General features: G+C 63.8%; 51 protein-coding genes and 1 pseudogene. 13 read left to right on the plus strand and 39 right to left on the minus strand.

The features are described from left to right. Positions 1–170: 170 nt before the first annotated feature. The 9 genes from SO140_RS34960 to SO140_RS35000 all read right to left on the minus strand — a co-directional run bounded on the left by SO140_RS34960 (position 171) and on the right by SO140_RS35000 (position 9,742). Entirely contained in the window at positions 171–1,967 is a 1,797-nt protein-coding gene (locus SO140_RS34960) for an ABC transporter substrate-binding protein (RefSeq protein WP_449380496.1), read from the minus strand. 72 nt (positions 1,968–2,039) lie between these two features. Next, the gene (locus tag SO140_RS34965) at positions 2,040–2,369 is read right to left on the minus strand and encodes a DUF2160 domain-containing protein (RefSeq protein ID WP_449380497.1); all 330 of its coding nucleotides are present in this window, start codon (positions 2,367–2,369) and stop codon (positions 2,040–2,042) included. Positions 2,370–2,379: 10 nt separating this feature from the next. Then, positions 2,380–3,186 carry a carbohydrate ABC transporter permease gene (locus tag SO140_RS34970; RefSeq protein WP_498543745.1) on the minus strand — a complete coding sequence of 269 codons (807 nt, stop codon included), beginning with the start codon at positions 3,184–3,186 and terminating at the stop codon, positions 2,380–2,382. Continuing rightward, entirely contained in the window at positions 3,186–4,160 is a 975-nt protein-coding gene (locus SO140_RS34975; protein WP_498543746.1) for a carbohydrate ABC transporter permease, read from the minus strand. Before SO140_RS34975 ends, SO140_RS34970 begins: the two co-directional genes overlap by 1 nt. Further along, positions 4,160–5,245, minus strand: a complete 1,086-nt coding sequence (locus SO140_RS34980) for an ABC transporter ATP-binding protein (RefSeq protein ID WP_498543747.1) — start codon at positions 5,243–5,245, stop codon at positions 4,160–4,162. The genes SO140_RS34975 and SO140_RS34980 overlap by 1 nt, the downstream gene beginning before the upstream one ends. Positions 5,246–5,257: 12 nt before the next feature. Then, positions 5,258–6,343, minus strand: coding sequence for an ABC transporter ATP-binding protein (locus tag SO140_RS34985; protein ID WP_449380501.1), 1,086 nt, complete (start codon positions 6,341–6,343; stop codon positions 5,258–5,260). Next, a complete protein-coding gene (gene glpD, locus SO140_RS34990) occupies positions 6,340–7,890 on the minus strand; it encodes a glycerol-3-phosphate dehydrogenase (RefSeq protein WP_498540976.1) in 1,551 nt (516 codons plus the stop codon). Before glpD ends, SO140_RS34985 begins: the two co-directional genes overlap by 4 nt. 222 nt (positions 7,891–8,112) lie before the next feature. Then, on the minus strand, positions 8,113–8,961 hold the full coding sequence (locus SO140_RS34995; RefSeq protein ID WP_498543748.1) for a DeoR/GlpR family DNA-binding transcription regulator: 849 nt from the start codon (positions 8,959–8,961) through the stop codon (positions 8,113–8,115). Between the two features lie 106 nt (positions 8,962–9,067). Further along, entirely contained in the window at positions 9,068–9,742 is a 675-nt protein-coding gene (locus SO140_RS35000) for an HAD family hydrolase (protein WP_498543749.1), read from the minus strand. 245 nt (positions 9,743–9,987) lie between these two features. On the opposite strand from SO140_RS35000, the gene SO140_RS35005 reads away from it, so the two are divergent. Beyond that, the gene (locus tag SO140_RS35005; RefSeq protein ID WP_449380505.1) at positions 9,988–10,437 is read left to right on the plus strand and encodes a nuclear transport factor 2 family protein; all 450 of its coding nucleotides are present in this window, start codon (positions 9,988–9,990) and stop codon (positions 10,435–10,437) included. A 203-nt stretch (positions 10,438–10,640) separates the two neighbouring features. Here the strand turns inward: SO140_RS35005 and SO140_RS35010 are convergent, their stop codons facing one another. The 7 genes from SO140_RS35010 to SO140_RS35040 form a co-directional block, all read right to left on the minus strand. Further along, entirely contained in the window at positions 10,641–10,832 is a 192-nt protein-coding gene (locus tag SO140_RS35010; protein WP_449380506.1) for a hypothetical protein, read from the minus strand. A gap of 210 nt (positions 10,833–11,042) precedes the next feature. Beyond that, positions 11,043–11,453: an acyl-CoA thioesterase gene (locus SO140_RS35015; protein WP_449380507.1), complete on the minus strand. Its 411-nt coding sequence runs from the start codon at positions 11,451–11,453 to the stop codon at positions 11,043–11,045. Between the two features lie 127 nt (positions 11,454–11,580). Next, positions 11,581–12,204, minus strand: coding sequence for a flavin reductase family protein (locus SO140_RS35020; protein WP_498543750.1), 624 nt, complete (start codon positions 12,202–12,204; stop codon positions 11,581–11,583). A gap of 178 nt (positions 12,205–12,382) precedes the next feature. Continuing rightward, positions 12,383–12,982, minus strand: coding sequence for a TetR/AcrR family transcriptional regulator (locus SO140_RS35025; protein ID WP_449380509.1), 600 nt, complete (start codon positions 12,980–12,982; stop codon positions 12,383–12,385). 31 nt (positions 12,983–13,013) lie between these two features. Then, positions 13,014–16,154 (minus strand): efflux RND transporter permease subunit, encoded by a 3,141-nt coding sequence (locus tag SO140_RS35030; protein WP_449380510.1) that lies wholly within the window; start codon positions 16,152–16,154, stop codon positions 13,014–13,016. A 240-nt stretch (positions 16,155–16,394) separates the two neighbouring features. Next, positions 16,395–17,501 (minus strand): efflux RND transporter periplasmic adaptor subunit, encoded by a 1,107-nt coding sequence (locus tag SO140_RS35035; RefSeq protein ID WP_449380511.1) that lies wholly within the window; start codon positions 17,499–17,501, stop codon positions 16,395–16,397. Positions 17,502–17,769: 268 nt separating this feature from the next. Then, a complete protein-coding gene (locus tag SO140_RS35040; protein WP_498543751.1) occupies positions 17,770–19,113 on the minus strand; it encodes an MFS transporter in 1,344 nt (447 codons plus the stop codon). Between the two features lie 79 nt (positions 19,114–19,192). On the opposite strand from SO140_RS35040, the pseudogene SO140_RS35045 reads away from it, so the two are divergent. Next, positions 19,193–19,620 (plus strand): annotated as a pseudogene (locus SO140_RS35045) (ribosomal maturation YjgA family protein). A 124-nt stretch (positions 19,621–19,744) separates the two neighbouring features. Here the strand turns inward: SO140_RS35045 and SO140_RS35050 are convergent. The 4 genes from SO140_RS35050 to SO140_RS35065 form a co-directional block, all read right to left on the minus strand. Then, positions 19,745–20,923: a winged helix-turn-helix domain-containing protein gene (locus tag SO140_RS35050; protein WP_498543752.1), complete on the minus strand. Its 1,179-nt coding sequence runs from the start codon at positions 20,921–20,923 to the stop codon at positions 19,745–19,747. Positions 20,924–21,033: 110 nt separating this feature from the next. Further along, positions 21,034–21,273 (minus strand): hypothetical protein, encoded by a 240-nt coding sequence (locus SO140_RS35055; RefSeq protein ID WP_498543753.1) that lies wholly within the window; start codon positions 21,271–21,273, stop codon positions 21,034–21,036. A 122-nt stretch (positions 21,274–21,395) separates the two neighbouring features. Continuing rightward, positions 21,396–21,641, minus strand: coding sequence for a hypothetical protein (locus SO140_RS35060; RefSeq protein WP_449380516.1), 246 nt, complete (start codon positions 21,639–21,641; stop codon positions 21,396–21,398). 260 nt (positions 21,642–21,901) lie between these two features. Then, positions 21,902–23,323, minus strand: coding sequence for a caspase family protein (locus SO140_RS35065; RefSeq protein ID WP_498540975.1), 1,422 nt, complete (start codon positions 23,321–23,323; stop codon positions 21,902–21,904). 539 nt (positions 23,324–23,862) lie between these two features. Here SO140_RS35065 and SO140_RS35070 point away from each other — a divergent pair. After that, the gene (locus SO140_RS35070; protein WP_449380518.1) at positions 23,863–24,507 is read left to right on the plus strand and encodes an OmpA family protein; all 645 of its coding nucleotides are present in this window, start codon (positions 23,863–23,865) and stop codon (positions 24,505–24,507) included. 51 nt (positions 24,508–24,558) lie between these two features. Here the strand turns inward: SO140_RS35070 and SO140_RS35075 are convergent, their stop codons facing one another. Next, complete coding sequence (locus tag SO140_RS35075; protein ID WP_498543754.1) at positions 24,559–25,821, minus strand: phospholipid carrier-dependent glycosyltransferase; 1,263 nt, start codon at positions 25,819–25,821, stop codon at positions 24,559–24,561. A 218-nt stretch (positions 25,822–26,039) separates the two neighbouring features. Between SO140_RS35075 and SO140_RS35080 the strand changes: the two genes are divergently transcribed. Both SO140_RS35080 and SO140_RS35085 read left to right on the plus strand, forming a co-directional pair. Next, positions 26,040–26,744: a FecR family protein gene (locus SO140_RS35080; RefSeq protein WP_498543755.1), complete on the plus strand. Its 705-nt coding sequence runs from the start codon at positions 26,040–26,042 to the stop codon at positions 26,742–26,744. 2 nt (positions 26,745–26,746) lie between these two features. Continuing rightward, positions 26,747–27,880 carry a hypothetical protein gene (locus SO140_RS35085; protein WP_449380521.1) on the plus strand — a complete coding sequence of 378 codons (1,134 nt, stop codon included), beginning with the start codon at positions 26,747–26,749 and terminating at the stop codon, positions 27,878–27,880. Between the two features lie 124 nt (positions 27,881–28,004). Here the strand turns inward: SO140_RS35085 and SO140_RS35090 are convergent, their stop codons facing one another. The 4 genes from SO140_RS35090 to SO140_RS35105 form a co-directional block, all read right to left on the minus strand. Next, positions 28,005–28,493, minus strand: coding sequence for a VOC family protein (locus SO140_RS35090; protein ID WP_498543756.1), 489 nt, complete (start codon positions 28,491–28,493; stop codon positions 28,005–28,007). A 34-nt stretch (positions 28,494–28,527) separates the two neighbouring features. Beyond that, on the minus strand, positions 28,528–28,956 hold the full coding sequence (locus SO140_RS35095; RefSeq protein WP_449380523.1) for a VOC family protein: 429 nt from the start codon (positions 28,954–28,956) through the stop codon (positions 28,528–28,530). Between the two features lie 125 nt (positions 28,957–29,081). Continuing rightward, entirely contained in the window at positions 29,082–30,095 is a 1,014-nt protein-coding gene (locus tag SO140_RS35100) for an alpha/beta hydrolase (protein ID WP_498543757.1), read from the minus strand. Positions 30,096–30,341: 246 nt separating this feature from the next. Next, positions 30,342–30,848, minus strand: a complete 507-nt coding sequence (locus SO140_RS35105) for a cupin domain-containing protein (RefSeq protein WP_449380525.1) — start codon at positions 30,846–30,848, stop codon at positions 30,342–30,344. A 126-nt stretch (positions 30,849–30,974) separates the two neighbouring features. On the opposite strand from SO140_RS35105, the gene SO140_RS35110 reads away from it, so the two are divergent. Next, a complete protein-coding gene (locus SO140_RS35110; RefSeq protein WP_449380526.1) occupies positions 30,975–31,193 on the plus strand; it encodes a CsbD family protein in 219 nt (72 codons plus the stop codon). Positions 31,194–31,253: 60 nt separating this feature from the next. Here the strand turns inward: SO140_RS35110 and SO140_RS35115 are convergent, their stop codons facing one another. The 5 genes from SO140_RS35115 to ggt all read right to left on the minus strand — a co-directional run bounded on the left by SO140_RS35115 (position 31,254) and on the right by ggt (position 37,422). Beyond that, positions 31,254–31,718, minus strand: coding sequence for an FKBP-type peptidyl-prolyl cis-trans isomerase (locus SO140_RS35115; RefSeq protein ID WP_498543758.1), 465 nt, complete (start codon positions 31,716–31,718; stop codon positions 31,254–31,256). A 62-nt stretch (positions 31,719–31,780) separates the two neighbouring features. After that, positions 31,781–34,072 (minus strand): xanthine dehydrogenase family protein molybdopterin-binding subunit, encoded by a 2,292-nt coding sequence (locus SO140_RS35120; protein WP_498543759.1) that lies wholly within the window; start codon positions 34,070–34,072, stop codon positions 31,781–31,783. Between the two features lie 2 nt (positions 34,073–34,074). Continuing rightward, the gene (locus SO140_RS35125) at positions 34,075–35,091 is read right to left on the minus strand and encodes an FAD binding domain-containing protein (RefSeq protein ID WP_498543760.1); all 1,017 of its coding nucleotides are present in this window, start codon (positions 35,089–35,091) and stop codon (positions 34,075–34,077) included. Between the two features lie 4 nt (positions 35,092–35,095). After that, positions 35,096–35,701 (minus strand): (2Fe-2S)-binding protein, encoded by a 606-nt coding sequence (locus SO140_RS35130; protein WP_498543761.1) that lies wholly within the window; start codon positions 35,699–35,701, stop codon positions 35,096–35,098. A gap of 134 nt (positions 35,702–35,835) precedes the next feature. Then, positions 35,836–37,422, minus strand: coding sequence for a gamma-glutamyltransferase (gene ggt, locus SO140_RS35135; RefSeq protein WP_498543762.1), 1,587 nt, complete (start codon positions 37,420–37,422; stop codon positions 35,836–35,838). Between the two features lie 187 nt (positions 37,423–37,609). Here ggt and trhO point away from each other — a divergent pair, with 187 nt between their 5' ends. Further along, positions 37,610–38,377, plus strand: coding sequence for an oxygen-dependent tRNA uridine(34) hydroxylase TrhO (gene trhO, locus SO140_RS35140; protein WP_498543763.1), 768 nt, complete (start codon positions 37,610–37,612; stop codon positions 38,375–38,377). Continuing rightward, positions 38,370–38,585 carry a SlyX family protein gene (locus SO140_RS35145; protein ID WP_449380533.1) on the plus strand — a complete coding sequence of 72 codons (216 nt, stop codon included), beginning with the start codon at positions 38,370–38,372 and terminating at the stop codon, positions 38,583–38,585. Before trhO ends, SO140_RS35145 begins: the two co-directional genes overlap by 8 nt. A gap of 73 nt (positions 38,586–38,658) precedes the next feature. On the opposite strand, the gene SO140_RS35150 is transcribed toward SO140_RS35145, so the two are convergent. Further along, positions 38,659–40,560, minus strand: coding sequence for a diguanylate cyclase (locus SO140_RS35150; RefSeq protein ID WP_449380534.1), 1,902 nt, complete (start codon positions 40,558–40,560; stop codon positions 38,659–38,661). 174 nt (positions 40,561–40,734) lie between these two features. After that, on the minus strand, positions 40,735–40,956 hold the full coding sequence (locus SO140_RS35155; protein ID WP_498540974.1) for a hypothetical protein: 222 nt from the start codon (positions 40,954–40,956) through the stop codon (positions 40,735–40,737). Between the two features lie 114 nt (positions 40,957–41,070). On the opposite strand from SO140_RS35155, the gene hemE reads away from it, so the two are divergent. Continuing rightward, positions 41,071–42,105: a uroporphyrinogen decarboxylase gene (gene hemE / locus SO140_RS35160; RefSeq protein WP_449380566.1), complete on the plus strand. Its 1,035-nt coding sequence runs from the start codon at positions 41,071–41,073 to the stop codon at positions 42,103–42,105. A 114-nt stretch (positions 42,106–42,219) separates the two neighbouring features. Here the strand turns inward: hemE and hemC are convergent, their stop codons facing one another. Further along, complete coding sequence (gene hemC / locus SO140_RS35165; RefSeq protein WP_498543764.1) at positions 42,220–43,200, minus strand: hydroxymethylbilane synthase; 981 nt, start codon at positions 43,198–43,200, stop codon at positions 42,220–42,222. A gap of 27 nt (positions 43,201–43,227) precedes the next feature. Continuing rightward, on the minus strand, positions 43,228–44,856 hold the full coding sequence (locus tag SO140_RS35170; RefSeq protein WP_498543765.1) for a GMC family oxidoreductase: 1,629 nt from the start codon (positions 44,854–44,856) through the stop codon (positions 43,228–43,230). A 428-nt stretch (positions 44,857–45,284) separates the two neighbouring features. Here SO140_RS35170 and SO140_RS35175 point away from each other — a divergent pair, with 428 nt between their 5' ends. Then, positions 45,285–47,246 carry a putative bifunctional diguanylate cyclase/phosphodiesterase gene (locus SO140_RS35175; RefSeq protein WP_474799356.1) on the plus strand — a complete coding sequence of 654 codons (1,962 nt, stop codon included), beginning with the start codon at positions 45,285–45,287 and terminating at the stop codon, positions 47,244–47,246. A gap of 175 nt (positions 47,247–47,421) precedes the next feature. Beyond that, positions 47,422–48,504 carry a winged helix-turn-helix domain-containing protein gene (locus SO140_RS35180; protein ID WP_449380538.1) on the plus strand — a complete coding sequence of 361 codons (1,083 nt, stop codon included), beginning with the start codon at positions 47,422–47,424 and terminating at the stop codon, positions 48,502–48,504. Between the two features lies 1 nt (position 48,505). Here SO140_RS35180 and SO140_RS35185 read toward each other — a convergent pair whose 3' ends face one another. From SO140_RS35185 to SO140_RS35205, 5 genes are all read right to left on the minus strand, one after another. Beyond that, positions 48,506–49,486 (minus strand): PDR/VanB family oxidoreductase, encoded by a 981-nt coding sequence (locus SO140_RS35185; RefSeq protein ID WP_449380539.1) that lies wholly within the window; start codon positions 49,484–49,486, stop codon positions 48,506–48,508. A gap of 9 nt (positions 49,487–49,495) precedes the next feature. Further along, positions 49,496–50,248: a GntR family transcriptional regulator gene (locus tag SO140_RS35190; protein WP_449380540.1), complete on the minus strand. Its 753-nt coding sequence runs from the start codon at positions 50,246–50,248 to the stop codon at positions 49,496–49,498. A gap of 3 nt (positions 50,249–50,251) precedes the next feature. Continuing rightward, positions 50,252–51,301, minus strand: a complete 1,050-nt coding sequence (locus SO140_RS35195) for an aromatic ring-hydroxylating dioxygenase subunit alpha (RefSeq protein ID WP_449380541.1) — start codon at positions 51,299–51,301, stop codon at positions 50,252–50,254. Positions 51,302–51,623: 322 nt separating this feature from the next. Further along, positions 51,624–53,270 (minus strand): phosphoglucomutase (alpha-D-glucose-1,6-bisphosphate-dependent), encoded by a 1,647-nt coding sequence (gene pgm, locus SO140_RS35200; RefSeq protein WP_498543766.1) that lies wholly within the window; start codon positions 53,268–53,270, stop codon positions 51,624–51,626. A 17-nt stretch (positions 53,271–53,287) separates the two neighbouring features. Next, on the minus strand, positions 53,288–53,545 hold the full coding sequence (locus tag SO140_RS35205) for a hypothetical protein (RefSeq protein WP_498543767.1): 258 nt from the start codon (positions 53,543–53,545) through the stop codon (positions 53,288–53,290). Positions 53,546–53,574: 29 nt separating this feature from the next. Here SO140_RS35205 and SO140_RS35210 point away from each other — a divergent pair, with 29 nt between their 5' ends. Continuing rightward, positions 53,575–53,946 carry a c-type cytochrome gene (locus SO140_RS35210; RefSeq protein ID WP_498543768.1) on the plus strand — a complete coding sequence of 124 codons (372 nt, stop codon included), beginning with the start codon at positions 53,575–53,577 and terminating at the stop codon, positions 53,944–53,946. 103 nt (positions 53,947–54,049) lie between these two features. Next, entirely contained in the window at positions 54,050–55,171 is a 1,122-nt protein-coding gene (locus SO140_RS35215; RefSeq protein ID WP_498543769.1) for an alpha/beta hydrolase family protein, read from the plus strand. Positions 55,172–55,250: the final 79 nt, after the last annotated feature.

The raw sequence follows: 55,250 nt of genomic DNA on the forward strand, positions 1-55,250 counted from the left end.
GGATTCAGCAACCTCAGTCTGGCCTCAGACCCGGTCGCTATCCACTCCCCATGGAATCTTCGCTGCGCTCGCAATGAAGATGTGGAGACGGTGTACTTGCACAACGCAAGGAAAAAGGCCGGGATCGCTCCCGGCCTTCGTCGTTCTCGGATGGCGTGGGCTGGTACGCCTTACTTCACTTCCGCGCGCTTGGGCGGGGAGGCCGGCCACGACTTGATCAGCGTATCGTAGTCGACCGTTTCGCCCTTCGGCTTCTCGTTGGCGAGCTTGCGCTGGGGCGCGATGGTGCCGTCCTTCTCGGCCTTCGCGAACCAGTACTCGGCCGACTCCTTCTTGTGGAGCTTCGGACCGCAGGCGCCCTGCACGCCGGACTTCTCGATGCGTTCCATGACGGCGTCCTGGGCGGCAGCGAGCGAGTCCATCGCGGCCTGCGCGGTCTTGGCACCCGACGACGCGTCGCCGATGTTCTGCCACCAGAGCTGCGCGAGCTTCGGATAGTCAGGCACGTTGTTGCCGGTCGGGGTCCACTGCACGCGCGCGGGCGAGCGGTAAAACTCGATCAGGCCGCCGAGCTTCGGCGCACGCTCGGTGAACGACTTGTCCCAGATGTCGGATTCACGGATGAAGGTGAGACCAACATGGCTCTTCTTCAGCGACACCGACTTGGAGACGATGAACTGGAGATAGAGCCAGGCCGCCTTGCGGCGGTCAGCCGGAGTCGACTTCAACAGCGTGAGCGAGCCGGCGTCCTGGTAGCCGAGCTTCATGCCTTCCTTCCAGTACGAGCCGTGCGGCGAGGGAGCCATACGCCACTTCGGCGTACCGTCCGCGTTCATCACGGCGATGCCCGGCTTCACCATGTCGGCGGTGAAGGCGGTGTACCAGAAGATCTGCTGCGCAATGTTACCCTGCGCCGGGACCGGACCCGACTCGGAGAAGGTCATGCCTTGCGCCTGCGGCGGGGCATACTTCTTCAGCCACTCGAGATACTTCGAGATGGCGTAGACCGAGGCCGGACCGTTGGTGTCGCCACCACGATCGACGCTGGAGCCGACCGGACGGCAGCCTTCCATGCGGATGCCCCATTCGTCGACCGGCAGACCGTTCGGAATGCCCTTGTCACCATTGCCGGCCATCGAGAGCCAGGCGTCGGTGAAACGCCATCCGAGCGACGGGTCCTTCTTGCCATAGTCCATATGGCCGTAGACCTTGACGCCGTTGATCTCCTTGATGTCGTTGGTGAAGAACTCGGCGATGTCCTCATAGGCGGACCAGTTCACGGGCACGCCGAGCTCGTAGCCATACTTGGCCTTGAACTTGGCCTTGTAGTCGGGGTTGGTGAACCAGTCGTAGCGGAACCAGTAGAGGTTCGCGAACTGCTGGTCGGGAAGCTGATAGAGCTTTCCATCCGGCGCGGTGCCGAAAGACTTGCCGATGAAGTCGTTGACGTCGAGCATCGGGTCGGTGACGTCCTTGCCTTCGCCGGTCATGTAATCCGACAGCACGATGGTCTGGCCGTAGCGGAAGTGCGTGCCGATCAGGTCGGAGTCGTTGATCCAGCCGTCGTACACGTTCTTGCCGGACTGCATCTGCGTCTGCAGCTTCTCGACGACGTCACCTTCCTGGATGATGTCGTGCTTGAGCTTGATGCCGGTGAGCTCGGTGAACGCCTTGGCGAGCGTCTGCGACTCGTATTCGTGAGTCGTGATCGTCTCCGAGACGACGTTGATTTCCATGCCCTTGAAGGGTTCGGCCGCCTTGGCGAACCACTCGAGCTCCTTCTTCTGGTCGTCCTTCGACAGGGTCGAGGGCTGGAATTCCGCGATCCACTTCTGGATCGTGGCGTCATCGGCGGCGCGAACCGGCGCCGAGGTCGCGAATGCAGCCGCAATGATAGCTGCGGCACTAGATACCGTCAGAAAGCTAATCTTGGTCAATGGACCTTTCCTTCTCCTAAACTGTCGCATGTTGTTCCTCCGTTGCAGCGACAAACTCTAACAGGCCCGGGTTGACCCCGGATCTGGTCTTCTTCGCGAGCTTCAGACCGTGCGGAATATGAGCGCGGCCGTGACAAGCGAAATTCCTGATGCGAGCCACAGGCTCGACAGTTCAAACCCCTCCTCGCCGATCGGCAGCGTGCCGATCGTGTCGGTGCCGACGAGGCCGATCCACGCGAGATGGATGACGGCGGCCGCGATCAGCGAGATGAAAAGGCGATCGCCGCGCGTGGTCGGAATGCGCAGGACGCCCACGCGCTCCGCCTCCGGATAGACCGCAGCAAGATATGTCATTACCGCGAGCGTGCAGGCGAGCGCGCCGAAGAAGATCGCGGTCGGTATCGTCCAGGCCATCCATGCGATGGATTCCATGGTCGCCTCCTTAAACCCGGCCCAGCGCGAAGCCGCGCGCGATATAGTTGCGGACGAACCAGATCACGAGCGCGCCCGGAATGATGGTGAGCACGCCCGCGGCAGCGAGCAGCCCCCAGTCCATGCCGGCCGCGGACACCGTGCGGGTCATGATCGCCGCGATGGGCTTGGCCTGCACCGAGGTCAGCGTGCGCGCGAGCAGGAGCTCGACCCACGAGAACATGAAGCAGAAGAAGGCAGCGACGCCGATGCCACTTGCGATCAGCGGGATCAGGATCTTGACGAAGAAGCGCGGAAAGGAATAGCCGTCGAGGAACGCGGTCTCGTCGATTTCGCGCGGCACGCCGGAGACGAAGCCTTCGAGGATCCATACCGCGAGCGGCACGTTGAAGATGCAGTGCGCGAGCGCCACCGCCCACGGCGTATCGAACAGCCCGATCGCCGAATAGAGGTTGAAGAACGGCAGCGCATAGACTGCGGCGGGCGCCATGCGGTTCGACAACAGCCAGAAGAACAGGTGCTTGTCGCCGAGGAATCGATAGCGCGAGAAGGCGTAGGCCGCCGGCAGCGCCACGGTGATCGAGATGACGGTGTTGAGAACGACGTATTCCAGCGAGTTGATGTAGCCTGAATACCAGCTCTCGTCGGTGAAGATGCGCTTGTAATGCTGCAGCGTCGGCGCATGCGGCCACAGCGTCATCGTCGAGACGATCTCGCTGTTGGTCTTGAAGCTCATGTTGACGAGCCAGTAGATCGGCAACAGCAGGAAGATCAGGAACAGCGCCATGATGACGCGTCGGCCGGGGATCGAGTGCATCAGGCCACTCCTTCCTTGGGCTGAAGCGCATGCGCGGGCTGGAGCCCGCCGGCGGGCTTGAGCTCCGCCGCGGGCTCTTTCTCGGCCTGCGTCTTGCGCTCGACGCCGGCATTGGTCATCACGGTGTAGAACACCCAGCAGACGATCAGGATGATCAGATTGTAGACCAGCGACAGGGCCGCGGCCTTGCCGAGGTCGAACTGGCCGAGCGCGATCTTGACGAGCTCGATCGAGACGAAGGTCGTGGAGTTGCCCGGACCGCCGCCGGTGACGACGAACGGCTCGGTGTAGATCATGAAGCTGTCCATGAAGCGCAGCAGCACCGCGATCAGCAGCACGCGATTCATCTTCGGGAGCTGGATCGCGGTGAACACTGCCCAGCGCGAGGCACCGTCGATCTGCGCCGCCTGGTAATAGGCATCGGGAATCGACTTCAGGCCGGCGTAGCACAGAAGCGCAACCAGGCTGGTCCAGTGCCAGACGTCCATCACGATGACGGTCAGCCAGGCATCGATCTCGTTCGAGACGTAGTTGTAGTTGATGCCGAGACTGTTGAGCGTGTAGCCGAGCAGGCCGATGTCGGGACGGCCGAAAATCTGCCAGATCGTTCCGACCACGTTCCACGGAATCAACAGCGGCAACGCGAGGATCACGAGGCAGGCGGCCACCGTCCAGCCCTCCCGCGGCATCGACAGCGCAATGACGATGCCGAGCGGCACCTCGATGGCGAGGATGACGAGCGAGAAGAACAGGTTGCGGCCGAGCGAAGCCAGGAAGCGGCCGCCCAGATCGGTCGAGGGGTCGAGCAGCTCCTTGAACCAGCCGACGCCGTTCCAGAAGAACTGGTTGTTGCCGAAGGTGTCCTGCATCGAATAGTTCACCACCGTCATCAGCGGAATCACCGCGGAGAAGGCGACGACCAGGAACACCGGCAGAACCAGGAACCAGGCTTTTTGATTGATGGTCTTGTCCATCAGACGGCTCCCTCTACCAGAAGGCTGTCCGCATAGACGTGGACATGCGACGGGTCGAATTTCAGCCCGGCGGAGCCGTCGGAGCTGGTGAAGCCGCCCGGCGCGCGGGCAGCGAGCTTGGCATCGCCGACGCGCACGCGGGCGAAGCGAATGCGACCGAGATCGTCGATCCGGTCGATCTTCGAGGTGAGCAGCCCCGGCGCCGGCGCGACCACGTCGACGAATTCCGGACGCACGCCGATCTCGATCTTGGCCCCCGTGGGCAGATTGTCGTAGCTGCGGTTGAGCGCGATGACGTGGCCGTCGATCCGCGCCTCGCGGCCCCTCACCTCCGCCGGCAGGATGTTCATGCCGGGCGAGCCGATGAAGTAGCCGACGAAGGTATGCGCGGGCTTGTCGAACAGCTCGGCCGGCGTGCCGCTCTGCACCACGCGGCCGTCATGCATCACGACCACCGTGTCGGCGAAGGTCAGCGCCTCGGTCTGATCGTGGGTGACGTAGATCATCGTGAGGTCGAGCTCGCGATGCAGCGCCTTCAGCTTCGAGCGGAGCTGCCACTTCAGCTCGGGATCGATCACCGTCAGCGGCTCGTCGAACAGTACGGCGGCAACGTCGTTGCGCACGAGGCCCCGGCCGAGCGAGATCTTCTGCTTGGCGTCGGCCGTGAGCCGCGTCGCCTTGCGGTTCAGATACGGCTCGAGATCGAGCAGGCGGCCGATCTGGGTCACGCGCTTGTCGATATCGGCCTTCGGCACGCCGCGGTTCTTCAGCGGAAAGGCCAGGTTCTCCCCCACCGTCATGGTGTCGTAGATCACCGGAAACTGGAACACCTGGGCGATGTTGCGCTTCTGGGTTGACAGCGGTGTGATGTCCTTGCCGTCGAACAGGATTTTTCCGCGCGAGGGCGTGATGATGCCTGAGATGACGTTGAGCAGCGTGGTCTTGCCGCAGCCAGAAGGCCCGAGCAGCGCATAGGCGCCGCCCTGCCGCCAGGTCATGGTCACCGGCTTCAGCGCAAAGCTCTCGGGGGCGGCATCATTGCCGCCGTAGGAATGCGCGAGATCGAAGAGGTCAATGCGGGCCATGGCGCACCTCCCTCACGTATTTATGGAGCTGGGCGCGGCGACCAGGCGGTCGGCCGCGTCGAACACGAAGACATCCTGCGGATCGAGCACGGCATCGAGCGTCTGGCCGGGCTCGAACTCGTGCACGCCGTGCAATACCGCAACCCAGTTCGATCCGTCGCGGGTCAAATGCACGAAACTCTCCGAACCGGTGATCTCGGTCACCGTCACTGTGGCGTGGAAGGCGTGGCGATCGGCCTGGCCATTGGCGATCCCGAGCTGGTGGGCGCGAAAGCCAACGCGATAGGGTCCGTCGGCTAGCCCGGCGTAAAGGCCGGAGGCCGGCGCCGAGCTGCCGCCGGCATAAGCGACCTGCCCGTTCTTCTTCTCGATACCGACCAGATTGAGCGGCGGGTCCGAAAATACCTGCGCAACGCGGAGCGTCTGCGGACGGCGGTAGACGTTGGAGGTCTCGCCCATCTGGAGCGCGCGGCCCTCCCACATGCACACGGTGTTGCCACCGAGCAGCAGCGCTTCGGACGGCTCGGTCGTCGCATAGACGAAGATCGCGCCGGAGGCCTCGAAGATGCGCGGCAGCTCGGCGCGCAGCTCCTCGCGGAGCTTGTAGTCGAGATTGGCGAGAGGCTCGTCGAGCAGCACGAGATCGGCGCCCTTCACCAGCGCACGCGCGATCGCGGTGCGCTGCTGCTGGCCGCCGGAAAGCTGAAGAGGCGTGCGCTTCAGGAACGGCTCGAGCCGCAGCAACTTTGCGGCCTCCGCGACACGCTTCTCGATCTCCTCGCGCGGCTTGCCCTGGACACGCAGCGGCGATGCAATGTTCTCGTAGACCGTGAGCGAGGGGTAATTGATGAACTGCTGGTAGACCATCGCGACCGAGCGCTGGCGCACGTCGATGCCGGTGACGTCCTTGCCGTTGACCAGCACCCTCCCCGTGGTCGGCTTGTCGAGGCCCGCGAGCAGCCGCATGATCGAGGTCTTGCCCGACAGCGTCGGCCCGAGCAGCACGTTGAGCGTGCCGCCGTCGAGCATCAGCGAGACGTCGCGGATGTGCGGAACGCCGTCCACAGAACGGCTGACGTGATCCAGTGTGACGGTCATGAGCGTCCTCCTGCTTCGAGCAGGGGACTTTGCGGCACGGCATGGCTGGCGATCCAGTCGTCAAGTGCCGCGATCTGATCGGCACTTAGTCGCAGGCCAAGCTTGGAGCGCCGCCAGACGATATCCTCGGCGGTCACCGCCCATTCGTTGTTCATGAGATAGCGCACCTCACGTTCCGTCAGCGTGGCGCCGAAGGACTGGCCGAGATCGGCCAGCGACTTGGCATCGCCCAGGAGCTTGATGGCACGGGTTCCATAGGCACGCGCCAGACGGCGGGCATGCTCGACGGAGAGGAACGGATAGCCGCGCTGGAGGTCCGCGATCAGGGCATCGACGGCCGACACGTCCATGTCGCCACCGGGCAGCGGCCATTTGCCGGTCCAGCCCTCGCGCGCCTTGGCGCTGCGCAAATAGGGCGCGAGACGCTCGAGCGCCTCTTCGGCGAGACGGCGGTAGGTCGTGATCTTGCCGCCATAGATCGAGAGCAGCGGCGCGCCACCGGGCGTGTCGAGCTCGAACACATAGTCACGGGTCGCGGCCTTCGCCTCGCTGGCACCGTCGTCATAGAGCGGGCGGACGCCGGAATAGGTCCAGACGACGTCCTCGGGCTTCACGGCCATCGCGAGATATTCGCTCGCGGCGGTGCAGAGGTATTGGATCTCTTCGGCCGTCGCCTTCACCTTGGCGGGATCGCCGTCATAGTCGCGATCGGTGGTACCGATCAGCGTGAAATCATCCTGGTAGGGAATGACGAAGATGATCCGGCCATCCGCATTCTGGAACATGTAGGCGCGGTCGTGGTCGTAGAGCTTTTTGACCACGATGTGCGAGCCCTGCACCAGGCGGACTTTTGCCTTGGCGTTCACTCCGGCGCCGCGGCCGAGCACGTCCTCGACCCAGGGACCGCCGGCATTGACCAGCGCGCGGGCGCGGATTGTCGAGCGCGCGCCGGTGATGGTGTCGACCATGCCGACGGTCCAAACGCCGTCGGACTGACGGATTTCGGTGGCACGGGTGCGGGTGCGGATCTCCGCCCCCTTGTCGGCGGCATCGCGCGCGTTGAGCACGACGAGGCGGGCGTCATCGACGAAGCAGTCGGAATATTCGAAGGCGCGTGAATAGCGGTTCGGAATCAGGGGACGGCCGACTTCATCCTTGGTCAGATCAACCGAACGGGTCGCCGGCAACAGGTGACGGCCGCCAATATGGTCGTAGAGGAAAAGGCCAAGGCGGAGCAGCCACGCCGGGCGCAGGCCGGCGTGATGCGGCAAAACGAAACGCAAGGGACGAATGATGTGGGGTGCGACGCCCCAGAGGATCTCGCGCTCGATCAGCGCCTCGCGGACCAGGCGGAACTCGTAATATTCGAGATAGCGCAGGCCGCCATGCACGAGCTTGGTCGACCAGGACGACGTCCCGCTCGCCAGGTCATTCATTTCACACAGGAAAACCGTGTTGCCTCGGCCGACCGCATCGCGCGCGATGCCGCAACCGTTAACACCGCCTCCAATGATGGCGAGGTCGAAAATACGCTCCAACAGACGCATCCCCCGGCGACCGCCCGTTCGCTTGGGCGATTTTGCTTTCGGTTTCGATTAGATCAGAACCAAAAACGAAAGCAAGACGAAAGAAAGCGAAGATGGAACTTTTTTCGTGGGCAATTGGGGGGTTTTTGGTGGGCAATTGGATGAAAGGGTAGGCACTCGCGCGCACCCTCCGGAAGGCGGCTCACATGGAGCGCAACCGAATGTGGGCCGAGGCTGCGGCGATTACCTCAACCGCACCACCGGCGTGGCTTCGGGCGCGGAATCCTGTGTTGGTTCCGTCGCTGCGTCGTCGTCGGGCGAGCCTTTCGGCATCGCCTCGACCACCTCGATGCCCTTGCTGTGGCAGATGGTGGCAAGGCGCTCGGGCAATTCCTGGTCGGTGACGAAGGTCTGGATCTGGCTGATATGGGCGATGCGCACCGGCGCGCTGCGCCTCAGCTTCGTGGAGTCGGCGACCAGCATGACGCTGCGCGCATTGGCAATGATAGCCTGCGCCACCTGCACCTCGCGATAGTCGAAGTCGAGCAGCGCGCCTTCTTCATCGATCGCGGACGCACCGATGATGGCATAGTCGACCTTGAATTGGCCGATGAGTTGCGTCGCGGTCGAGCCGACCACCGCGCCGTCGGCGCGCCGCACCGTGCCGCCGGCGACCACCACCTCGATGCGGGGATGGCGGTAGAGCAGCATCGCGACGTTGAGATTGTTGGTGATGACGAGCAGGTCCTCGTGCGAGGTCAGCGCGCTTGCGACCTCTTCCGTCGTGGTGCCGATGTTGATGAAGAGCGAGCAGCCGTTCGGAATCAGCGAGGCGGCCGCGGCGCCGATTGCCTTCTTCTCGTCGGCGGCGACGAAGCGCCGCGCTTCATAGGCGAGGTTCTCGACGCCAGAGGCGATGATGGCGCCACCATGGATGCGGGTCAGCGAGCGGCGCTCACAGAGATCGTTGAGATCTTTCCGGATGGTCTGCGCCGAAACCTCGAAACGGCGCGCGAGCTCCTCGACCATCACCCGGCCCGAAGCGCGGGCGATGTTGAGGATTTCGGCTTGGCGATGGGTTAGTCCGGTCACGGCAGCCACCTCAGATCAGAGTTTTGCATGGTGCGGCGGTTCGCCGCCGCGGTCAACGAGAGAGCGGAGCAAGGTTAACGGCGGCGCGAGCGCCTCTCCCCTGCCCTCACCACTTCATGGCGGCCGCGACCAGCTTCATCAGGGTGTCATCATCGTAAGCAAAGGCCGAGGCGACGGCGCCGGCAGCGACCAGATCGTCGTGACTGAGCGAGGTCCGCATTCCGATCGTTGGTATGCCCGCGGCCGAGGCCGATTGAATTCCGGAACGGGAATCCTCGAACGCGATCGAGGCATGGGCAGCAGCGCCGGCGAAGCGCAGCCCTTCCAGATAAGGCAGCGGATGCGGCTTGCCGTGCGGCAGTTCGTCGCCGATCACGATCGCCTTGAAACGATCCACGATGCCGAGACCCGACAGCAGCATCTCCGCATTCAGCCGCGGCGCGTTGGTGACGGCGACCATCGGAATGCCCGTCGCGTCCGCCTTGTCGAGCAGCGCCATGAGACCCGGCACGGGTTTGATCTGCCCGGCCACCAGCGTGCGGAAGATGTGCTCCTTCTCGTCCATGATGGCTGCGCGGGCTTCGAGGGATTCGCGCGGCAGGAACCGCTCGCCGATCGAGGCATTGGAGAAGCCCTGCAACTCCTTCGAAAAACGGGCGTGATCGAACACATGACCGCGCGGGCCGAAGATCCGGTTGAACGCCTCGCGATGCAGCGCGTCGGTATCGGCGAGCGTGCCGTCGATGTCGAACAGCAGCGCATGGCCCGTGGCTTGCGACATTTCAAATGATTCCTTTTCGTCGGGACGCACCAATAGCCGAGAAAAACTCGTTCGTCATTCCGGGGCGCGGCGTAAGGCGCGGCCCGGTATCCATTCATCAGCAGTCTGCAGCGGCTCAATGGATTCTCAGATGCGCAATTGCGCCTCATAGCTCGCGCTTCGCGGGCCCCGGAATGACAAAAGTGGGTGCTCGACAAAATCGAGCGTGACTGCAACACTACCTGCAAGAGCAAAAGGAGCAAACGATGACCATCAATCGGCGCGAACTGGCCGTCTCGGCCCTTGTACTGACAGCAGTCGGCGCGGCCCCCGCGCTCGCCGCCTCGGTTGACGAAGAGGCGGTCGCGAAAAAAGTCGAGGCTTTTCGTCTTGCCCAGATCGCAGCGGATCCCAAGGCGCTCGGCGCGCTCTGCTGGGACGATCTCAGCTACAGCCATTCCAGCGGCAAGGTCGAGGACAAGGCGACCTTCATCGCCAACGCCACCGATGGAAAGTCGAAATTCCTGTCGATCGAGTACAAGGACCCGACCATCAAGGTGGTCGGCCCCGCCGCGATCGTGCGTTTCCACTGGATCGCCGAGCAGGAGATGGTGGCTGATGGGAAAAAAGTGCCGACCAACCTTCACATCCTGATGAACTGGCAGAAGCAGGGCGACGACTGGAAGCTGCTGTCGCGCGCCGCGACGAAGCTTTAGCGCGAAACTTTCACCGATACGTCATTCCGGGGATACGTCATTCCGGGGCGCGCCGTGAGGCGCGAACCCGGAATCCATTCATCAGCAGACTTTTCATCAGCAGCCTTTGCGGCCCGATGGATTCTCGGATGCGCAATTGCGCATCATGGCTCGCGCTACGCGCGCCCCAGGATCACGAGGCAACGATCTGCAAGTTTGGCCCCTCACGCCGCTTCCTTCAAATCGCCATTCGCGAGGCGTCGCGCTGCGCGTTCCGCTTCGCGGGCGTTGCGGAAGATCTGGCCTTCGAGGCGGTTGAAGCGGTGGGAGGAAGCGAAGAAGCGGTATCCTTCCGGGTTGCGTACGACGATACCTGCGGTCTGCGAATTGACTTCGATGATGTAGCTGTCCGGCATTGCCCGTGATTCCTCGAGTGCGGGCAAATAACGGTGCTCTTGCCCAAAGGTTCCTATGGGCATTGCCGCCGTTTCCACCCCGAATCGACACGCAATGGAGTACGCTGCGACCTCATCCGTTTTATGACTTGTTCTTGGCGAAGCCGCGACATCCGCGGCGCACGATCACCACATGCGTTAAGGCAACGCATGCGTTGAGGCTCCGCGCGCCTACGTCGCGATCGGCGGCTCGGTGCGGCTGACGGTCTGCGGGCGGCCATGTTCGTCGATCGAGACATAGGTGAAGTTGCCGTCGGTGACGAGGAACGGATGCTCTTCGCCGCGACGCAGCGCCCAGGCTTCGAGATTCACGGTGAGCGAGGTACGCCCCACGCGCACGAGATTGGCGTAGACCGAGACGAGATCGCCGACATAGACCGCCTTGCGAAAATTCATCGCCTCGATCGCGACCGTCACGGTGCGCGACTTCGCGACTTTCGAGGCGAACACGCCGCCGCCGACGTCCATCTGGCTGAGCAGCCAGCCGCCGAAGATGTCGCCATTCGCGTTGGTGTCGGCCGGCATCGCGAGCGTGCGGATGCAGAGATCGCCGCGCGGTCCGGTGTGGGTCTGTTCGGTCATGCGTCTCTCGTTTGAAAATATTTTCGTAGCCCAGATGGAGCGAAGCGCAATCCGGGGAGCCGCGCAAGAATATCCCGGATTTCGCTGCGCTCCATCCGGGGTACCCATCGACGAGAGAGAGGCAAGATCAATCCGGCCTGAGCATCTCAAACATGTTTTCCGGCTTGATCTCGAAATAGTCACCGCGCCGTCCCGCACGGACGATCGGACGGGGCGCAGCCGTCTGGTAGACGCCATCCTTGATGAAGGCCTTGTCGATGTGGACGGCGACGACCTCGCCGAGCGTCAGCCAGGCGTCGGCCTGCCGGCCGTCGGCGCCCTTGAGGCGCACGATGTCGGACACCCTGCACTCGAAGGCGACCGGGCTTTCGCCGACGCGCGGCACGTTGACGAGCCGGCCGAGCACCGCGGTGAGCCCCGCAATCCTGAATTCGTCGACCTCGGGGCCGACGTGGGCGGCGGTCGCGTTCATCTGTTTCGCCAAATCCATGGTGGCGAGATTCCACACGAACTCCTTTGTGGCTTCGATATTGCCGACGGTGTCCTTCCAGTTGGTGGAGGAGAAGCCGATGATCGGCGGGGTGTAGCAGAAGGCATTGAAGAAGCTGTAGGGCGCAAGGTTGACGTGGCCGTTGGCGTCACGCGAGGAGATCCAGCCGATCGGCCGCGGCGCGATGATGGCGTTGAAGGGATCGTGCTTGAGGCCATGGCCCTTGGCGGGCTCATAGAAGTGCAGGTCTTTTTCGGTCACGCGCTGCTTCCTTTTCGCCACTGCGAGCGAAGCGAAGCAATCCAGACTGCCTCCGCGGCAAGGATTCTGGATTGCTTCGCTAGGCTCGCAATGACGGAGTGTGTCGATCCGTCCTGACCTGCCATCAGGCGGTCAGTCCGCGGCGGTCGACCCATTTATAGGAGAAATTCCTGCCCCGTCAGTGACGCGGCGACAGTCCTGCGATGACGAAATCGATCATCTGGTCAATCGTGGGCCCCGGCTTGGTGGCGCATTGGGCGATCATCTGGGGATGAAAGAAGCGCATCATCGCGGTGCAGGCGCAGAGCGAGGCCAGTTGCAGGTCCGGAGCCTCGAATTCGCCGGAGGCAGCACCTTGCGCGATCACCTGGCCGATGATCGAGGCGATGCACTCCATATGGGCTACGCAGACGTCCCAGTCCTCCTGCATCGCGATCTCGACCATCTCATGCAGCTTGGAATCACCGACATAGCGCTCGGTGTTCATGCGATGGATGGTCGTCAGAAGCTGCCGGAAGCGGTCGCGCACCGGACCGGGCTGGGCCACGATCCGCTGCGCCTCGAGTTCGACCTCGCCCATCAGCGCCCGGGCGACGGACTGATGGATCGCCTTCTTCGATTCGAAGAACCGATAGACGTTGGCCGGGCTCATCCGGAGCTCTTTGGCGATGTCGCCGACAGTGGTCTTCTGGTAGCCGATCTGGCGGAACAGCCGCTCGGCCACCTCGAGAATGCGCTCCCGGGTGTCGCTTTCGATATGTTCCGAAACCAGTGTCATCTGTCAGGACTCGTCAGTAGTCACTCTTCATCTATTCAGCGGCCTCAGCAAGCGGAAATGCTGGCTCGGCATCGCTGCCATGCTGCGGTGCCGCTTCCGGATGCTCGGCCGAACCGGCCTCGTCGAGGCTCTTGCGGAACCACAGGGCATAGAGGCCCGGCAGATACAGGAGCGTCAGGAAGGTCGCAACGAACAAGCCGCCCATGATGGTGATCGCCATCGGTCCCCAGAACGCCGAGCGCGACAGCGGGATCATGGCGAGGATCGCGGCAAGTGCGGTCAGCACGACCGGGCGGGCGCGGCGGACGGTCGCCTCCACGATCGCCTCGCGCCGGGTCAGGCCATGGGAGACGTCGGTCTCGATCTGGTCGACCAGGATGACCGTGTTGCGCATGATCATACCGGCGAGCGCGATCAGGCCGAGCAGTGCCACGAAGCCGAACGGCTGGTTGGCGACGTTGAGCCCGAGGGACGCACCGACGATGCCGAGCGGTGCGGTGAGGAACACCAGGATCAGGCGCGAGAAGCTCTGGAGCTGGATCATCAACAGCGTCAGCATCACCATGACCATCACCGGGAAGAGAATGAAGATCGAGGCATTGCCCTTGGCGGATTCCTCAAACGCGCCGCCCGGCTCGATTCGGTAGGCCGGCTCAAGGTAGTCCTTGATCTGTTGCAGCTTCGGCGTGATCTGGCTGGTGACGTCGGGCGCCTGCACGCCATCGACGACGTCGGAGCGCACGGTGATCGCCATGTCGCGGTTGCGCCGCCACAGGATCGGCTCCTCGTGGGAATACTCGATCTTGGCAATCTGCTGGAGCGGCACGGCGACGCCGTTGCGCGAGGTGATGGTGAGATCGCCGACATGCGCGAGGTCGAGCCGCTCGGACGGAATCGCACGGGCGACCACGCCGACCTTCTCGATGCCGTCACGCACGGTCGTCACCTGCGCACCGGAGATCAGCATCGCGAGCGACTGCGATACCTCCTGCGGGGTAAGGCCCATCGCGCGCGCGCGGTCCTGGTCGACGACGAGCTTGAGATAGGGCGACTGCTCGTTCCAGTCGAGCTGGACGTCCTTGACGTTCTTGTTCTGCCGCATGACGTCGCGGACCTGGTAGGCGATCTCGCGCACCTTGTTGGGATCGGGGCCGATCACGCGGAACTGCACGGGGAAGCCGACGGGCGGACCGAAATTGAAGCGGTCGACACGGACGCGGGCTTCGTTGAGCGCGCCGTCGGCAACGGCGTTCTCGAGCTTGGCCTTGATGCGCTCGCGCGCTTCGACACCCTTGGCAACGATAACGATCTCGGCAAAGGCCTCGTTCGGCAGCTGCGGATTGAGGCCGAGCCAGAAGCGCGGCGAGCCCTGCCCGACATAGGCCGTGTAGGTCGCGATGTCCTGGTCATCCTTCAGCAGCTTCTCGGCATCCTTCACCGCCTTTTCGGTGACGTTGAAGGCGGTGCCTTCCGGCAGGCGGAGCTGGAGGAACAGCTCGGGCCGCTCGGACAGCGGGAAGAACTGCTGCTGCACATGGCCGAAGCCGACGATCGAGGCGGCGAAGACGCCCACGGTCGCCACCACCACCGTGATACGGTGGTTGACGCACCACTGCACGATGGCGCGAAGGCCGCGGTACATCCGCGTCTCATAGACTGCGTGCGGATCGTGGCTGTGATGCACCTTCATGTTGGGCAACAGCTTGACGCCGATATAGGGCGTGAAGATCACCGCGACGAACCAGGAGGCGACCAACGCGATCGCCACGATCCAGAAGATGCTGCCGGCATATTCGCCGACCGCCGAGTTGGCAAAGCCGATGGGGAGGAAGCCAGCGGCCGTGACCAGCGTTCCCGTAAGCATCGGAAAGGCGGTGGATTCCCAGGCAAAGGACGCGGCACGGATGCGGTCCCAGCCCTGCTCCATCTTTACCACCATCATCTCGACTGCGATGATGGCATCGTCGACCAAAAGACCGAGCGCGATGATCAGCGCGCCAAGCGAGATGCGGTGCAGGTCGAGCGACATCGAGTTCATGACGATGAAGACGATGCCGAGCACCAACGGCACCGACAGCGCGACCACGATGCCGGTGCGCCAGCCGAGTGCAACGAAAGAGACAAACAGGACGATCGCGAGCGCCTCGACGAAGGAGTGCACGAACTCGCCGACCGCATGCTCGACCACGTTGGGCTGGTCGGCAATCAACTCGACGTCGATGCCCTGCGGCACCGCCTTCATGAATTCGCCGGTTGCCTTCTCGACCTCCTTGCCGAGTTCGAGGATGTTGGCGCCCTTGGCGGTGACGACGCCGATGCCGATCGCGGGCTTGCCTTCCTGGCGCACGACGAAGCTGGGCGGATCGACATAGCCATGCGTGACGGTCGCGATGTCTCCGAGGCGGAACACGCGGCCGTTGCTTTCCACGGGCGTTTCGGCAACGGCCTTGGCCCCGTCGAGCGCGCCGGTGACGCGCAGCGGCACGCGCTGCGAGGACGTCTCGACTGTGCCGGCCGGGGTCACGTTGTTCTGCTTGGCCAGCGAATCGAACAGCGCCTGCGGCGTGATGCCGAGGGTTGCGAGCTTGGCGTGGCTGAACTCGACATAGATGCGCTCATCCTGCGTGCCGTAGACGTCGACCTTGGTCACGCCGGGAACTTTAAGGAGGCGCTGGCGGAAACCTTCGGCAGTCTTCTTGAGCTGCGCATAGTCCGCGCCATCGCCGGTCATCATGTAGAGAATGGAATCGACGTCGGAGAACTCGTCGTTGACGACGGGCCCGAGAATGCCGGCGGGCAACTGCCCCTGGACGTCAACGAGCTTCTTGCGCAGGAGATAGAAGAGATACGGCACGTCCTTCGGCGGCGTGTTGTCGCGGAAGGTCACCTGCATCGCGGTGAAAGCGGGTTTCGAGTAGGTCTGCACCTTCTCGAAATAGGGCAGCTCCTGGAGCTTCTTCTCGATGGGATCGGCGACCTGGGTCTGCATCTCCTGGGCGGTTGCGCCCGGCCATATCACGGAGACGTTGACCACCTTCACGGTGAAGAACGGATCTTCGGCGCGGCCGAGCTTCTGATAGGAGAAGAAGCCAGCGGCGCCGAGCACGATCATCAGGAACAGCACCAGCGTCGGATGGCTGACGGCCCAGGCGGAAAGGTTGAAGCGCTTCATCGCACTCTCTCCAGAGATGACCCAATTGCCAAGAACAAAACAACCACCCCTGTTGAAACCCGTCATTGCGAGGTAGCGAAGCGATCCAGGGGGCTGGGCAGGATCTGGATCACTTCGCCGCTTCTTCCGTCGCATTCGCGCGACGGCCGAAACTCACCTCGCAATGACGGAACTCTTTATTGTTTGAGCATGATCTTTCTCGGAAAACCGCTGCACACTTTTCCGGATCATGCTCGGTAACTAGAACGACAGCGAGGATACGATCCGGACCTTCATGTTCGGATCGAGCTTTTGCACGCCGAGCGCGACGATCTTCGCGCCCTCTTCCACGCCACTGGTGATGACCACGTCGTTGCTTTCGTAGGATTTGACCGTGACCGGCCTCAGCGCGACGGCGCCGTTGTCGTCGACGACATAGAAGGAGGGCTTGCCACCTTCGTTGAACAGCGCCGACAGCGGCAGCCGCGCGACGCGTTCGGTCGCGGCATCGGACAGCGTCAGCGTCGCCGTCATGCCGAGCGCGACCTTGTCGTCGGCTTCCGGCAGCGAGAACTTTGCAAGATAGGTGCGCGTGGCAGCATCGGCGGCAGGCGCGATCTCGCGCAGCTTCGCGGCGTACTTCTTGTTGGGTTCCGACCAAAGGGTGACGCTGGCGGTGCCCGACTTGGCGCGTCCGACCAGCGTCTCAGGGATCGCGACGACCGCTTCCTTCTCGGCAAAGCGGGCGACGCGGATCGAAGCCTGGCCCGCGGCGACCACCTGGCCGGGCTCGATCAGCGTTGCAGTGACGACGCCGCGGGCGTCGGCGTTGAGCGTCGCGTAGGAAAGGGAATTCTTGGTCAGCTCGACCGAGCGCTCGGCGCGATTCAACCGCGCGCGGGCCTCGTCGGCGGCGGCGCGGCTTGAATCCATCTGCGCGTCGGTGGTCCAGCCCTTGGCCTTGAGATCCTTGGCGCGTTGCTCGGCGGCGGCGGCCTGGGCCAGCACACCGGTCGCGGCGGTCTGCTCGGCCACGGCCTGCTCGGCCTGGAGCTTCAGATCAACTTCATCAAGGGTCGCGAGTGGCTGGCCCTCCTCGACGGTCTGCCCGACCTCGACCAGGCGCTTGGCCACCTTGCCGGCGACGCGAAAGCCGAGGTCGCTCTCGATCCGGGGCCTGATGGTGCCGACAAAGCTGCGCTCCGGCGTCTCGGCCTCGTAATGGGCGGTAGCGACCAGAACCGGCCGCGGCGGCTCGGCCTTTTGCGCCACGGTGTCATTACACCCGGCCAGCGCGATTGCCATCAGGGCCAGCGAAGCACCTGCCAAGAGCCTGGAATAGCTCGACAAAATCGACCGGACGAACATCGGACACTCCTGCGGCTGTGTTCCGGAGAAATGTCGATTAATCACTGATAAAAGTCAATAATCGTCAGTCATCAGAAAAACGTGAGCGTTAAGGGCTCGTGAGGGGCCCCTGTTCGGAGAGGTGGCATAGCAGGGTGGGCAAAGCCACCAGGTCGCGCGAACGCGCGCCCGATGACAGGCTCCGCGTGCCCACCGCGTCTGTCGCCATCGAGCAAAGATGGTGGGCACGGCGCGCGAAGAGCGCGCCTCTGCCCGCCCTAGGAAGCCGCTACCGGCCCTCCTCCGCGAACTCGTGCTCGCTCTCGTGGCCGCCGACGAAGACCAGGATGCCGGCGATCAGAGGCAGAACCGCCAGGACCAGGAGGCCGGTCGAGGTCTGGCCGGTGGCTTCCTTGACCCAGCCAATCAGATAGGGCCCGGCGAAGCCGGCGAGGTTGCCGATCGAGTTGATCAGAGCGATGGCGCCGGCGGCCGCCATGCCGGACAGCCAGGCGGTCGGCAGGGTCCAGAACACGCCGAAGCAGCAGAATAAGCCGATCGCGGCCACCGTCAGCGCCACCATCGTCAGGACGGGATCGGTCAGATAGGAGGAGACGCCGAGCGCAGCGGCCGTGAGAAGGAGCGGCGCGCCGACATGCATCACGCGTTCGCGCGTGGCATCGGAATGACGCGCCCACAGAATCATCGCGATGGTGCCGAACAGGTACGGGATCGCGGTGACGAAGCCAGTCTGCGCGTTGGTGAGGCCAAACGCCTTCACGATCTGCGGCAGCCAGAACTGCATGCCGTAAAGTGCACCAACGAAGCCGAAATAGATCAGGCTCAGCGCAATCACCTTCGGCGACGACAAGGCTTCGCCGAGCGAGAGGTGCTTCACCGCCTGCTTGGCCGCGACCTCCGTATCAAGCCTGGCCTTGAGCCAGGCCTTCTGCTCGGCCGACAGCCAGTCCGCCTTCTCCGGCTTGTCCGTGAGACAGAACCAGGTGACGATGCCGAGCAACACCGACGGCACGCCCTCGATAATGAACAGCCACTGCCAACCCTGCAAGCCCAGCACACCATCGAGCCCGAGCAGCAGGCCCGAGATCGGCGCGCCGATCACGGTCGAGACCGGCACCGCGATGGCAAAGGCCGCGAGGAAGCGCGCGCGATATTCGGCCGGGTACCAATAGGTGAGATAAAGGATGATGCCGGGGAAGAAGCCGGCCTCGGCGACACCGAGCAGGAAGCGGAGGACGTAGAAGCTCGTGACGCCGTTCACAGTCGCCATCAGCGCCGAGATGATGCCCCAGGTCACCATGATGCGGGCGATCCAGCGGCTTGCGCCGAACCTCTCCAGCGCCAGGTTGCTCGGCACCTCGAAGATGAAATAGCCGATGAAGAAGATACCGGCGCCCCAGGAGAAAATCAGCGGCGTGAACTTCAATTCCGCATTCATGGTCAGCGCGGCGAAGCCGAGATTGACGCGGTCGAGATAGGAAAAGAAATAGGCCAGCACCAGGAACGGAATCAGGCGCCAGGAGATGGCGCGGATGGTCGAAGTCTCGATCGCGCTTTTGTTGGGGTTCTTGGCAGTGCCTGCAGAACCGGCGAAGGTTGTGGTCTGGCTCATGGCGTCCCCCTTGGTTTTGCTTTTTCTCGGGCTAGGGGCGGTTTTGAGCATCGCGGCGAAAGAGTCAATGGAGCAAGCAATGCACGGAACGCAATCGACCACCCCCGTTGCGCCGTTGCAGGTGTCGCTTACCCGCGCTGCCCTCGCCCTCGTCGTGATCGCCTGCGGCCTTTCCCTGCGCTGGTATGGCTTTCCGCTTGGGCTGCCCGCCTTCATAGTGAAATATGGCGGCTCGCTGCTCTGGGCGACCATGGTGTTTTTCCTGGTCGGAGCCGTGCTGCCACACCTGACGCGGACGCAGATTGCGGCCATTGCGGCAGCGATTGCGGTTCTGGTCGAACTCTCCCGGCTGGTGCATACGCCCTGGCTCGATGCGTTCCGCCTCACGACCGCAGGCGCGCTGCTGCTGGGGCGAATCTTCTCGCTTTGAATATCTTGGCCTATGCGATCGGTATCGTGTTCGGCACCTGGATCGACTGCTTCGTAGGGTGGGCAAAGGCGCCCTAGCGCCGTGCCCACCATCTTGCCTCAAAGAAACAGAAGTGGTGGGCACGCTTCCGCCTTCGCTCTTCGAGCTACGGCGGACAAGTCGCTTTGCCCACCCTACGAAGCCTAACCCACCCGACGCGGGCTACGAAGCCGCATCCTGCTCCGCCAATTGAAAGCGCTCGAAACGATCGAGCTCGTCCTCGATCCTGCGCTTCAACTCCTTGCGGCCGGCCGTCTTCCTGCCGTTGCCGACCCAGGTCCATTTCTGCATCAGGAGTTTCCTGTTCTGCCGGTCGGTCTTCAAATCGAGCGCGGCGGCGATCTCGTCGCCGACGAGCACCGGTAGCGCAAAATAGCCGAGCTTGCGCCTGGCCTTCGGCACATAGGCTTCAAAGAGGTGATTGTAGCCGAAGATCAGGTTGGTGCGCTTGCGCTGGATGATCAGGGGATCGAAGGGCGAGAGGATGTGCACGAGATTCGGCGGCGCGCCCTCGCCCGGCTCCAGCGCTGACGGCGCCGCCCAATGCTCCTGCTTGCCGGCGCCCTCGAGCGCGATCGGCACGAGATCGCCGCGACGGACCCGCGATGCGATCAGGCGCGCCACCGCCTTCTTGCTGGGCGCGTCGAGATGGCAGATCGAATCAAGGCTCACGAGCCCTTGCGACCGGAGCGCGCGGTCGAGCAGGTAGTTCGTACTGTCCTTCGTGGAGGCCGGCTTCGGCAGCTTGTCCCAGCCGAAATGGCGCGTCATCAGCTCATAGGTCTTGAGCATGCCCTGCCGTTCGCTGATCGTAACGGCGCCGGTGTAGAAGGCGAGTTGCAGCGCCCGCTTCGAGGGCTTGCGGCTCTGCCACAGATGCTCCTTCTCGGTGAGGACGTCATCATCGATGTCGCGGATCGTCAGTGGACCGGCCCGCACCAGCCGCATCACCTTGCGCATGTCGGCCGGGGTCACCGATGCGAACCATTTGTGCCCCTCACGGCGGTGCTCGCGCATCGCCGGCAGAAAAAAGCGGAAGTCGCTCGACGGGACATACGACAGCGCATGCGTCCAGTATTCGAACACGCTTCTGTCGACGCTCTGGGCGTGGCGCAGATCGGCACGACGATAGGACGGAATGCGGCTGTAGAGAATGTGGTGATGGCAGCGCTCGATGACGTTGATGGTATCGATCTGCACGTAACCGAGATGGGCGATGGCATCGGCGACCGCTTGCGCGCCCGTGCCAAAGGGCTCGCACCTATCGAGCCGCTGCGCGCGCAGCCAGATCTGCCGTGCTTGCGACGTCTGCAGCGGGAGTGGTTTGGGCGTTCGGGACATTGCGAGCGGCAATGTAGCGGGATTCGCAGGGAGTCAAACAAACAACGGCAAAGAAAAAGCCGCGCTGCCACCTGCTGACAGCGCGGCCGTAACAGGCACGAACGTCTGTGCTACTTTATCATCTGCGCCTTCATGTAGTGTTTGCAGGCGCTGGGCATCTTGCCGTTGCTCATGTCAGTGTTGGCCATCGCCATTTCCTTGCTCATGCCCATCTTGGTCGTGCTGTCGGGCATGGCAGCCACCGTCGTGAGCGTGGCGCCCATATTGGCGCCCGTGCAAGCCATCATCTTCGCCGAAGCGGGCGAAAGCGTGAGTGCGACAAAGGCGGTGGCCGTCAGCAAAGTTTTCATCGAAAAGCCTCCTCCATAAAACGAAACCGGCGTCATGCCGGCCTTCGCAATTACGTATTGTCTGCGAGGAGCGTTTCGCGGAGAAGACAATTTCATTGCTGCAATGCAAAGGGCCGGCCGGCTCAAGGGCTGCGCTTCGATCCCTTGGCGCGGTCGCCAACACTGCCAGTCGCGATATCAGGCTCGCAGGCGGCCTTGCCGCGGTCGGTCGCCTGGCAGCGATAGACGCTGCCGGTCAGGCGGTCGACCAGCCACATATTGTCCTCGGTCGCGCCTTCCAGGCCGACATAGCGATTGGTGAGACCCGTGACCAATGTCGATAGCAGGATCGCGACCGCGATCATCGCCGCGCCGATATAGACGGGCATTGAACTTTGCGAAGTCGTCCGATCCGGCGGGCCCCCACGATAGGACTGATACTCACTCGGCCTTGGCACTGTTCGGAACCGGCTCTCTTCGCGTGGCTAGCGCTTCTTCTGGGGTGAAGGGTTTTGCTAGGCGCCCATCTGGCCGATTTCTTGTTCGCAGCCGGGCCGCGCGACGACCGCTTTGCGGCCATCGTCGAGCAAGGTTGCCAAAACGAAGAGGCGGCCCGGATCGGGCCGCCGTTGCTTCGCCTGTTTGCTTATCAGCGGCGGCCGAACAATCCGCCCATCATGCCGCCGAAGAGGCCGCCGGGGCCGCCCATCGGGCCGCCACCGCCGCCACCACCACTATTATAATAGCGTCGGCCGCCACCACCGGAGGAGCGCCGGCGCGTTGGCTCGTCGTCAGCAGATTCTGAGGAGGCAGAGCGCGTCGAGATAATCTCCGACTGCAGAGCCTTGTGCTGAAGCTTGTTGAGGTAGCCGGTGGCGGGATAGCCACGTGCCGCCTGCCAGCGCTTGACCACTGAGCGCGTCTCGTCGTCGAACTTGCCGGTCGCCTTGACGTCAAAGCCGAGCCCGGTGAGGCGGCGCTGCACGTCGCGGCGCTGACCTTTGTCGAGACCGATCTGGTCCTCAGTGACCTGGCTGGCTTCCTCGGTAAAAGTGGCGGGATCGACCCCGGCGGTCAGATTGCGCGTGGTGTTCGACGGACCGTCCTGCAATGCCGCAATGCGAGCGAGAGCAATCGCCTTGAACGTGCCGTTCGGATAATTGGTGAGATAGGCGTTGAGCTCTTCCACCTTGTTGGAATCCTTGATCGAGCGCCAGAACTCGAGCTCGACGTCGGTGCCCGGCTTGGCCGAAGCCGATGCCGACGCACTCGAGGCATCGCTCGCGGCGGCATCCGGCGCCCCAACCGGATTGAGATAGACGTTACCAGTGAGGTTGGTATGGCCCCAGGGCAATTGACTCTTGTTGGTCTCGTCGTTGACCTGGGCACGGACCTTGGTCATCGCCTGCTGGATCTCGAGGCCGGGCTGGGCAATGTTGGCCACGAGCGCGCGGGTGAACGGGCTGTTGGTGCCGGCCTCGCCATCGAGAGCGGTCTGGCCAGGGCCGGTGGCAAACGCGATCAGCGTACCCTCGCCCGATTTCATCTCGGCGAGGCCGGTCTGCACGTTGACCGAGCGCGTGGCCTTGGCTGAACGAATCTTTGCCGCGAACGGATTATCGCGGCAGGCGTCCAGAAACACGAGCTTCACCTTGGCGTCCGCCATGGTCTGATCGAGCGTGAGGTCCACGTTGATTGCCGCGCCCAGCTTGACGTCCATCTCGGATTTCAGGTCGGCATCGATCGGCAACAGGTAGTTGACGCCGTTCACGGCGATTCCGTGGCCGGCATAGAAGAACACGGCGACATCGGCGCCTTCACTCTTCTTGCCGAACTCCAGGAGCTTTGCCGTCATGGCGTCGCGGGTGAGGTTGGATCCCTCGACGACATCGAAGCCGACGTTGCGCAGCACCCTGGCCATCGCCTTGGAATCGATCGCCGGGTTGGGAAGCTGCGGGACATTCTTGTAGGCGGAGTTGCCGACCACGAAGGCGACACGCTTGTCGGCCAAGGCTGCGTTGCCGCTGATGAGAAATGTGGCGATTGAAATTGCTGCTAACAAGAAGCGCATGATCATTCTCCCCTGATCCAAACTTCCTGGCTGCCCTCGGATCGACCAAAGCCGATCCGATGTTAGCAATCTGATCCAGTCCACGAGAAAGCAATGTGATCTGGATCACTCGGGGATTTCTGCTGCTCGAACCGAGCTGGACGACGCTGCGACGTCTACTTTTCGGGCTGCTGACACAGCGGCAATAACGGCGGGTGACGAGCAATAAGAAAGAGAATGTACCCGTTGGTGCGAGGAGTCCAGCGAGCCCGATGCCTGGCGACACCAACGGTTTGAAAAAGTCGACGATCGACGCCGCGCCCATTCGAAGCGCGAAAGAGACAGGCGTGCTTCCCGACCAACGCAAACGTCCCTGTCTTGTCGTGGTGAGGTGCTGCGTCAACCAACAGGCGATTGGATGCCGGCCGGCTCCGGCGCTAGAATAAGCATCGAGATCAATCCATTTCTGAATGTGATATGTATCACATCAGGGTGTTTGAACCTGACCTAGACTCGCAGCATCAAATCGCTATCAGGCGTCACAGCGAGGATTTGAGACAATGCCCCATTTCAACAAGCTTTTCGGATTGAAGGCGATTACCCTTTCGGCCGCGCTGTCGCTGACGGCAGGCCTGGCGTTCGGCGGCGACAACAACATCACCGCCAACCAGATCCTGAATGCGCTGAAGCCAAAGCCCCTGACCCGCGGCCTGTCCGTCGGTCCGCAGGCTGAGACTGCGGATCAGGCCAAGGAGGCGAGCTTCCTGAATACCGTGCGCAACCGGCAGACCCGTTCGCTCTCGATGGGCGAGCGCGATCAGATCGCCGACCTCGCGGCGAGCAAGCCGAAGATCGATCTGGAGATCCAGTTCGACTACAACTCGGCCAACATCGCCACGACTTCGGTGGGCTCGGTGCAGGCGCTCGGCAAGGCGCTGTCGGATCCGGCGCTGAAGGGCTCGACCTTCGTGGTCGCCGGCCACACCGACGCGATCGGCAGCGATCCGTTCAACCAGGATCTGTCCGAGAGGCGCGCCGACACCATCAAGAAGTACCTGGTGCAGAACTATGGCCTCAACGGCAGCGATCTCGTCACCGTCGGCTATGGCAAGACCAAGCTGAAGGACACCGCGAACGGTGCCGACCCGATCAACCGTCGCGTCCAGGTCGTGAACATGGAAACCAAGTCGACCGCCTCGAAGTGATGGCGGCATCCAATTCGAACACTCGCCCGCCGCGCCCGCGGCGGGCGAGTTTCATATCCAGTTCTGGAAGATCATCAACCGGTTGAAGGTCTGCATCGAGGTGCCGACGAAGGCCGCGGAGATCGGCAGCATGACGGCGAAGCCGATGGCTGCGACCGCGACATAGGTCCACAGCACCCAAGGTGGGAGCTTCTCACGTCGCAGCACATAGACCAGTGCCAGCGAGGACGCGGTTGCAGCCGGCAGATAATAGTAAATAAAGCCGAGCGTGCGCGGCAGCAGTGCCCATGCGAGATATGGGCCGAAATAAAATGCCGAGATCAGGAACACATCCCAGCGCCGCGTGACGATGAAGTCGCGCAACACGACGGCCAGCGCGAGCAGCGCCGGCCACAACACGAGGGGATTGCCGAGGAAGACGACCGCGGAGATGCTGTCGTCGCCGACCTTGTCGAACAGGAACCATACCGGGCGCACGAGAAACGGCCAGGACGGCCATGAGCTCATGTAGGTATGCCCGGCGATCGCAGTCGTGGTGTTGTCGGCAAAGATGCGCCGCTGCGCCTCGATCAGATCGGATGGCGACAGCCCATACTGCGGCACGAAGGTCGCAAGATAGAACACCGCCGGCAAGGCGACGAAGCAAAGTGCAAAATGCTGCGCCCTGAAATCGGGCCAGAGGTCGGGGCGATACCAGTCGGTCGGCTTCGCGTCGGCAAACAGCGTGCGCCAGCTCTGCATCAGACGGATCGCCGCGACGATGACGATGCAGACCGCGAGCGGAAACAGCCCGCTCCATTTGCAGGCGGCGGCAAGACCGAACAATCCGCCGGCCAGCGCAAACAACCGGTGCGGCCGCTCTCTCCGAAAGCCATGCATGAAGGCCGCTGACGCCAGCAGGCCGAAGGCAAGCGAAAAGACGTCGAGCATGGCGATGCGCGACTGCACGAACAGCATCTGGTTGAAGAAGGCGATCAGCGCCGCCGCGATCGCGGGCCCTTCCGCCGAAAACAGCGCAACGCCGCAAAGATAGACCGCGACGACCGCGAGCGCGCCGAACAGCGTCGCCGGATAGCGCCAGCCCAGCGAATTGTCGCCGAAGATCGCTATCGACAGCGAGATCAGCTCCTTTGCGAGCGGCGGATGCATCGGATTGAGCACGGGCTTGGGCATCACCGGCTCGAGCATCTGCCGCGCCGCCGGCACGTAGTGCACCTCGTCGAACACGAACTTATCCGGCGTGGAGACACCGATCAGAAGCACGAGATGTGTGATCAGGAAAATCACGACAGCGATCACTGCTCTCCGCGACATAGGCGACGCAGGATTCACTTCGTGCTGTCGTTGTGGGGATGCTTTGCGTGGCAAATCTGCTTCACCGCGAAGAAAAATATCTTTGGTCGACGCATTGAACGCATTCTGCCGCTACTGTCACTAACCATGACGCTCGTGCTGCGCTACTAGTGATAATTATACCACATCGCAAGCGAGCGCGATCCGGTACGATACGGGACACATCGATCGGCGACGAAATGAATTTGCGACTTCGCGTTCTTCTTTCCTTCTTGCTCGGGGCTCTCTCTTGCGCGGCATCCGCCGCACAAGCACAGACGCGCGTCGGCGAAGCCGTGGTAATCCAGAACGAAGTGGTTCGCGTCGCGGCGACGGCGACGCAGATCAACGTCGGCGACGGCATGCTGCGCGACGAGACCGTGCGCACCGGCGCCGACGCCGCGGCACGCTTCGTGATGGCCGACAGCACCAATCTATCGCTCGGGCCGGGCGCCACGCTCAAGCTCGACCGCACCGTCTTCAACGACGAGCACAGCTATCGCGACGTTGCGATCCGCATGACCACGGGCGCGTTCCGCTTCGTGACCGGACATTCGGAGAAGGCCGCCTACAAGATCACGACGCCGCTCGCGACCATCGGCGTGCGCGGCACCACGCTGGACATCCTCTCGCAACGCGGCCGCTCCGTGGTCGTCTTGCAGGAGGGTGCGGCCAGCGTCTGCACGCTGGGCTTCCAGTGCGTGCAGCTCACCCAGCCCGGCGACACCGCGATCATCACCTCGACGGGCGGTCGGACCACGATCACCAAAACCAACTCGCCACCCTGGACCTTTGCCGCGACCTGCACGGCTGCGGCCGGGTTGTGCTCGGTCAACCAACATGCCGACGCCGCGCCGACCATCACGCCCGCCGTCCATGACGACGGCATGCTGTGCGGGCGGTGACCATGGCGAAGCTCGGAGTTCGCAGCATCGTCCTCTCGGCCGCCTTGATCGCGGTGACCACGCTCGTGCTGCTCGCGGTACAGTTGCAGCCGGCTGCCGCCCAGAGCTGCACCGAGTGCTCGCCGACGCCGACACCCACTCCGACGTACAGTCCCTCGCCGACCCCTACGCCCACGCCCTCACCCAGTCCTTCGCCGTCGCCTGCTCCCTCACCGACGCCCGGGGCGAACCCGACCACGTCGGGAGCCGACACCAGCGCCGGCTCGATCGGCGACCTCGCCAACCAGCGCTTCAACCAGATGATCACGAACCGGGTGCTCGGCTCGGTGCTGCTCGGCGTCAACGAGCAGGTCAATTGCAGCGACTGCATCAGCGCGTTCGGCTCGGCCGGCTCGTTCTCCGCCGGCGTCCATGGTCGCAAGGAGCTCACCAGCAATCTGTCCCTGCTCGCGGGCCTCGCCTACACGCAATACAATGAGGGCGGCTATCACGTCACCAGTGCGCCGATCGGCGCCTTTGCACTGCGCTACGATTTCACCGACTGGGGCTCGTCACGCCCGTTCTTCGACATAGGAACGGTGCTCACGCCCTGGGAGAAGGTGCGCTATACCCGCAATTATCAGACGAGCCTTGGCGCGGTCACCGTCACTGGCTCGGCCGACAGCTCGAATTACGCCGTCTACGGCCGGGCCGGCTGGATCAGCCGGATGTCGCCGCGCGACGAGGTCGCGGCCTCGGTCGAGTTCTGGCAGCTCTGGCAGCGAGTGTCCGGCTATAGCGACCCGACCGTCGCGTTCAACCCGTTCGATGCAACGATCGCCGGCGGCACCGATCGCACCAGCCTCGTCAAGCTCGGCGGGCAATGGACGCATCTGTTCGGCAGCACGGTGGAGGCCAACGTCAACGGCGGCTGGGTGCAATCGTTCGGCACGCATTCAGGCATCGTCGCCACCGTCACCGGCAACGGCACGGTGGTGCCGACCATCGGCAATCAAGGCTGGTTCGAATATGGCAGCCGACTCGGCTTCCGCTTCGCGCAAGGGTGGATCGTCGACCTCTTCGCCAACGGCACGCTCGGCCCGCAGCCCGTCGGCAACACCATCCACGGCGGCGTGGGCTTGCGTATCAATTATTGATGTATTGTAGGGTGGGAAAGCGAAGCGTGCCCACCGCTTCTATCGCAATTGGGGGAAGATGGTGGGCACGGCGCTTCGCGCCTTTGCCCACCCTACGATCCGTAGTCGTGGCGCGAGCGCGCCGTCATGCCGCGGACTTCCCCTCGAATGCGCGGCGCAAGATGTCGACATCCAGCTTGACCATCTTCATCATCGCCTGCATCGCGCGTGCAGCGGCGGCCTTGTCCGGACTCGACAGAAATTCGAACATCACCTTCGGCACCACCTGCCAGGACACGCCGTAGCGATCCCTGAGCCAGCCGCACTGCCCTTCACTGCCGCCATGAGCGAGGAACGCACTCCAGACGCTGTCGACCTCGGCCTGGTCGTCGCAATGGATCATCAGCGAGAGCGCGTGGGTGTACTCCATCTTCATGCCGCCGTTGAGCGCGACCAGGGGCTGACCGGCCACCGTGAACTCGACGACAAGCACGGAGCCTTCCTTGCCGGACGGATTGTCGGAAACGTTGCGCTGGGCGTGCGTGATCGCCGAATTCGGAACGAGCGAGACATAGAACTTGGCGGCTTCCTCGGCATCGCCGTTGAACCACATGCAGGGCACGAGCTTGGACATCGTGAAGGCTCCTCTTCGATCCTCTGGGCTTCGATCAGGCGTTCGCCATGCCGGGCCGGTTCGGCGCCGCCGCCATGTCCAGCCAGTTCACACCCCACATATGACCATCGGGATCCTCGAAGCTGCGGCCGTACATGAAGCTGTATTCGTCCTTCGGGCTGGGATCGGCCACCCCGCCCGCAGCCTCGGCCCTGCCGACGATATCGTCGACCTCGCTCCGACTGTCGGCGGACAAGCAGAACAGCGCCTGGTTCGAGATCTTTGCATCTGCAATCGGCTTCGGCGTGAACTGGCGGAATTTGTCGTGGGTCGTCAGCATCGCGTAGATGGTCTCGGAAATGACCATGCAGGACGCCGTGTCGTCACTGAATTGCGGGTTCCTGGTCGCGCCTATTGCCTCGTAAAAGGCGGTTGCGCGCTTGAGATCGGTCACCGGCAAATTGACGAAAATCATCCTTGGCATCGGAAGCTCCTTGGGCGGGGTTTCTGCCCAAGGACGGATGGCCCGCCGGCCATCCGACACGGCTTCCAAATATTTTTCGGACTGTCACACTGCTGGGTTCTGTCGCCCGCGCGCAATTTTTGCGGTCAGGTCGCGATCGGCGTCGGCATCGTCAGGAATGCCCGCGTGGCGTGCCAGAACAGCGCCCGATTGATCGCCAGCACCACCGAATGCGCGGTTCCCGGCAGGATGGCGAACTGCCGATCGCCGTTCGGCAGCTTGTTGTAGAACGCCTCGAGGTCGGCAACGGTCGCGATGCCGTCGAACTGCCCGCGCACCAGGAGCACCGGCGCGAGCACCTTCTCCGGGTCCACCACGGGCAGGTTGGTCGTCATGTCGAGGTAAGTGCCGGTCGGGATCTGGTCGCCGAACTGAAGCTCGACGTCGGCGAGCACGTCCATCACGGCGGGATCGCTGGTGCCGGGTTTGTCGCGGGTCGCGATCGAGCGGATCATCTCGCGATCGCGCTTGCGCATGTTGTGGGTGCGGTAATAGTCGACCTGCTCGGCGCGCTTCGTCAGCGTCGGCGAGCCCTCGCCCTTGTAGGTGAAGGCGGCGAACACCAGCCGGTCGATGCTTTCAGGGGCAACCATCGCGTAAGCGCCGGCCCGCAACGCACCTGAGGACTCTCCGACGAAATGGAATTTCCTCTGCCCGGTTTCGCGCGTGATCACCTCGACCGCGGCTTTCAGATCGGCAACGCCGCTTGCGATGTCGGAATTGCCGGAAGTGCGCCCCGACTTGCCGTAGTTCTCGTGGTCCAGCGTCCAGCAGTCGAAGCCGTAGCGAGCGAACTCGTTCATGGTCGAGTATTCGCCCTTGCCGGGCACGCTGAGATCGAACACTCGCGAGGTGACGGAGGAGCCGTGCACGAACACCACGACCGGCCGCGCCGCCTCACCCACTCTGGGCGCACCGAGCCGTTTGCGGAACATCCACAAGGGCACGTCGCCCTTCTTGGCCCAGTATTCGCTGGACCAGATGTCGGCGGGTTGATCGGCGGCGCGGGCCTGCGGCAGAGCGCCAGCCAGCGTGGCCCCGAGCGCTCCGGCTCCCTTGATCAGAGCACGCCGCGGCAGCAAATGATTGGACTCCGCCATAGAGACCTCCCTCGCCTTGTCTTGATGCAGGCTCTGGCGAAGCCTAGCAGACATGGGCGAAAGCGTCAGCCACAACCTCCGTCATTCCCCGCGAAGGCGGGGAATCCAGTACACAGCGGCTTCTCCGTATCCTCGCACTATCTCTGGAATACTGGATCGCCCGCCTGCGCAGGCGATGACATCGAGAATGTAGGACGAACCTGCCGCAAGCTCGCTATTGCGAGCGCGACGCCTAACTCAGACCGTTCACTTCGCTTCGTTCGGATCACGGTGCACCGGGTCGATCCACAGCACGGTCTGGGGCTTCTCGACCGGCTCGATGTCGAGATTGATCGCGACCGCCTCGCCGTCGCTGCGCACCAGCACGCATTCGAGAACCTCGTCGGGGCTGGCGTTGATCTCTTGGTGCGGCACGTAAGGCGGCACGTAGATGAAATCGCCGGGGCCAGCCTCTGCCGTGAACTGGAGATGATCGCCCCAGCGCATGCGAGCCTTGCCTTTCACCACATAGATGATGCTCTCGAGATGGCCATGATGATGCGCGCCGGTCTTGGCGTCCGGCTTGATGCTGACCGTGCCTGCCCATAATTTCTGCGCGCCGACGCGCGCGAAATTGATCGCGGCCTTGCGATCCATGCCGGGCGTCGAGGGAACATTGGGATCGAGCTGGTTGCCGGGAATCACCCGCACGCCGTCATGTTTCCAGCGATCGTCATGATCGTGATGGGAGTGCGTGTGGTCATGGCCGCTCATGTGTCTGCTTTCCGTTGGTTCCGTGCACGGCAGGCTAACCAAAGCCGCGGCATCAAGCCATACCAAAAACGGAACGCTCTTAGGCGCCCAACGTTGTCTTCCTAAGAAAACCGGAAGGAGATTTTCATGGGAAGCACGAGCGACAAGATCAAGGGCGCCACCAACGAGGCGATCGGCAAAGCCAAGCAAGGCATAGGCGAGGCCACAGGTTCCGACCGCATGAAGGGCGAAGGCACCGTGCAGGAGATCAAGGGCAAGGGCCAGCAGGCCATGGGCGACGCCAAGGATGCCGCGAAGGAAGCGATCGATCGCGCGGCGGCGAACGCCAAGCGCACCGCAGAGTAAAGCGCGCGCGACTGAATACGAAAAGACCGGTCTTGCGGCCGGTCTTTTTGTTACCCGGCGTCACTTCACCCCGAGCAATTCCACGTCGAACGTCAAGGTCGCATTCGGCGGGATCACGCCGCCGGCGCCGCGTGCGCCGTAGCCAAGTTGCGGCGGGATGATCAGCGTGCGCTTGCCGCCGACCTTCATTGTGGCGACGCCTTCGTCCCAGCCGGCGATCACGCGGCCCTTGCCGATCGGAAACTCGAACGGCTCGTTGCGGTCGACGGAGCTATCGAATTTCTTGCCCTTCTTGCCGTTCTCATAGAGCCAGCCGGTGTAGTGCATCACGCAGATCTGGCCGGGCTTTGGCGAGGCGCCGGTGCCGACGACGCTGTCGATGATCTCGAGGCCTGAAGCTGTGGTCATGGTTTTTCCTGCGGTCTGGGCCGATGCCGGGGTGGAAACGAATGTCGATACTGCGCCGATTACGGTAATCGCGAGCGCCGACATGAGGGTGAGGAGTGCACGCTGGACACGCTGCATAAGACACCTTCCGTTTGGAGCGGGAGGTGTCTAGCGCAACGCGACAGGCGTGACCAGCCTTATCAGGCCTCGATGTTCTCCAGCCGCACCGGCAGCTTGCGGACGCGCTGGCCGGTAGCGTGATAGACCGCATTGCAGATCGCGGCATTGGTGCCGACATTGGCGAGTTCGCCAAGTCCCTTCACACCTGCGGGATTGATGCGGTCATCCTGCTCGGAGAGCATGATCACCTCGACATCGGGCACATCCGCGTTCACCGGCACGAGATAGTCGGCGAAGTTGTCGTTGACGTAGCGCGCGGTGCGCTCGTCGATCTCGGTGGCCTCCAGCAGCGCCGAGGACATGCCCCAGATCATCCCGCCCATCAGCTGGCTGCGCGCCGTACGTGGATTCATGATGCGGCCAGCGGCAAAGGCACCGACCAGGCGCGGCGTGCGGATCTCGTGCGTGAAGCGATTGATCCTGACCTCGACAAATTCGGCACCGAAAGCGTAGGCGATCCCGTCCTTCAAGCTTGGTCCGCCGACCAGCCGCACGTGGCCGCTGTGCATGGCCTCGAAGGCATCCGGCGGCGCGCCCTCCGGCTTCCACTCGCCATACTCCTCGACCACGCTGATGCCGAGCGCATCGAAAGCCTTTTCCCGGTCGAGCGGCTGGTCGCTCCGCGCAGCCTGGGTCGCCGGCGTCTGCCCCATGCCCACGGTCTCCTTGGCCCTGTCGGTGAGGCCTTCGTTCGGCATCAGCGCGCGGAACAAGCGCTGGCGCACCTTGTCGCACACCATCATCACGGCAGAGCACGTGCTGGCCGTCGAATTCGAGCCGCCCGCAACCGGGGCCGGCGGCAGGTCGCTGTCGCCAATATAGACCGCGACCTTCTCCAGGGGCACACCGAGGCGTTCGGCCGCAGCCTGTGCGATCACCGTGTAGGCGCCGGTGCCGATCTCATGGCCGGCCAGCTCGACGCGGGTGCGGCCGTCACGCTGCAGGCGCACCCGCGCCGCCGACGGTCCCATCTGGGTCGGATAGCACGTGGCCGCGCAGCCATAGCCGATCAGCCAGTCGCCATCCGCCATCGATTTCGGCTGGGCTGAACGCTGCGACCAACCGAACGCCTTTGCACCCTCGTCGAAACAGGCCATCAGCGATCGCGACGTGTAGGGCTTGCCCCCGATCGGCTCGGTCGCGGTGTCGTTGACGCGACGTAGCTCGATCGGGTCCATGTCGAGCTTGACGGCGAGCTCGTCCATCGCACTCTCCAGCGCGAACATATAAGGCACCTCCGGCGGCGAGCGCATGAAACCGGGCGTGTTGCGGTCGGCGCGCACGATGGACACGAGGCTGTCGACATTCGGGCAGGCGTAGAGCCGCGTCGTGGTCTTGGTGCCGCCGACGCAATAGGAATCGGGGCGCGAGGAGATCTCGGCTCCCTCATGGCGGAGCGCGACGAGCTTGCCGTCCCTGCTCGCGCCGAGCTGGATCTGATGCCGCGTCTCGGCGCGGTAAGTCGCAATGGTAAAGCCCTGGTCGCGCGGTGGCACCAGTTTGACCGGACGGTTCAGACGGCGCGCGATGCTGGCGATGATCGCGGTCCGCGGCGTCATCGAGCCGCGCGAGCCGAAGCCGCCGCCGACGTAAGGATTGACCACCCGGACGTTGTCGGCGTCGATGCCGAGCTGTTCGGCGACGCCGTTCTTCAGGCCATAGACATATTGGCTCGGTTCATAGACGAGCAGATTGTCGCCCATCCAGACGCAGCTCGTCGTGAACAGCTCCATCGGATTGTGGTGCTGTGTCGGCGTCTCATAGGACGCGGTGAGCTTGACCTCGGCCTCGTCGAACGCCTTCGCGAAGTCGCCGACCTTCGGGTCCTCCTTGAACATCGCGTTCTGGCCCTTCGCGGCGGCCGACGTCGTGCCCTGCGAATCGAACGTCGCCGCCGGCATCAGCGCGGTGGTGTTGACCTTGACGCGATTGGCGGCTTCGCGTGCCGCTTCGTAGCTCTCGGCAACGACCACCGCGACGATTTGGCCGTCATGGGCGATATCGGCCGATTTCATCGGTTGGATCGTGGTCCCGGCATAACCGCCGTTGGAGAACAGCTTTGACTCCTTCAGCTTCGGCCCATTCTCGTGCGTGAAGATGTCGATCACTCCGCGCACCCGCTTCGCATCATCGAGCTCAAAACTGTCGATGCGGCCCTTGGCGATCGCGCTGGTCACCAGGAAGGCATAGGCAGGATTGGCGAGCGGCATGTCAGACGCATAGGCCGCCTTCCCCGTCACTTTCGCGGCGGCATCGTAACGCGGCACCGGCTGGCCCATATTGGCCTTCGGCTCGGGAGCAGCAGTGGTCATGGTCAGATCTCCATCGTTACGGCCTGCTGGAGCGCGCGAGCCACCACGCGCCTGCCGAGCGCGATCTTGAACGTGTTGTAGCGCCGGCTCCTGGCGTCGGCGAAGGCCGCCTCCGCGGCACGCTGAGCGAGGCCATCGTCGAACCGCTGGCCCTTCACCAGCGCCTCCGCCTCGCGCGCGCGCCACGGCACGGTGGCAACGCCGCCGAGCGCGATCCGGGCGTTACGGATCACGCCGTCCTGCACGTCGAGCGCAATCGCGGCCGACGACAGCGCGAACTCGTAGGACTGCCGGTCGCGCGCCTTTAAGTAGACCGAGCGCGGCCAGCGCCCGGGAATCGCGAAAGCCGAGATCAGCTCGCCCGCCTGCAACGTCGTCTCGATCTCCGGCGAATTGCCGGGCGGCTTGTGCAATTGCGCAAACGGCAGGCTACGCGTCCCGGATTTTCCAGTGATCTCGACCATCGCGTCGAGCGCGATCAGAGCTTGTGCGAAATCACCGGGATAGGTCGCGATGCATTGATCGGAGGTGCCAAGCACGGCATGCATTCGGTTGAAGCCATCCATCGCCGCACAGCCGGAGCCCGGATTGCGCTTGTTGCAATTCTCATAGGAAATGTCGCGGAAATAGCTGCAGCGGGTGCGCTGCATGACATTGCCGCCGAGGGTGGCCATGTTGCGCAGCTGCGGGCTTGCGGCCAGCTTCAGCGAACTGGCGATGACGGGATAGTTGCGCTGAATTTCAGGGTTCGCGGCAATATCAGACATCTTTGCGAGCGAACCGAGCCGCAGATTGCCGCCACCGAGATCAACCGCCGACCAGCTCCGCGCCAGGGGACTGATGTCGACGATGGTTGCCGGCCGCATCACGTCGAGCTTCATCAGGTCAATCAGCGTCGTGCCGCCGGCGAGCGGCTGTGCGGACGCCTGCGGCAGCGGGTTGTTGTCTTGCGCCGACGAGGCGAGAGCCGAAACGGCGGCGCCGGCATCGGTGGCTCTCTGATAGGAGAACGATCGCATGCGCCTAGCCTTTCATGATGTCGGGCGCAGCCTGCTTCACGGCCGCGACGATGTTGGGATAGGCGGCGCAGCGGCAGATGTTGCCACTCATATATTCGCGGATGTCCTCGTCACTGCCGGCGTGCCCTTCCTTCACACAGGCGACCGCGGACATGATCTGCCCGGGCGTGCAGTAGCCGCACTGGAAGGCGTCGTTGTCGATAAACGCCTGCTGCATCGGATGCAGCCGGTTGCCGCTTGCGAGCCCTTCGATGGTGGTGATGTTCTGGCCTTGCGCCGCGAGCGCCAGTGTCAGGCATGACACCACGCGCCGGTCGCCGATCAGCACTGTGCACGCGCCGCACTGGCCGTGATCGCAGCCCTTCTTGCTGCCGGTGAGACCGAGATGCTCACGCAGCGCGTCGAGCACGGTGGTGCGCGCATCGATGCGAAGATGCTTGTCCTCGCCATTGACGCGCAATGTCACATCGACCGGCAGCGTCGGGTCCTGCGCAGCCGCAGCGCTTGATCCTTGCGTGGCTGCACGTGCGGTCAGCGGAACGAGCGTGCTTGCGGCCGTGCCCGCCATGAAGGCGCGACGATCGAAACCGGAACCTGAATTGTCGGACATGTCGGCCTCCGCCGCCTTCTAAAGAAAGCAGCGCACGCCTGCGCCGCTCATCGCCCGTTAACCGGGGGCGATGAGCTCCGTTCCTCCGTCAACTTTTCCTGATCGCGCGAGGAACCCCGCCTCGCGCATCGAGCTCAATAGCCGAGCGCGCAGCCGTCCTTGCGCGGATCGGAGCCGCCGGTCAGCGTGCCCTTGTCCCAGTCGATCCAGATCGCCTGGCCGCCGCCGAGGGGGCCGACCACGCTCGTGGTCTTGTGGCCGAGCTTCTTCAGGCCGTCGACGACCGCGGCCGGCACGCTATCCTCCAGCTGATAGACACCCTCGTAATGCAGTCCGCGCGGCATATCGATCGCCTCCTGCACGTCGCAGCCATAATCGAGGATGTTGGTCAGCACATGCGTCTGGCCGACCGGCTGATACTGCCCGCCCATCACACCGAACGGCATGACCGCGCGGCCCGCCTTGGTGAGCAGCGCCGGAATGATCGTGTGCAGCGGACGCTTGCCGCCGGCGATGCAATTGGGGTGACCCGGCTGGATACGGAAGCCGCCGGCGCGATTTTGCAGCAACACGCCGGTCTTGTTCGACACGATCGCCGAACCGAAGGAATGCGCGATCGAGTTGATGAAGGAACAGACGTTGCGATCCTTGTCGACCACCGTGATGTAGATGGTCGAAGGATTCATCGGCGGCGCGACATTGGGCAGGTCGAGCAACCCGTCCATGCGGATTTTTGCGATGTACTCGTCGGCGAATTCCTTGGCGAGGATTTTTGCGACATCGATCTTCATGTGGGCGGGATCGGCGACATGCATCTCGCGGATCATGTAGGCGATGCGCGCGGCTTCCGCCTCGAGATGGAAGCGCTCGACGCTGAGCGGCGCGAACTTCTTGAGGTCGAACCGGGAGAGGATGTTCAGCATGACCAGCATGGTGATGCCGGGCCCGTTGGGCGGGCACTGCCAGACGTCGTAGTCCTTGTACGTCGTGCCGATCGGTGTCGTCACCTCGGTCGTATGATCTGCGAAATCGTCGAGCGTGTGCAGGCCGCCAATTCCGCGCAGCGTCTCGACCATATCCTCGGCGATTCCGCCCTTGTAGAAGGCGTCGCGGCCATCCTTGGCGATCGCGCGCAGCGTCTTGCCGAGCTCGGGCTGGCGGATGACGTCGCCGGCAACCGCCGGCTTGCCGTGCGGCAGCAGATAACGCTCGGTGTTGGTGCCGTTCTTCAGCTTCTCGAGCTGGTTCTTCCAGTCGAAGGCGATACGGGGGGCGACGACGTAGCCCTCCTCCGCCGCCATGATCGCCGGCTCCGCCAGACGGTCGAAACCGAACTTGCCGTGGTCGCGCAGCACGGTCGCAAAGGCATCGACCGCGCCGGGGATCGAGACCGCGTGCGCCGAGGTCAACGGCACGGAGTTGATCTTGCGCTCCAGATACCACTCGACATTGGCGGCCTTCGGCGCCCGGCCCGAGCCGTTATAGGCCGTAATCTTGCCCTCGCCGCGTGGCTGGATCAGCGCGAAGCAGTCGCCGCCGATGCCGGTCGATTGCGGCTCGATCACCCCGAGCAGCAGGCTGCCCGCGACCGCCGCGTCCGAGGCAGTGCCACCCTCGCGCAGCACCTCGACGACCGCGAGCGCGGCCAGCGGGTGCGAGGTCGCCACCATCGCGTTCTGGGCGTGGACCGTGGACCTGCCGGGGAAATGGAAGCTTCTCATTGGCTGTTCTGCTCTCTTGCCGCGGGCACGCGTAGGTCGCGCCCTCTCGAAAATCCGGGTTTACATGGCACATCCGGACCCTGCGGGGCAATGCTGGCATACCACGGAAATGGCTGCCATCCGCTGCGCGAATGGGGCGCATTTCTGCGGGTTTTCCGGGCGGCTGCCGCCTGCTAAACGAACCGCCATGACTTCTGAGAACACCGCGTACAAGGTCGCCGCCTTCTACCAGTTCGCGCGGCTCGCAGATTACCGCGAGCTGCGTGAGCCGCTGGGCGCGTTCTGCGCCGGCCTCGGCATCAAGGGCAGCGTGCTGCTGGCGCGGGAAGGCATCAACGGCACGGTCGCCGGCTCCGCGGAGGCGATCGATGCCTTCGCGCATGAACTCGCCCACGGCGACATGTTCGGCGGACGGCTCGACAATCTTGAACTGAAATTCTCGACCAGCGAGGCGATGCCGTTCGGCCGGCTCAAGGTGCGGCTGAAGAAGGAGATCGTCACGCTCGGCGACGCCGCCGCCGACCCGACGCGGCAGGTCGGCACCTACGTCGATGCCGCAGAATGGAATGCGCTGATCGCCGAGCCGGATACGCTGGTGCTCGACACCCGCAACGCCTTCGAGGTGGCGATGGGTACGTTCGAAGGCGCCGTCGATCCCGGCATCAGGAGTTTTGGCGAGTTCAAGGACTTTGCCGCGCAGCAGCTCGATCCGGCAAAGCATCGCAGGATCGCGATGTTCTGCACCGGTGGCATCCGCTGCGAGAAGGCGAGCGCGCATCTGCTCGCGCGCGGCTTCGCCGAGGTCTATCACCTCAAGGGCGGTATTCTCCGATATCTCGAGAATGTGCCGGAGCAGCAAAGCCGCTGGCGCGGCGAATGCTTCGTATTCGACGAGCGCGTCGCGCTCGGCCATGGCTTGCGCGAGCGGCAGAAGGACGCCTCCGCCGATGAATGAAATCAAGACGCTCAGCGACCGCATCGACACGCTCGAAGCACGGCTCGCCTATCAGGACGACACTATCGAGCAGCTCAACCAGACCATCACGGCGCAGTGGAAACAGATCGATGCGCTGACACGGCAGATGGCAGCGCTGAACGAGCGTCTCCTGGAGGCCGAAGCCAACGCGCCCGGCCCCGCCAACGAACGCCCGCCGCACTACTGACGCGCCTGCTTTAGGTCTTTTGTTTGAGCATGATCTGTTCGGAAAACCGCTTCACACTTTTCCGGATCATGCTCTACTGCCCTGAAGCCATCGGCAGCAGGTTGAAGACCTCGACCGACATCACCAGCCGGTCGCGCCCGTCCTGCTTGGCGCCATAGAGCGCGCGATCGGCGGCCTCGACGAGCGTTCCCGGCCCACCGGTTCGCTCCAGCCACGGGCGGCAGGCGGCGCCGCCGATCGAGGCAGTGACGCAGCCAGCGGATTCATTGGAGCCATGTACGAGCCCCGCGGCACGGATCGCCTGGCGGATCCGCTCGCCGAGCCTGGCGCAGCCGGCCGCATCGATGTTCGGCAGCAGCACGGCAAATTCTTCGCCGCCGTAGCGCGCAGCGAGGTCGCTGACGCGCTGGGTCTCCGCTGCGATGATTTTCGCGACGGTGCGCAGGCACGCATCGCCCGCGGGATGGCCGTACTGATCGTTGTAGGCCTTGAAGTGATCGACATCGATCATCAACAGGCCAAGGCTCGAGCGATCGCGATAGGCCCTCGCCCATTCTTCCTTCAGCCGCTCGTCGAAGCAGCGGCGGTTGGCGAGCCCGGTGAGGCTGTCCTCGATCGCGAGTGCCTCCAAGCGCTCTTCCAACTCCTTCTGCTCCGTGACGTCGCGGGAGATAGCTACCGCACCGTCAATGCTGCCGTCGGCTCTGCGCGTGGCGCGCAGGGTCGATTCGATCCAGATATCGCCCTTCTCGCTGTGACGGGTGCGATAAACTGTGCGAGCCTCGTCGATCTCGCCCTGCTTGAGCCGATCAATGATCGCCTGAGCGGCCGGCAGATCGGCCGGGTTGATTCCGGCAAGTGCCGAATGCCCAACCAGCTGGTTCGGTCGCCAGCCGACCACGCGCCGGGATGACGGCGAGGCGTATCGGATGCGATCGTCGATGCCGATCCGCGTCACCATATCGCTCGATCCCTCTGCGATCAGGCGGAAGTTGGATTCACTGGCCGCAAGCGCCGCCGCCATGCGCTGGCCGCGCTGCAACTGCCGGACAAGCACCGCACCGATGATCGCAATCAGCATCACCAGCGCGAGCACGTACAGCATCCGCGAGATGGCCGCCGCCCGCCAGGGCGCCAGCAATTCCTGGCGATCGACGGTCGCGATCAGGAGAAGCGGAAAGCGCCCGCTGCGCTTATAGAAGCTGACGCGATCCACGCCGTCCAGCATCGACTTGAACTGATAGGCTCCGCTCGGCTGCAGCTTCGATTCGCGAAACAGCACCCCATCGGCCACGCTGCGTCCGACGAACTTGTCATTGCTGGGATCGCGCGCGATGATGATACCATCGCCATGCACCAGCGTGATGGAGCTGTTTCGACCGATCAGGAACTGCTGGTAGAAATGCGACAGATAGTTCGCACTGATGGTCGCGAGCACGACGCCGCCAAAGCTGCCGTCGAGCTTGTTGAAGCGGCGCGACAGGGTGATCACCCACTCACCGTCGACCAGGCTCTTGATCGGCCGGCCGACATAGGGCTCCCGCTTCGGCGAGAACTGGTGATGCCTGAAGAACTCGTCGTCGCTGAGCGTGGAAGTGACGGCGCCGGCGGACGTCAGCCAATTGCCCTTGTCGTCGATGATAGCGAGGCTGTGAATGCGCTCGATCGCCTTCTTGCGGATTTCGAGGAGGTTGCGCAGTTTCGCGATCGTGGCTGCATCGGTCCCGTCCATCTCCAATCGGCTGACGACGCCAACGACGCCGGAATCGAGCAGGTCGAGGCTGTCCTCGGCGTGCTGGGTCAGCGATCGCGCGAGGTTCGCCATTTCCGTCTCGGTGCCGCGCAGCAAGGCCTCGCGCGAGCTCCATTCACGCCAGCCGCTGATGCCGAGGATGGCCGTGCAGGTGAGCACGACGAATGCCGCCGCCCGCAACGGCAGGCGGCTCAAGCCGGCTCTATAGCTCATGACGTTCATGCGAACAGGATTCTCCGATGCCCGGAAAATCCGCTGCTTCTGTTATCGAAACCTGAAAAGCACGGCGCAATTCGCCTCAAACTGCGCCGATTTACGTAGTCCTACGGTGCTCGCGATCGTCTGATCGCTAACGGCAGGTTAGCGCGTCGAAGGGGAATCTGCCCTCGCGGGGCCTCAGCTGAAGATCGCCTTAACCTTGTCCCATAGCGAGGGACTGTCCGCCTCCGCATCGGCCTTCGATGGCGTCGGCTGGGCGGCGCTCACGGGATCAGAGGCCGGGAAGGTGTCGACCAAGCCGGCATCGAGCCTGGCATGGGTCTCGCGATCGGCGGCGAGCGCCTCGCGCAGATCGTCGGCGTGCTTGTCGTGGGGCGCAGGGTTGAATTTCTCAGCCATGATCTCCTCCATTGGCCGGTCAACGTCGCCGCCTGCCGCGTAGTTCCGCTGTTCCGCTTGGCCCGGCGGGAGCGGCGGTGTATCAGGAACCGCAACATGTCCCGGGGATCATTCGTGCCACGCTCCTCCGCAAAGCCTTTTATCGACGTGCTCTCAGGCCAGCGGCAGACCATTCCGCCGGCCTGGATGATGCGGCAGGCCGGTCGCTATCTGCCCGAATATCGCGAAGTACGCGCCAAGGCTGGTGGCTTCCTCGATCTCTGCTTTACGCCGGAACTCGCCGCCGAGGTGACGATGCAGCCGATCCGCCGCTTCGGCTTCGATGCGGCGATCATCTTCTCCGACATTCTGGTGATCCCCTATGCGCTCGGCCGTTCCGTGCGCTTCGAGGTCGGCGAGGGGCCGCGGCTGGAACCGCTGGATGATCCCGACAAGGTCCGCACGCTGTCGCCGCGCGCCGATTTCGGCAAGCTCGAGCCGGTGTTCGAGGCGCTGCGGATCGTGCGGCGCGCCCTCGATCCGAAGACCGCGCTGATCGGCTTCTGCGGCGCGCCCTGGACGGTCGCGACCTACATGGTTGCGGGCCAGGGCACGCCGGACCAGGCGCCGGCGCGGATGATGGCTTACCGGCATCCGGAGGCGTTCGGAAAAATCATCGACAGGCTGGTCGACAACTCCGTCGACTATCTGCTTGGGCAGCTCGCCGCCGGCGCAGATGTGCTCCAGATTTTCGACACCTGGGCGGGCGTCTTGCCGCCGGCAGAGTTCGCGCGCTGGTCGGTCGAGCCGACGCGGCGCATCGTCGATGGCGTTCGGGCCAAGGTGCCGGATGCGAAGATCATCGGCTTTCCCCGCGGCGCCGGTGCGCTGCTGCCCGGTTATGTGGAGGCGACCGGCGTCAATGCGGTCAGCATCGACTGGACGGCGGAGCCGACCTTCATCCGCGAGCGCGTGCAGTCACGTGTCGCCGTCCAGGGCAATCTCGATCCGCTGGTGCTGATCACCGGCGGCGATGCCCTGAACCGCGCCATCGACGAGGTGCTGGCGAATTTCGCCAAGGGGCGGCTGATCTTCAATCTCGGCCACGGCATCCAGCCGGAGACGCCGATCGCCCATGTCGAGCAGATGCTGAAGCGCGTGCGCGGCTGACGCGTCACAAAAAACTCGAAAACAACCCCATGCAAAGTAGAACGGCACCCCGCCGGGCGTCCCCGGCTGCGCCCAAGGCATTTGACGCGTCGGGCAAATCAGGAGCGCGGAGGCTTACCGCGGCCTGCTGCGCTCGATGATCTCAGCCGCGCCCTTGGCCAAGAGATCGAGCCCGACCGCGCGGCCAAGCTCGCGCGGGCGGTTCGCGGGGCCTGCGCGCGAAGCTTCGATGATGGTGTTGCCGGAGAGATCGAGCACCGATGCGGTCAGCGACATCTGGTCGCCATCGATCGTCGAGAACCCCGCCACCGGCGAATTGCAGTGGCCGTTAAGCACCCACAGCACCTCGCGTTCGGCATCAGCGCAGGCATGCGCGGCGGGATCGTCGATCGACGCGAGGATACGGCGCGTCTGCCAGTCCTGCGCGGCACATTCCACGGCGACGATGCCCTGCCCCGCCGCAGGCAACATCTCCGTTGCCGAGAATTCGTAGGCAATCCGGCTCGCAAGGCCGACGCGGTCAAGCCCCGAGCGCGCCATGATCAGCGCATCGGCAGGACCGACTGCGCCGCCATCGGGCAGCCGCTGCAACTCACGGTTATCGAGCTTGCGCACGCGGGTGTCGGCGGCGCCGCGGAAGTGGATCACCTCGGCCTGCGGGAACAGCCGCCGCGCATAGGCCGCGCGCCGCACCGCATTGGTGCCGATCTTGAAACCCTTGCCGCGCGACTGCCTGAACGCATCGAGCGAAACACCGTCGCGCAGCACCAGCGCATCGCTGGACGGATCGCGCGACAGCGTGGCGCCGATCACGAGGCCAGGGGTGTCCTCGTTGCCCGGCATGTCCTTGAGCGAATGCATCGCCGCCTGCAACTCGCCTGACAGCACCGCCGCGCGGATCTGTGCGACGAAGGCGCCGCCCTTGCCGCCATGGGGCAACAGCTTGCTGGTCTGGTCGAGATCGCCCGTGGTGTCGAACTTGACGATCTCGACGTCGATCTCGGGCACGGCGGCGGTCAGGCGGCGCGCGATCTCTTCCGTCTGTGCCAGCGCCATCGCGCTCTTGCGCGTGCCGATCCGCAATCGAATAGCCAAGCCCAGTGCTCCCTCTAGAAGCGCGAATTACCGCGCATCCTCCAATATCATGTCGGAGGCCTTTTCGGCGATCATGATGATCGGCGCGTTGGTGTTGCCCGACACGAGATCAGGCATGATCGATCCGTCGACCACGCGCAAGCCCTCGATGCCCCTCACCTTGAGCCGCTGATCGACCACGGCGAGCGCATCATTGCCCATACGGCAGGTCGAGGTCGGATGATAGATGGTGCTGCCGCGCTGGCGGCAGAACTCCAGCAGCTCCGCATCGGTCGCGACCTTGGGCCCGGGATCGACCTCCTCCACCACAAAGGGCTTTAGCGCCGGCGCGTGCAATATCTTGCGCAGGATCTTCAGGCCCTCGACATTCGTGGTGCGGTCGGTCTCGGTCGACATGTAATTGATGCGGATTTCCGGCGGCACGGTCGGATCAGCACTCTTGATCCGCAAGCTGCCGCGGCTTTCCGGGCGGAGCTGGCACACCGAGGCAGTGAAGCCGGAAAAATCGTGCAGCTTCTCGCCCATCTTGTCGGTCGAGAACGGCAGGAAGTGCACCTGGATGTCGGGCGTCGCGAGCCGTGGACTGGTCTTGAAGAAGGCGGCCGCCGTGCCCGCCGCGATCGTCAGCCAGCCCTGGCGGAACAGTGCGTAGCGAACGCCCGTCAGCGTACGCCGGATCGGATGGTTGATCGCATCGTTGAGCGTGATCGGCTGCGAGCAGCGCATCACGATGCGGACCTGCATGTGATCCTGGAGATCGTGGCCGACGCCCGGCGCGTCGAGCACGACGTCGATGCCATGCTTGCGCAGCAGGTCGGCCGGGCCGACGCCGGAGAGCTGCAACAGTTGCGGCGAGTTGTAGGCGCCGCTCGAGACCAGCACTTCCTTGCGCGCCCGCGCGCGGTGCAAGACTGAAGCTTGGCGATATTCGACTCCGACGGCGCGCAGACCCTCGAACAGGATGCGCTGGCCCAGTGCCGAGGTTTCGATCTTGAGGTTGCCACGTTTCTTCGCGGGACCGAGATAGGCGACAGCCGTGGACGCGCGGCGGCCTTTTCGCGTGGTGGTCTGGAACAGGCCGACACCTTCCTGCGAGGCGCCGTTGAAATCTGGATTGTAGGGCAGGCCCGTCTCGACCCCTGCCTTGATGAAAGCTTTCGACAGGGGATCTGAGAGGATCAGATCGGAGACCGGCAACGGACCTCCGGTGCTGTGAAACCGATCGGCGCCACGCACCTGGTTCTCGGCCTTCTTGAAATAGGGCAGCACGTCGTCATAGCCCCAGCCGGCATTGCCGAGTTGACGCCAGCGGTCGTAATCCTCGTGCTGACCGCGGACGTACAACAACCCGTTGATCGAGCTCGAGCCGCCCAGCGTCTTGCCGCGCGGCTGGAACACCTGACGGCCATTGAGCTCGGGCTCCGGCTCGGTCTGGTACATCCAGTTGACGCTCTTCTCCTTGAACAGCCGGCCGTAGCCGAGCGGCACGTGGATCCAGATGTTGGAATCCTTCGGGCCGGCTTCGAGCAGCAGCACCGAATGCTTGCCGTTCGCCGACAATCGGTTGGCGAGCACGCAGCCGGCCGAGCCGGCGCCGACGATGACGTAGTCGAATTCGGGATCGTTTGAATGGGCGGATTGCTGCTGGGCGGTCATGCTTTTTCGAATTCTTATTGTTGTTGTCTGCGTTTCGGATCGAAGGTCCATAGCATACTCGTTGCCGCGGACGCAGCGCCTCGATCAGCGACGCCCGGGCATATTCCGCACCCGCCTTGGCGAGGTCGGCGCGCCCGGCGCAGGCCACCGCGGCCTCCGTCACCGCGCCCAGCGGCAATGGCGCCAGCGGCTCGATCGGCTGCCGTATGATCAGGCCCGCCTTCATCGCGCAATTGGCGCGGTGATATCGCACGCGGGAACCGAAGGACGCGGGCATTTATATCGATTTGTTACCGATATCGGCGGTTCCGTATGCACATCGTGCCGCAGCGCTACCGACGCGGGCGATAATTCATAGTTCGTCAAAGGTTTGCAGCGAATTCTCGGGCCAGAGCCGAATATGAACGGCCAATGCTGCGGGCTCTGGAATGCGGTCCCAACTGACGTCCTATCTGACCAAGCTGTTCGCCGGCGATCTCGCCGCGTTCGGCGGACCGGCAACCGACGACGCCGTCGCCGGCCACATCCGCGCGGAGCAGATGGCTCTCGTGCTCGGCTATTCCGTCGGCATCATGCTGGCCAATGCCTGCAATGCGGCCGTGCTTGCCATCGCGCTCTGGCATTCGCCGGACTGGAAATCCGCCGTAGCCTGGGCGGTTACGGTCGCGGGCGCTGCGATCCTGTTTGGCGTGCAATCCCACAGCGCGCGCCGGATCACGAAGCCGCAATTCGTATCCCGTCGCGCCATGCACCGCCTGGTGCGCAACGCGTTCATCCTCGGCTCCGCCTGGGGCATCGTGCCGATGGCGTTCTTCGCCAACGCCTCCACCGGCGGACAGCTCGTCATCACTTGTCTGTGCGCCGGAATGCTGGCCGGCGGCGCGCTCGCCTTCGCCACCATTCCGATTGCGGCCATCGCGTTCACGACTCCTCTCTTCCTCGGCATCGGCATCTGTCTCGGCAGCGGCGGCGATCCCGCCTATCTGCTGATGGCGGTCCTGGTCGTGGTCTACGGATCCGTGCTGCTGCGTGGCGTGTTCGTCAATTCCTTTACCTTCATGCGACGCGTGATGCGGCAGCTCGAAGCGGAACGGTCGGTTCGCCAGGATCCACTGACGCTCCTGCCAAACCGTGTCGCGTTCAACGAGACACTCGATGCCGCCTTGAAGCGACTGGCCCTGTCCGGGGAGGAGTTCGCCGTGCTGCTGCTCGACCTCGACCGCTTCAAGGAGGTGAACGACAAGCTCGGCCATCCGGCCGGCGACGAATTCCTGGTCCAGGTCGCCAGCCGCCTGCAACGCTGCACGCGGGCGGCCGAGCATGTCGCGCGCATCGGCGGCGACGAGTTCGCGCTGGTCATGACCAATCTCACCCGGGCCGAGGACGCCTTGGAAATCGCGGAGCGATTCGTCGCTGCCTTCGCCGAACCGTTCCTGATCGAGGGCCGCGAGATCATCGGCGGCACCAGCGTCGGCATCGTGCTGGCGCCGCGGGACGGCGATATGCAGCTTGACCTGCTCAAGCATGCCGACGCCGCGCTCTACCGCGCCAAGAAGGCCGGCCCCGGCACGATCTCATTCTTCGAGGCCGCCGACGACAAGTCGGCGCGCGACCGCAAGGCGCTGCAATCGGATCTGGAGCTCGCCGTCGCACGGGACGAGCTGTTCCTGGTCTTTCAGCCGTTCCTCAATCTCAGGGAGAACCGGATCACCGGCTTCGAGGCTCTTCTGCGCTGGAAGCATCCGGTGCGCGGACTGGTGCCGCCGAGCGAGTTCATTCCGATCGCCGAGGAAACCGGCCTCATTCACGAGATCGGCGAGTGGGTCATCCGGCGCGCCTGCGCAACGCTGGCACAGTGGCCCGACGATATCAGGGTCGCGGTGAATTTCTCCGCTGCGCAATTCCACAACACGGGCATTCTCCAGACCATCGTCCAGGCGCTGGCCGATGCCAACGTCACGCCTAGCCGACTGGAGATCGAGATCACCGAATCGATGCTGCTGTCGAAATACGGCTCGGCCGCATCGACCTTGAACGCGCTGCTGCAACTCGGCGTCACGGTGGCGCTTGACGATTTCGGCACCGGATTCTCGTCGCTGACCTATTTGCGCAAGCTGCCGTTCAGCCGCATCAAGATCGATCAGTCCTTCATCAGCGACATGCTGGCGCAGCCGGACTGCGCCGCGATCGTGAAGTCGGTGATCGCACTCGCGCGTGACTTGAACATCGGCGTGGTCGCCGAAGGCGTCGAGACGGCCGATCAGCTCGAATATCTGCGCCAGACCAATTGCGACGAAGTCCAGGGCTATCTCATCAGCCGCCCCGCCTCGGCCGAGCAGGTCTTTGCGCTGCTCGACCCGAAGAAACAGCGAGCGACCTACGCGGCGTAGGCCAACCTCTCGTTTTCAAATCTCACACGCCGTAGTCAGACAACCGCATGTGTGAAAGAGATCACATTTGTGGATTTGATATTCGGCTTACATTTATCTTTCCGAGAGCCTACTCTCGCCGGACAATCGCTGCCGCGCTCTCGGGAGATAGAGGGCAAGCCTGGGGAATGGTGCCATGCGCTATTTCTTTGAGGACTATGCGTTAGATACCGACCGGCGCGAGTTGCGGCGCGGGCCCGATGTCGTGCCTACGACGCCACAGGTTCTCGATCTGCTCGAGTATTTGATCCGCAGCAGGGATCGCGTCGTCAGCAAGGACGATCTCATAAACGCGATCTGGAACGGTCGGATCGTATCCGACTCGGCGCTGACGACCCGGTTGAACGCCGTCCGACGCGCGATCGGCGACTCCGGCGAGCAACAACGTCTTATCAAAACATTTCCACGAAAGGGTTTTCGTTTCATAGCCGCTGTACGCGATGAGGATCGGTGCCCGGGAACAGCAATGGTCTCCCTCGCAGAACCGGTAAAGCTCGCCGGTGCGGCCGGGAGCGCAACGGTTTCGGTCCCAGATCCCTCTGAAAAAGGAGTTGGCCAACGGCGATCCCATCATTGGCTGGGTCACCTCAGAGGTCGTTTGAAGCTCGTCGGCGGGGCGCTGGCGTCGGTTGCCACCATCGGCGCAATTGCCGGCGGCCTTATCGGCTATTGGAATGTCTGGAAGACGATCCGTACCGACGTAGTTCGGGAAGCTCAAACAATCCAAGGACAACCGACAGTCAGGCCCGAGATCGCGCCTCGTCTCTCGCTCGTCGTGTTGCCCTTCGCCAACCTCAACAACGATCCAGAGCAGGACCACCTTGCCGACGCCATCACGACAGATTTGACGACCGATCTCGCGCGAACGCCCGCCACTTTCGTTATTGGACGCGAGACTGCCTTTACCTACAAGAGCAAGTCAATCGATCTGAAGCAGCTCGGGACGGATCTCGGCATCCGCTGGGCCGTACACGGCGCGGTGAGACGCAACGGGGACCAGGTGCGGATCAACGTCACGCTAACCGACCTTCAGACCGCCCGCGACATCTGGTCAGATCGGTTCGACGGCGACCGAACGAACCTGGCCGTCTTGCAGGACAACATCACGGCACGGCTTCTCTGCATTGCGCACCTGCACCTCCGTCAATATGAAGAAGCCATCGAACAGTGCAGCCGCTCGTTGAATATCGGCGCGAACTTTCAAGCTTACGTAAGCTGATCTAGATCGCATCCGCCCGTTGCAGCGTGTCCACCGTGATGGTGCCCCGTGCCCGCGAGACGCAGGCGCAGATCTTCTGGTTCTCCTGCTTCTGATGGTCGCTGAAGAAGACGTCGCGATGGTCGATCTCGCCATCGACGTCTACGATGTCGATGGCGCAGAGACCGCATTCGCCGCGCTTGCAGTCGTACATCACCTCGTGGCCAGCGGCGTTGAGCACGTCCAGAATGGAGCGTTCGCGCGGGATTTCGAGCTCGACATCCGAGCCTTTCAGGCGAACGCGGAAGGCCTCCGTTGGCAACGTGCCGCTGGAGCCGAAGGTCTCGTAACGCAGATCGGAGAGCGGGCGCCCTGCACCCAGCCAGGCGTGGCGCGCGGCGTCCAGCATGCGCATCGGGCCGCAGAACAGGGCCAGCGCATCCGGCGGCAGCGAGGCGAACAGCGCGTCGAGATCGAGCCGCGCTCCCTCGTCGCTGGCCTGGACGACCAAACGGTCGCCGAGCAGCGCGGCGAGGTGGTCGAGATAGGCGGCGTCGTGACGCGAGCGCACCGCATAATGCAGCGTCACGTTTGCATCGCGCCGGACCAGCGCCTGCGCCGCCCCGACGATCGGCGTGATGCCGATGCCGCCGGCGACCAGGCAATAATGCTTGCGGCTCCAGTCGACCGACAGCAGCGATGATGGCCGGGTGATATCGAGCCGCGCGCCCGGCTGGAGCGACCACATGTAGCGCGAGCCGCCACGGGAATCCTCGGCACGGCGCACAGCGATTCTGAAGCCACGGGGATCGGCCTCGCCGACCAGCGAATAGGACCGCGTCTCCGGCTGGCCGTTGATGGTCACGGCGACGTTGATGTGGCTGCCGACCGGATAGGCGGCGCCGTCGAATTGATCCGGCCTGATCAAGAACTCCCGGATGCTGGGCGCAAGATCGCGCGTCTCGACCAGCGTCGCCGGAGTCCAGGTTTCGATGAATCGCATGGCACTCCCCTATTCGGTTGCGGACTTGATCAGCGCGAGCGCTGGCAGCAGGTCCAGATGCGTCCGGTTGCGCAGGGCAAGCCGCAGGTTTCGCACGGCGAGTCGCGCATGCTCGCGCATGATGGCTTCGGCGCGGGCCCCTTCCCGGTTCTCGATGGCGTCGATCGCGACGCGATGATGCTCCTGCCCGATGATCAAAATCTGCTGCGCCTCAGGCAGCGCCGATTGCGCCATCACGAAGCCGCTGGGCGAAGCGAACGGCAGCGCCGAGGCGCGGTCGATCTGCCGGATCAAGGGCGGACTGCGCGACAGCTCGGTGAGAAGCGCGTGGAAGCGTGCGTTCAGAGTGACATAGGACGAGAACGCATCGACCGATATCGGCACCTGGCTCAGCAACCGGTCGATCGCGGCGTGGCACTCCCTGAGCGGCTCGAGCTCGCGCGCCGAAACACCGCGCTCGGCGGCAAAGCGCGCGGCGAGCCCTTCCAGCGTGCCCCGCAGCTCGATGGAATCGAGGATGTCGCGCTCGGAAAAGGCCTTCACCATGAAGCCGCCGGAAGGGATCGCCTCCAGCAGCCCTTCCTCCTCCAGCCGGACCAGCGCCATGCGCACCGGCGTGCGCGAGGCGCCGGTGGTCTCGACCGCCTGGAGCTCGGAGATGCGCTCGCCGGGACGCAAACTGCCCGACAGGATCTGGTCGCGCAGCGCGAGCTGGGCCTTCACAGTCTGCGAGACGGAGCGATCGACCTCGCGCTCGGCCATGACCTACTCCGCGGCCTGGAGATGTTGCGGGCCGTTTTCCTTCGCGACCATCTTGTCGATCAGCCGCCGCGACCACATCGCGCCGGCGTCGATGTTGAGGTTGTAGAAGACGCGATCGGGGTTCTCGTCCATTGCGCGCTGCTGCGCTTCGAGGATCAGCTCATCCTCGCGGAAGATTCCGGAGACGCCATCGCGGATTTCGGTCGTGATCCGCTGATCACCCAGACGATAGTTGCGCGCGAAGGCCCAGAAGTAGTGGCAGGTCTTCTCGGTCTCGGGCGTGATGGTGTTGAGCACGAAGCCGTTGACGCCCTGCGAGCGATCGCCCTCCGGCGCGCCAGTCCCGGCCGGCGCCACGCCGACGTCGATGGCGACCGTGCACGGCGCCTCGAAGCGGATGATCTGCCAGCGGTCGACCGGGCCGGACTTGCCGAGCTGCTTGGCCCAGAACGGCGGCGACTCGATGTTCCGCATCCAGCGCGTCACCGTGACCGTCTTCTCGCCATGGGTGACATCGAACGGCGCTTCGGCCACCGCGTCATTGCCGATCGAGGAGCCGTGCACGAAGGTCTCGTGCGTGAGGTCCATGAGGTTGTCGACTACGAGGCGGTAGTCGCATTTCGCGTAGATGGTCTTGCCGTCGCCGGCCCATGCCGGATCGTCGTTCCAGTGCAAGTCCGGCACCAGCGCAGGGTCAGCCAACGCGGGATCGCCCATCCACAGCCAGATGAAGCGATGGCGCTCGACGGCGGGATAGGCACGGACGCAGGCCGACGGATTGATGGTCTCCTGCGAGGGCATGAAGGTGCAGCGGCCTTGTGCGTTGTATTTGAGGCCGTGATAGCCGCAGACGACGGTGTCGCCTTCCAGCCGCCCCTTCGAGAGCGGCACCAGGCGGTGCCAGCAGGCATCTTCCAGCGCCGTCACGGCGCCGTCGGCCTTCCGATACATCACGACGTGCTTGCCGCAGATCGTCCGCGGCAATAGCGCCTGCTTCACCTCGGCGTCCCAGGCGGCTGCGTACCAGGCATTCATCGGGAATGGTTTTGTCACGGTCTCTCTCCCACGGGCTTATGAATACGTTATGTATACAATAACAGATGGGTCCATGACATTGGAGGTTATTTGATACCTTCAAACCAATTTTTGTATACAGGGTTGCGAGGTCTGGTCGCCGGGGCGGTGTGTTAACCTCTCCCGCTTGCGGGAGAGGTCGGCGCGAAGCGCCGGGTGAGGGCTCTCTCCACCCCCGGATTTTCTCCGCAAACCTCAGACAATCCTGATGCGGAGACACCCTCACCCCAGCCCTCTCCCGCAAGCGGAGAGGGAGCAGGCCGTCGCCATGGAGGTCGAGAGGCTCGCCCTCTCAGAAGAATTACGCCCCGAAGACTTTCTTCAGGCCGGCCTGGGCTTCCTGCTGGATGCGGTGGAGGTGATCGGCGCTGCGGAAGCTCTCGGCGTAGATCTTGTATACATCCTCGGTGCCGGAGGGCCGCGCGGCGAACCAGCCGTAGTCGGTCTCGACCTTGATGCCGCCGAAGGGCTGGCCGTTGCCGGGCGCCTTACTCAGCGTGGCCCGGACGGGGTCGCCGGCGAGGTCTTTCAGGCCGAGCTGCTCGGGCGTCACCGACTTCAGCACGCCCTTCTGGGCCGAGGTGGCGGCGACGTCGATGCGCTCATAATGGGGCACGCCGAGCTCGGCGGTGAGATCGGCAAAGAGCTGGCTCGGGTCGCGGCCGGTCTTCGCCAGGATTTCGGCCGCGAGCAGGCCGAGGATGATGCCGTCCTTGTCTGTGGTCCACACCGTGCCGTCGCGCTTGAGGAACGAGGCCCCTGCACTCTCCTCGCCGCCGAATCCGAACGAGCCGGTGACGAGGCCATCGACGAACCATTTGAAGCCGACGGGGGTCTCGACCAGCTTGCGGCCGAGCTTCTTGGCGACGCGATCGATCACCGAGCTCGAGACCACGGTCTTGCCAATCGCGGCATCCCTGCCCCAGTGCGGCCGGTGCGCGAAGAGATAGGCGATCGCAGTCGCAAGATAATGGTTGGGATTCATCAGTCCGCCGGTCGGCGTCACGATACCATGGCGATCCGCATCGGTGTCGTTGGCAAAGGCGACGTCAAAGCGGTCCTTCATGTGGATCAGGCTCGCCATGGCGTAGGGCGAAGAGCAGTCCATGCGGATCTTGCCGTCCCAATCCACCGTCATGAACCGGAAGGTCGGATCGATCGCCTCGTTCACCACCGTCGCCTTCAGGCCGTAGCGCTCGATGATCGGTTGCCAGTAATGCACGGCAGCGCCGCCGAGCGGATCGATGCCGATGTTGACGCCGGCCGATTTGACCAGCGCGAGATCGACGACATTGCCGAGATCGGCAACGTAAGGCGTGACGAAATCGAAAGCGTGGACGGAGGACGATTTGCGCGCCTTCGCGTAATCCATCCGCGAGACGCCCTTCAGCCCATCGGCGAGCAAGGCGTTGGCGCGCTTCTCGACGACGCCAGTGACGTCGGTGTCGGCGGGACCGCCATGCGGCGGATTGTATTTGTAGCCGCCGTCCTCAGGGGGATTATGCGACGGCGTGATGACGACGCCGTCGGCGAGGCCACTCGTCCGGCCCCTATTATGGGACAGGATCGCATGCGAGATCACCGGCGTCGGCGTGTAGCCGCCGGCCTGGTCGACCATGACGTCGACGCCGTTGGCGGCGAACACCTCGATCGCACTGACGAGCGCGGGCTCGGCGAGCGCGTGGGTGTCGATGCCGATGAACAAGGGACCGGTCAGCCCCTTCTCGCGCCGGTAGTCGCAGATCGCCTGCGTCGTGGCGAGAATATGGCCCTCGTTGAACGAATTCTTCAGCGAGGTGCCACGATGGCCTGACGTTCCGAATGCCACCCGTTGAGCCGGATCGGCCGGATCCGGCTTGTTGGCGAAATAGGCCGTGACAAGCCTTGGAACATTGGCAAGCGCGCTCGGCGCAACCGGCTTACCCGCCGCGGGATCGACTTTTGCCACTGCAACTCCTCGCACCTTCAAACGACTGCCTCGAACACCATACCATCGGTCCGGCCGTCGCCAAGCCGATTACCGGACCGGCAAAAGCCACGCGCCAGCCAACGATCAGCCGACAACGCCCATCCACCACGGGACGATCCATCGGCAATCGTCCATGGGCGATCTCGTACTTTGGTGCCGGATGTCGGTTGATGCAGGACAAAGACGTTGCCGCGCCGCACCGGCAGGTTGTTTCCCGTTTGATCACTGAAGTGCCGGGAGTGCAGCACTTTCACCGGCAGGTCCCAAGGGGAGCAGACTCGAGATGATTGGACGTCAGATTTTTGCGCTGATGCTGGCAAGCCTCGCCTCGTCAGCTCTCGCCGCGGAGGGCGATCCGGCCGCCGGCAAGACCGTTTTCGCGCGAACCTGTGCAAACTGCCACGCGAGTGTGATCGGGGTGAACAAGGTTGGCCCAAGCCTCTGGAATGTCGTCGGCCGCAAGCCAGCCGTCGTCCCCGACTTCGCCTATTCGGAGGCGATGAAGGCCAACAAGGAGGTCTGGACACCGGGCGCCCTGGACACCTATCTCGCCGATCCCAGAGGCGACGTCCATGGCGTCAAGATGTTCTTCAAGGGGCTGCCGGACCCCACAGAGCGCAGCAACGTCATCGCCTACCTTCAGACGCTGAAGTAAGCGATTGAAGCTGGCCGGCCGCTGGCAAAACCGGTGAACGTCCGTTCGCCGGATCGTGCGGCTCTGCTATGGTCACGCGCGGTCACGGAGAATCATCCCGCCTATGGACTTCGCGCGCCGGCTTTTGCCCGTGCTCTGCCTGCTCGTCATCGCGGGCCTAGCCGCTCACGCGAATGCTGCCGAGTTCTACGCCGAGGATCTCCGCATCCCGATGGCGGCGGCCGGGCCGCAGGGGCTCGAGGCCTTCCTGGTGCGGCCCGCAGCGCCCAAGCGCTATCCGCTCGCGCTGCTGAGCCATGGCACACCGCGAGACTTCGACGACCGCGCGACCATGTCGGCGCACAAATATTACGTCATCGCGCTGGAGTTTGCCCGGCGCGGATTTGCCGCGCTGATCGTGCTGCGGCGCGGCTATGGCACCTCGCCGGGCGACCTGGTCGACAGCCTGGGCCCCTGCGCTCGTGCCGCCTATCTGCCGGCCACCGCCATTGCGGTTGCGGACCTGCGCGCTGCAATCGATGCGATGGCGCGGCGGAGCGACGTCACGACGACCGGCATGATCGCCGTCGGTCATTCCGCGGGTGGGCTTGCCACCGTGGCGCTGACCGCGCAGGCCCCACCAGGGCTCGTCGCCGCGGTCAGCTTTGCCGGCGGCCGCGGCTCCTCCAGCGACAATTTCGTCTGCAATGCGGATGACCTCGTGCAGGCCTTCGCGACCTTCGGCAAGACCTCGCGCCTGCCAATGCTGTGGGTCTATGCCGCAAACGATCTGTTCTTCGCGCCAGTGCTGGCGCATCGCTTCTACGATGCGTTCCGCAGCGCTGGCGGCAACGCGAAGTTCATCGATGCGCCCGCCTATGGCGATGACGGCCACTATCTCTATTCCACCGTGACGCGCCCACTTTGGACACCGCTGGTCGATGCCTTCTTGCGCGAGCGCGGGCTGGGCAGCAGCGAGACGTTGAGTCCGCCGGATCCGCTGCCGGCGCCCGGACAGCTCTCGGGCTCGGGCAAGGACGAGTTTGCGCGCTATCTCGCCAGCATCAATCCACACAAGGCGTTCGCGGTCGCACCCAGAGGCGCCTTCGGCTGGCGTTCCGGCCGCGCCACGACCGACGACGCGCAGCGCGATGCGCTCGCGGCCTGCGGCAAATGGGCAGCCGATTGCAGGCTTTATGCCGTCGACGACCGGCTCGCGGGCGGCCGGGCGGCATCCGCGCGTTGACGCACTAATCTTACTGAGTCAGAAATCCACGGACCAAGCTGGGTGAGAATCGCATATTGAAGGAGATTCAACGCGAGAT

The sequence above is a fragment of the Bradyrhizobium sp. UFLA05-108 genome (assembly GCF_059803455.1).

What these genes read in the sequence shown, in the direction of transcription:
- SO140_RS34960 (WP_449380496.1), bottom strand. Translation starts at nt 1,967, where the DNA reads ATGCGACAGTTTAGGAGAAGGAAAGGTCCATTGACCAAGATTAGCTTT.
- SO140_RS34965 (WP_449380497.1), bottom strand. Translation starts at nt 2,369, where the DNA reads ATGGAATCCATCGCATGGATGGCCTGGACGATACCGACCGCGATCTTC.
- SO140_RS34970 (WP_498543745.1), bottom strand. Translation starts at nt 3,186, where the DNA reads ATGCACTCGATCCCCGGCCGACGCGTCATCATGGCGCTGTTCCTGATC.
- SO140_RS34975 (WP_498543746.1), bottom strand. Translation starts at nt 4,160, where the DNA reads ATGGACAAGACCATCAATCAAAAAGCCTGGTTCCTGGTTCTGCCGGTG.
- SO140_RS34980 (WP_498543747.1), bottom strand. Translation starts at nt 5,245, where the DNA reads ATGGCCCGCATTGACCTCTTCGATCTCGCGCATTCCTACGGCGGCAAT.
- SO140_RS34985 (WP_449380501.1), bottom strand. Translation starts at nt 6,343, where the DNA reads ATGACCGTCACACTGGATCACGTCAGCCGTTCTGTGGACGGCGTTCCG.
- glpD (WP_498540976.1), bottom strand. Translation starts at nt 7,890, where the DNA reads ATGCGTCTGTTGGAGCGTATTTTCGACCTCGCCATCATTGGAGGCGGT.
- SO140_RS35000 (WP_498543749.1), bottom strand. Translation starts at nt 9,742, where the DNA reads ATGTCGCAAGCCACGGGCCATGCGCTGCTGTTCGACATCGACGGCACG.
- SO140_RS35005 (WP_449380505.1), top strand. Translation starts at nt 9,988, where the DNA reads ATGACCATCAATCGGCGCGAACTGGCCGTCTCGGCCCTTGTACTGACA.
- SO140_RS35010 (WP_449380506.1), bottom strand. Translation starts at nt 10,832, where the DNA reads ATGCCGGACAGCTACATCATCGAAGTCAATTCGCAGACCGCAGGTATC.
- SO140_RS35015 (WP_449380507.1), bottom strand. Translation starts at nt 11,453, where the DNA reads ATGACCGAACAGACCCACACCGGACCGCGCGGCGATCTCTGCATCCGC.
- SO140_RS35025 (WP_449380509.1), bottom strand. Translation starts at nt 12,982, where the DNA reads ATGACACTGGTTTCGGAACATATCGAAAGCGACACCCGGGAGCGCATT.
- SO140_RS35030 (WP_449380510.1), bottom strand. Translation starts at nt 16,154, where the DNA reads ATGAAGCGCTTCAACCTTTCCGCCTGGGCCGTCAGCCATCCGACGCTG.
- SO140_RS35035 (WP_449380511.1), bottom strand. Translation starts at nt 17,501, where the DNA reads ATGTTCGTCCGGTCGATTTTGTCGAGCTATTCCAGGCTCTTGGCAGGT.
- SO140_RS35040 (WP_498543751.1), bottom strand. Translation starts at nt 19,113, where the DNA reads ATGAGCCAGACCACAACCTTCGCCGGTTCTGCAGGCACTGCCAAGAAC.
- SO140_RS35050 (WP_498543752.1), bottom strand. Translation starts at nt 20,923, where the DNA reads ATGTCCCGAACGCCCAAACCACTCCCGCTGCAGACGTCGCAAGCACGG.
- SO140_RS35055 (WP_498543753.1), bottom strand. Translation starts at nt 21,273, where the DNA reads ATGAAAACTTTGCTGACGGCCACCGCCTTTGTCGCACTCACGCTTTCG.
- SO140_RS35060 (WP_449380516.1), bottom strand. Translation starts at nt 21,641, where the DNA reads ATGCCCGTCTATATCGGCGCGGCGATGATCGCGGTCGCGATCCTGCTA.
- SO140_RS35065 (WP_498540975.1), bottom strand. Translation starts at nt 23,323, where the DNA reads ATGCGCTTCTTGTTAGCAGCAATTTCAATCGCCACATTTCTCATCAGC.
- SO140_RS35070 (WP_449380518.1), top strand. Translation starts at nt 23,863, where the DNA reads ATGCCCCATTTCAACAAGCTTTTCGGATTGAAGGCGATTACCCTTTCG.
- SO140_RS35075 (WP_498543754.1), bottom strand. Translation starts at nt 25,821, where the DNA reads ATGTCGCGGAGAGCAGTGATCGCTGTCGTGATTTTCCTGATCACACAT.
- SO140_RS35080 (WP_498543755.1), top strand. Translation starts at nt 26,040, where the DNA reads ATGAATTTGCGACTTCGCGTTCTTCTTTCCTTCTTGCTCGGGGCTCTC.
- SO140_RS35085 (WP_449380521.1), top strand. Translation starts at nt 26,747, where the DNA reads ATGGCGAAGCTCGGAGTTCGCAGCATCGTCCTCTCGGCCGCCTTGATC.
- SO140_RS35090 (WP_498543756.1), bottom strand. Translation starts at nt 28,493, where the DNA reads ATGTCCAAGCTCGTGCCCTGCATGTGGTTCAACGGCGATGCCGAGGAA.
- SO140_RS35095 (WP_449380523.1), bottom strand. Translation starts at nt 28,956, where the DNA reads ATGCCAAGGATGATTTTCGTCAATTTGCCGGTGACCGATCTCAAGCGC.
- SO140_RS35100 (WP_498543757.1), bottom strand. Translation starts at nt 30,095, where the DNA reads ATGGCGGAGTCCAATCATTTGCTGCCGCGGCGTGCTCTGATCAAGGGA.
- SO140_RS35105 (WP_449380525.1), bottom strand. Translation starts at nt 30,848, where the DNA reads ATGAGCGGCCATGACCACACGCACTCCCATCACGATCATGACGATCGC.
- SO140_RS35110 (WP_449380526.1), top strand. Translation starts at nt 30,975, where the DNA reads ATGGGAAGCACGAGCGACAAGATCAAGGGCGCCACCAACGAGGCGATC.
- SO140_RS35115 (WP_498543758.1), bottom strand. Translation starts at nt 31,718, where the DNA reads ATGCAGCGTGTCCAGCGTGCACTCCTCACCCTCATGTCGGCGCTCGCG.
- SO140_RS35120 (WP_498543759.1), bottom strand. Translation starts at nt 34,072, where the DNA reads ATGACCACTGCTGCTCCCGAGCCGAAGGCCAATATGGGCCAGCCGGTG.
- SO140_RS35125 (WP_498543760.1), bottom strand. Translation starts at nt 35,091, where the DNA reads ATGCGATCGTTCTCCTATCAGAGAGCCACCGATGCCGGCGCCGCCGTT.
- SO140_RS35130 (WP_498543761.1), bottom strand. Translation starts at nt 35,701, where the DNA reads ATGTCCGACAATTCAGGTTCCGGTTTCGATCGTCGCGCCTTCATGGCG.
- ggt (WP_498543762.1), bottom strand. Translation starts at nt 37,422, where the DNA reads ATGAGAAGCTTCCATTTCCCCGGCAGGTCCACGGTCCACGCCCAGAAC.
- trhO (WP_498543763.1), top strand. Translation starts at nt 37,610, where the DNA reads ATGACTTCTGAGAACACCGCGTACAAGGTCGCCGCCTTCTACCAGTTC.
- SO140_RS35145 (WP_449380533.1), top strand. Translation starts at nt 38,370, where the DNA reads ATGAATGAAATCAAGACGCTCAGCGACCGCATCGACACGCTCGAAGCA.
- SO140_RS35150 (WP_449380534.1), bottom strand. Translation starts at nt 40,560, where the DNA reads ATGAACGTCATGAGCTATAGAGCCGGCTTGAGCCGCCTGCCGTTGCGG.
- SO140_RS35155 (WP_498540974.1), bottom strand. Translation starts at nt 40,956, where the DNA reads ATGGCTGAGAAATTCAACCCTGCGCCCCACGACAAGCACGCCGACGAT.
- SO140_RS35170 (WP_498543765.1), bottom strand. Translation starts at nt 44,856, where the DNA reads ATGACCGCCCAGCAGCAATCCGCCCATTCAAACGATCCCGAATTCGAC.
- SO140_RS35175 (WP_474799356.1), top strand. Translation starts at nt 45,285, where the DNA reads ATGCGGTCCCAACTGACGTCCTATCTGACCAAGCTGTTCGCCGGCGAT.
- SO140_RS35180 (WP_449380538.1), top strand. Translation starts at nt 47,422, where the DNA reads ATGCGCTATTTCTTTGAGGACTATGCGTTAGATACCGACCGGCGCGAG.
- SO140_RS35185 (WP_449380539.1), bottom strand. Translation starts at nt 49,486, where the DNA reads ATGCGATTCATCGAAACCTGGACTCCGGCGACGCTGGTCGAGACGCGC.
- SO140_RS35190 (WP_449380540.1), bottom strand. Translation starts at nt 50,248, where the DNA reads ATGGCCGAGCGCGAGGTCGATCGCTCCGTCTCGCAGACTGTGAAGGCC.
- SO140_RS35210 (WP_498543768.1), top strand. Translation starts at nt 53,575, where the DNA reads ATGATTGGACGTCAGATTTTTGCGCTGATGCTGGCAAGCCTCGCCTCG.
- SO140_RS35215 (WP_498543769.1), top strand. Translation starts at nt 54,050, where the DNA reads ATGGACTTCGCGCGCCGGCTTTTGCCCGTGCTCTGCCTGCTCGTCATC.